General features: G+C 62.0%; 45 protein-coding genes and 8 tRNA genes (2 of these 53 running past the window's edge). 40 read left to right on the top strand and 13 right to left on the bottom strand.

Annotated features, from left to right (window positions below):
• Positions 1–102, bottom strand: partial view of a hypothetical protein gene (locus HNO86_RS14165; protein WP_175377561.1) — the beginning only. 108 nt of this gene lie to the left of the window's left edge; 102 of the gene's 210 nt are visible here — the first part of the coding sequence; it begins with the start codon at positions 100–102; its stop codon lies off the left edge, out of view.
• A 166-nt stretch (positions 103–268) separates the two neighbouring features.
• A complete protein-coding gene (locus tag HNO86_RS14160) occupies positions 269–1,465 on the bottom strand; it encodes an amino acid aminotransferase (protein WP_175377560.1) in 1,197 nt (398 codons plus the stop codon).
• A gap of 328 nt (positions 1,466–1,793) precedes the next feature.
• Here HNO86_RS14160 and uvrB point away from each other — a divergent pair, with 328 nt between their 5' ends.
• On the top strand, positions 1,794–3,809 hold the full coding sequence (gene uvrB, locus HNO86_RS14155; protein ID WP_175377559.1) for an excinuclease ABC subunit UvrB: 2,016 nt from the start codon (positions 1,794–1,796) through the stop codon (positions 3,807–3,809).
• Positions 3,810–3,950: 141 nt separating this feature from the next.
• On the opposite strand, the gene HNO86_RS14150 is transcribed toward uvrB, so the two are convergent.
• Together HNO86_RS14150 and HNO86_RS14145 are read right to left on the bottom strand one after the other, a co-directional pair.
• The gene (locus tag HNO86_RS14150) at positions 3,951–5,501 is read right to left on the bottom strand and encodes an MDR family MFS transporter (protein ID WP_175377558.1); all 1,551 of its coding nucleotides are present in this window, start codon (positions 5,499–5,501) and stop codon (positions 3,951–3,953) included.
• Positions 5,491–6,579, bottom strand: coding sequence for an HlyD family secretion protein (locus HNO86_RS14145; protein WP_175377557.1), 1,089 nt, complete (start codon positions 6,577–6,579; stop codon positions 5,491–5,493). Before HNO86_RS14145 ends, HNO86_RS14150 begins: the two co-directional genes overlap by 11 nt.
• A 232-nt stretch (positions 6,580–6,811) precedes the next feature.
• On the opposite strand from HNO86_RS14145, the gene gltX reads away from it, so the two are divergent.
• The 10 genes from gltX to HNO86_RS14095 all read left to right on the top strand — a co-directional run bounded on the left by gltX (position 6,812) and on the right by HNO86_RS14095 (position 12,905).
• Positions 6,812–8,293 carry a glutamate--tRNA ligase gene (gltX, locus tag HNO86_RS14140; protein ID WP_175377556.1) on the top strand — a complete coding sequence of 494 codons (1,482 nt, stop codon included), beginning with the start codon at positions 6,812–6,814 and terminating at the stop codon, positions 8,291–8,293.
• A 272-nt stretch (positions 8,294–8,565) separates the two neighbouring features.
• Positions 8,566–8,641, top strand: a tRNA-Ala gene (locus HNO86_RS14135).
• Between the two features lie 80 nt (positions 8,642–8,721).
• Positions 8,722–8,797: transfer RNA gene (locus HNO86_RS14130), tRNA-Glu, on the top strand.
• Positions 8,798–8,850: 53 nt separating this feature from the next.
• Positions 8,851–8,926 (top strand) — tRNA-Ala (locus HNO86_RS14125).
• 78 nt (positions 8,927–9,004) lie between these two features.
• Positions 9,005–9,080: transfer RNA gene (locus tag HNO86_RS14120), tRNA-Glu, on the top strand.
• A 184-nt stretch (positions 9,081–9,264) separates the two neighbouring features.
• Positions 9,265–9,804: a TetR/AcrR family transcriptional regulator gene (locus HNO86_RS14115; protein ID WP_175377555.1), complete on the top strand. Its 540-nt coding sequence runs from the start codon at positions 9,265–9,267 to the stop codon at positions 9,802–9,804.
• Between the two features lie 28 nt (positions 9,805–9,832).
• Positions 9,833–10,666, top strand: a complete 834-nt coding sequence (locus HNO86_RS14110; RefSeq protein WP_175377554.1) for an alpha/beta fold hydrolase — start codon at positions 9,833–9,835, stop codon at positions 10,664–10,666.
• A gap of 48 nt (positions 10,667–10,714) precedes the next feature.
• A complete protein-coding gene (locus HNO86_RS14105) occupies positions 10,715–11,152 on the top strand; it encodes a thioesterase family protein (RefSeq protein WP_175377553.1) in 438 nt (145 codons plus the stop codon).
• A 225-nt stretch (positions 11,153–11,377) separates the two neighbouring features.
• Positions 11,378–12,337: a tRNA-dihydrouridine synthase gene (locus tag HNO86_RS14100; RefSeq protein ID WP_175377552.1), complete on the top strand. Its 960-nt coding sequence runs from the start codon at positions 11,378–11,380 to the stop codon at positions 12,335–12,337.
• Positions 12,338–12,458: 121 nt separating this feature from the next.
• Complete coding sequence (locus HNO86_RS14095) at positions 12,459–12,905, top strand: Hsp20 family protein (protein WP_150771062.1); 447 nt, start codon at positions 12,459–12,461, stop codon at positions 12,903–12,905.
• A 50-nt stretch (positions 12,906–12,955) separates the two neighbouring features.
• Here the strand turns inward: HNO86_RS14095 and HNO86_RS14090 are convergent, their stop codons facing one another.
• From HNO86_RS14090 to HNO86_RS14080, 3 genes are all read right to left on the bottom strand, one after another.
• On the bottom strand, positions 12,956–15,232 hold the full coding sequence (locus tag HNO86_RS14090) for a nitric-oxide reductase large subunit (protein WP_175377551.1): 2,277 nt from the start codon (positions 15,230–15,232) through the stop codon (positions 12,956–12,958).
• A gap of 371 nt (positions 15,233–15,603) precedes the next feature.
• Positions 15,604–18,882 carry a PAS domain S-box protein gene (locus tag HNO86_RS14085; protein ID WP_175377550.1) on the bottom strand — a complete coding sequence of 1,093 codons (3,279 nt, stop codon included), beginning with the start codon at positions 18,880–18,882 and terminating at the stop codon, positions 15,604–15,606.
• Between the two features lie 65 nt (positions 18,883–18,947).
• Positions 18,948–19,838, bottom strand: a complete 891-nt coding sequence (locus tag HNO86_RS14080; RefSeq protein ID WP_175377549.1) for a LysR family transcriptional regulator — start codon at positions 19,836–19,838, stop codon at positions 18,948–18,950.
• Between the two features lie 147 nt (positions 19,839–19,985).
• On the opposite strand from HNO86_RS14080, the gene leuC reads away from it, so the two are divergent.
• From leuC to HNO86_RS13970, 22 genes are all read left to right on the top strand, one after another.
• A complete protein-coding gene (leuC, locus tag HNO86_RS14075; RefSeq protein ID WP_175377548.1) occupies positions 19,986–21,404 on the top strand; it encodes a 3-isopropylmalate dehydratase large subunit in 1,419 nt (472 codons plus the stop codon).
• A 10-nt stretch (positions 21,405–21,414) separates the two neighbouring features.
• Positions 21,415–22,059, top strand: a complete 645-nt coding sequence (leuD, locus tag HNO86_RS14070) for a 3-isopropylmalate dehydratase small subunit (protein ID WP_175377547.1) — start codon at positions 21,415–21,417, stop codon at positions 22,057–22,059.
• Positions 22,060–22,212: 153 nt separating this feature from the next.
• Positions 22,213–22,980: a class I SAM-dependent methyltransferase gene (locus HNO86_RS14065; protein WP_175377546.1), complete on the top strand. Its 768-nt coding sequence runs from the start codon at positions 22,213–22,215 to the stop codon at positions 22,978–22,980.
• Positions 22,981–23,051: 71 nt separating this feature from the next.
• Entirely contained in the window at positions 23,052–24,134 is a 1,083-nt protein-coding gene (gene leuB, locus HNO86_RS14060; protein ID WP_175377545.1) for a 3-isopropylmalate dehydrogenase, read from the top strand.
• Between the two features lie 68 nt (positions 24,135–24,202).
• On the top strand, positions 24,203–25,315 hold the full coding sequence (asd, locus tag HNO86_RS14055) for an aspartate-semialdehyde dehydrogenase (protein WP_175377544.1): 1,113 nt from the start codon (positions 24,203–24,205) through the stop codon (positions 25,313–25,315).
• Positions 25,316–25,571: 256 nt separating this feature from the next.
• Positions 25,572–26,582 carry an aspartate-semialdehyde dehydrogenase gene (locus tag HNO86_RS14050; protein WP_175377543.1) on the top strand — a complete coding sequence of 337 codons (1,011 nt, stop codon included), beginning with the start codon at positions 25,572–25,574 and terminating at the stop codon, positions 26,580–26,582.
• 111 nt (positions 26,583–26,693) lie between these two features.
• Positions 26,694–29,417 carry a FimV family protein gene (locus HNO86_RS14045; protein ID WP_175377542.1) on the top strand — a complete coding sequence of 908 codons (2,724 nt, stop codon included), beginning with the start codon at positions 26,694–26,696 and terminating at the stop codon, positions 29,415–29,417.
• A gap of 268 nt (positions 29,418–29,685) precedes the next feature.
• The gene (truA, locus tag HNO86_RS14040; RefSeq protein ID WP_175377600.1) at positions 29,686–30,510 is read left to right on the top strand and encodes a tRNA pseudouridine(38-40) synthase TruA; all 825 of its coding nucleotides are present in this window, start codon (positions 29,686–29,688) and stop codon (positions 30,508–30,510) included.
• Between the two features lie 63 nt (positions 30,511–30,573).
• On the top strand, positions 30,574–31,191 hold the full coding sequence (locus HNO86_RS14035; protein ID WP_175377541.1) for a phosphoribosylanthranilate isomerase: 618 nt from the start codon (positions 30,574–30,576) through the stop codon (positions 31,189–31,191).
• Positions 31,192–31,392: 201 nt separating this feature from the next.
• Positions 31,393–32,313, top strand: coding sequence for an acetyl-CoA carboxylase, carboxyltransferase subunit beta (gene accD / locus HNO86_RS14030; protein WP_175377540.1), 921 nt, complete (start codon positions 31,393–31,395; stop codon positions 32,311–32,313).
• Positions 32,310–33,617 carry a bifunctional tetrahydrofolate synthase/dihydrofolate synthase gene (gene folC / locus HNO86_RS14025; RefSeq protein ID WP_175377539.1) on the top strand — a complete coding sequence of 436 codons (1,308 nt, stop codon included), beginning with the start codon at positions 32,310–32,312 and terminating at the stop codon, positions 33,615–33,617. The genes accD and folC overlap by 4 nt, the downstream gene beginning before the upstream one ends.
• Entirely contained in the window at positions 33,601–34,293 is a 693-nt protein-coding gene (locus HNO86_RS14020) for an SPOR domain-containing protein (protein ID WP_175377538.1), read from the top strand. The genes folC and HNO86_RS14020 overlap by 17 nt, the downstream gene beginning before the upstream one ends.
• 98 nt (positions 34,294–34,391) lie before the next feature.
• Positions 34,392–34,952, top strand: a complete 561-nt coding sequence (locus HNO86_RS14015) for a CvpA family protein (RefSeq protein WP_175377537.1) — start codon at positions 34,392–34,394, stop codon at positions 34,950–34,952.
• 41 nt (positions 34,953–34,993) lie between these two features.
• Complete coding sequence (purF, locus tag HNO86_RS14010) at positions 34,994–36,499, top strand: amidophosphoribosyltransferase (protein ID WP_175377536.1); 1,506 nt, start codon at positions 34,994–34,996, stop codon at positions 36,497–36,499.
• 66 nt (positions 36,500–36,565) lie between these two features.
• Entirely contained in the window at positions 36,566–37,777 is a 1,212-nt protein-coding gene (locus HNO86_RS14005) for an O-succinylhomoserine sulfhydrylase (RefSeq protein WP_175377535.1), read from the top strand.
• Positions 37,774–38,547 carry an SDR family oxidoreductase gene (locus HNO86_RS14000; protein WP_175377534.1) on the top strand — a complete coding sequence of 258 codons (774 nt, stop codon included), beginning with the start codon at positions 37,774–37,776 and terminating at the stop codon, positions 38,545–38,547. Before HNO86_RS14005 ends, HNO86_RS14000 begins: the two co-directional genes overlap by 4 nt.
• Positions 38,548–38,730: 183 nt before the next feature.
• Positions 38,731–38,806: transfer RNA gene (locus HNO86_RS13995), tRNA-Val, on the top strand.
• 53 nt (positions 38,807–38,859) lie between these two features.
• Positions 38,860–38,936: transfer RNA gene (locus HNO86_RS13990), tRNA-Asp, on the top strand.
• Positions 38,937–39,028: 92 nt separating this feature from the next.
• Positions 39,029–39,105: transfer RNA gene (locus tag HNO86_RS13985), tRNA-Asp, on the top strand.
• A gap of 246 nt (positions 39,106–39,351) precedes the next feature.
• A complete protein-coding gene (locus HNO86_RS13980) occupies positions 39,352–39,861 on the top strand; it encodes a sigma-70 family RNA polymerase sigma factor (protein WP_175377533.1) in 510 nt (169 codons plus the stop codon).
• Positions 39,858–40,802, top strand: a complete 945-nt coding sequence (locus tag HNO86_RS13975) for a FecR domain-containing protein (protein WP_175377532.1) — start codon at positions 39,858–39,860, stop codon at positions 40,800–40,802. The genes HNO86_RS13980 and HNO86_RS13975 overlap by 4 nt, the downstream gene beginning before the upstream one ends.
• Before the next feature lie 66 nt (positions 40,803–40,868).
• Positions 40,869–43,292, top strand: coding sequence for a TonB-dependent receptor (locus HNO86_RS13970; RefSeq protein ID WP_175377531.1), 2,424 nt, complete (start codon positions 40,869–40,871; stop codon positions 43,290–43,292).
• A 219-nt stretch (positions 43,293–43,511) separates the two neighbouring features.
• Here HNO86_RS13970 and aldA read toward each other — a convergent pair whose 3' ends face one another.
• The 4 genes from aldA to HNO86_RS13950 are packed head-to-tail and all read right to left on the bottom strand — an operon-like array spanning position 43,512 to position 48,278.
• Positions 43,512–44,945 carry an aldehyde dehydrogenase gene (aldA, locus tag HNO86_RS13965; protein WP_175377530.1) on the bottom strand — a complete coding sequence of 478 codons (1,434 nt, stop codon included), beginning with the start codon at positions 44,943–44,945 and terminating at the stop codon, positions 43,512–43,514.
• Positions 44,946–44,964: 19 nt separating this feature from the next.
• Complete coding sequence (locus HNO86_RS13960) at positions 44,965–45,765, bottom strand: aldolase/citrate lyase family protein (RefSeq protein ID WP_175377529.1); 801 nt, start codon at positions 45,763–45,765, stop codon at positions 44,965–44,967.
• 15 nt (positions 45,766–45,780) lie between these two features.
• Positions 45,781–46,965 (bottom strand): L-rhamnonate dehydratase, encoded by a 1,185-nt coding sequence (gene rhmD, locus HNO86_RS13955; protein WP_020795474.1) that lies wholly within the window; start codon positions 46,963–46,965, stop codon positions 45,781–45,783.
• A gap of 17 nt (positions 46,966–46,982) precedes the next feature.
• Positions 46,983–48,278: an MFS transporter gene (locus HNO86_RS13950; protein WP_175377528.1), complete on the bottom strand. Its 1,296-nt coding sequence runs from the start codon at positions 48,276–48,278 to the stop codon at positions 46,983–46,985.
• Positions 48,279–48,401: 123 nt separating this feature from the next.
• Here HNO86_RS13950 and HNO86_RS13945 point away from each other — a divergent pair, with 123 nt between their 5' ends.
• The 5 genes from HNO86_RS13945 (at position 48,402) to HNO86_RS13925 (ending at position 55,103) form a co-directional block, all read left to right on the top strand.
• Positions 48,402–49,343 (top strand): LysR family transcriptional regulator, encoded by a 942-nt coding sequence (locus HNO86_RS13945; RefSeq protein WP_175377527.1) that lies wholly within the window; start codon positions 48,402–48,404, stop codon positions 49,341–49,343.
• Positions 49,344–49,528: 185 nt separating this feature from the next.
• Positions 49,529–52,360, top strand: coding sequence for a xanthine dehydrogenase family protein molybdopterin-binding subunit (locus HNO86_RS13940; RefSeq protein WP_175377526.1), 2,832 nt, complete (start codon positions 49,529–49,531; stop codon positions 52,358–52,360).
• Positions 52,353–52,892: a (2Fe-2S)-binding protein gene (locus HNO86_RS13935; protein WP_175377525.1), complete on the top strand. Its 540-nt coding sequence runs from the start codon at positions 52,353–52,355 to the stop codon at positions 52,890–52,892. The genes HNO86_RS13940 and HNO86_RS13935 overlap by 8 nt, the downstream gene beginning before the upstream one ends.
• Before the next feature lie 2 nt (positions 52,893–52,894).
• Positions 52,895–54,130 carry a cytochrome c gene (locus tag HNO86_RS13930; protein ID WP_175377524.1) on the top strand — a complete coding sequence of 412 codons (1,236 nt, stop codon included), beginning with the start codon at positions 52,895–52,897 and terminating at the stop codon, positions 54,128–54,130.
• Position 54,131: 1 nt separating this feature from the next.
• A complete protein-coding gene (locus HNO86_RS13925; RefSeq protein WP_175377523.1) occupies positions 54,132–55,103 on the top strand; it encodes an XdhC family protein in 972 nt (323 codons plus the stop codon).
• A gap of 67 nt (positions 55,104–55,170) precedes the next feature.
• Here the strand turns inward: HNO86_RS13925 and HNO86_RS13920 are convergent, their stop codons facing one another.
• The gene (locus HNO86_RS13920) at positions 55,171–56,454 is read right to left on the bottom strand and encodes an FAD-binding oxidoreductase (RefSeq protein WP_175377522.1); all 1,284 of its coding nucleotides are present in this window, start codon (positions 56,452–56,454) and stop codon (positions 55,171–55,173) included.
• 183 nt (positions 56,455–56,637) lie between these two features.
• Here HNO86_RS13920 and HNO86_RS13915 point away from each other — a divergent pair.
• Positions 56,638–56,714, top strand: a tRNA-Val gene (locus HNO86_RS13915).
• A gap of 472 nt (positions 56,715–57,186) precedes the next feature.
• Positions 57,187–57,381 carry a hypothetical protein gene (locus tag HNO86_RS13910; RefSeq protein WP_175377521.1) on the top strand — a complete coding sequence of 65 codons (195 nt, stop codon included), beginning with the start codon at positions 57,187–57,189 and terminating at the stop codon, positions 57,379–57,381.
• Positions 57,382–57,435: 54 nt separating this feature from the next.
• Here the strand turns inward: HNO86_RS13910 and HNO86_RS13905 are convergent, their stop codons facing one another.
• A protein-coding gene (locus tag HNO86_RS13905) for a carbonic anhydrase (protein ID WP_175377599.1) crosses the window boundary here: on the bottom strand, positions 57,436–57,671 show its 3' end. Its footprint extends 529 nt past the window's final position; only the last 236 of its 765 coding nucleotides appear in the window; the start codon falls outside the window, past its right edge; its stop codon occupies positions 57,436–57,438.

Below are 57,671 nucleotides of genomic sequence, written 5' to 3'. Positions count from 1 at the left end.
TTGCATGACCAGGTTGCCGCCGCGTTTGGTCGGGGTGCGGGGGGTGAAGTCGTCCAGATCGTCCAGATCATCGCGGTCGGCGCGCAGGTTGTCGTTTTTCATAGGGGTTCTCGCAAGAATTTCGGGGTGTACACAAACTTGTGGGAGCGGCGGTGCGACATTGAATTGCTGTGGAGTTTAGTGGGCGCAGGCGCTGTCTTGAGATTTATCTGCCACAAATAAAAACGGGAAGCCGGCTGGCTTCCCGTTTTTCGTCTCAAGCTGCGGTTCAGATCACCTGAACGATCGCATCCGTCACGACTTTGATGTTGCTCTGGTTCAGCGCGGCCACGCAGATGCGGCCGGTGTCCAGGGCGTAGATGCCGAACTCGTTGCGCAGGCGGTGAACCTGTTCAACGGACAGGCCGGAGTAGGAGAACATGCCGCGCTGGCGACCGACGAAGCTGAAATCGCGCTGCGGCGCGTTTTTCGCCAGCAGGTCGACCATCTGGGTACGCATGCCCTTGATGCGCAGGCGCATTTCAGCCAGTTCGGCTTCCCACTGGGCGCGCAGTTCCGGGCTGTTCAGCACGGCCGCGACGATGCTTGCACCATGGGTCGGCGGGTTGGAGTAGTTGGTGCGGATCACACGCTTGACCTGCGACAGCACGCGCGCGCTTTCTTCTTTCGATTCGCTGACGATCGACAGGGCGCCAACGCGCTCGCCGTACAGCGAGAAGGATTTGGAGAACGAGCTGGACACGAAGAAGGTCAGGCCCGACTCGGCGAACAGGCGCACGGCGGCGGCGTCTTCGTCGATGCCATCGCCAAAGCCCTGGTAGGCCATGTCGAGGAACGGCACGTGACCCTTGGCTTTCACGGCTTCCAGAACGTTTTTCCAGTCCGCCGGGCTCAGGTCGACGCCGGTCGGGTTGTGGCAGCAGGCGTGCAGCACGATGATCGAGCCGTTCGGCAGCGCGTTCAGGTCTTCCAGCAGGCCGGCGCGGTTCACGTCGTGGGTCGCGGCGTCGTAGTAGCGGTAGTTCTGCACCGGGAAGCCGGCGGTTTCGAACAGCGCGCGGTGGTTTTCCCAGCTCGGGTCGCTGATGGCCACGACGGCGTTCGGCAGCAGTTGCTTGAGGAAGTCGGCACCGATTTTCAGTGCGCCGGTACCGCCGACGGCCTGGGTGGTGACCACGCGGCCAGCAGCGATCAGTGGCGAATCATTGCCGAACAGCAGCTTTTGCACGGCCTGGTCGTAGGCAGCGATACCGTCGATTGGCAGGTAGCCACGCGAAGCGTGTTGAGCGACGCGAATCGTCTCGGCTTCGACAACGGCGCGCAAAAGTGGAATTCGCCCCTCCTCGTTGCAGTAAACACCTACCCCCAGATTGACCTTGTCGGTACGGGTATCGGCGTTGAATGCTTCGTTGAGGCCCAGGATTGGATCGCGGGGTGCCATTTCGACAGCGGAGAACAGGCTCATTTTTGCGGCGGCTCTGAATGGAGAGTGGAGGGACGTGTGGCGCTCCAGCCGAATGCACTAGAGCGGTGCACAAACGGGGAGCTAGTATAGAGGTCATCTTCCATCGATGGCGACAGACTATTCGGTTTTTAACCCAAGTTTTTCCGATTATTTTTCGACCGTTAGTCGATTGGTGTAATCAAAGACTTCAAGGGACGTAGGACGTTTGCCTTGAAAGCGATGGCAATCGGCTCCACATTGAGCACAATCCAGCTTTTTCCTGCGGCGACGCGCGTCGTTTGCGGCCTTCCCGTTCCTGCCGGTTGCGCCGAGAACAGAGAGATCATTGATGTCCGAATTTGAGCTAGTCACCCGTTTCGCGCCCGCCGGCGATCAGCCGGAAGCCATTCGCCTGATGGTCGAGGGCATCGAGGCGGGGCTGGCCCACCAGACGCTGCTCGGTGTGACCGGTTCGGGCAAGACCTTCAGCATCGCCAACGTGATCGCCCAGGTGCAGCGTCCGACCCTGGTGCTGGCGCCGAACAAGACCCTGGCGGCGCAGTTGTACGGCGAGTTCAAGTCGTTTTTCCCGAACAACGCCGTCGAGTACTTCGTGTCCTACTACGACTACTACCAGCCGGAAGCGTATGTGCCGTCCTCGGACACCTTCATCGAGAAGGACGCCTCGATCAACGACCACATCGAGCAGATGCGTCTGTCCGCGACCAAGGCCCTGCTGGAGCGCAAGGACGCCATCATCGTCACCACGGTGTCCTGCATCTACGGTCTGGGCAGTCCGGAAACCTACCTGAAGATGGTGTTGCACGTGGATCGCGGCGACAAGCTCGATCAGCGCGCGCTGCTGCGACGCCTCGCCGACCTGCAATACACCCGCAACGACATGGATTTCGCTCGCGCGACGTTCCGCGTGCGCGGCGACGTGATCGATATCCACCCGGCGGAATCGGACTTCGAAGCGATCCGCATCGAACTGTTCGATGACGAGGTGGAAAGCATTTCCGCGTTCGATCCGTTGACCGGCGAAGTCCTGCGCAAACTGCCGCGCTTCACCTTCTATCCGAAAAGCCACTACGTGACCCCACGGGAAACCCTGCTCGATGCGGTGGAGGGCATCAAAGTCGAGTTGCAGGAGCGCCTGGAATACCTGCGTTCCAACAACAAACTGGTGGAAGCCCAGCGCTTGGAGCAGCGCACCCGTTTCGACCTGGAGATGATCCTCGAACTGGGTTACTGCAACGGCATCGAAAACTACTCGCGCTACCTGTCCGGACGTCCGGCTGGGGCGGCGCCGCCGACGCTCTACGACTACCTGCCGGCTGACGCCTTGCTGGTGATCGACGAATCCCACGTCAGCGTGCCGCAGGTCGGCGCCATGTATAAAGGCGACCGCTCGCGTAAGGAGACCCTGGTGGAATACGGCTTCCGCCTGCCTTCGGCGCTGGACAACCGGCCCATGCGCTTCGACGAATGGGAAGGGGTGAGCCCGCAGACCATTTTCGTCTCGGCGACCCCGGGCAACTATGAAGCCGAGCACGCCGGGCGCGTCATCGACATGGTGGTGCGTCCGACCGGCCTGGTGGACCCGCAGGTGGAGATTCGCCCGGCACTGACCCAGGTCGACGATTTGCTGTCGGAAATCACCAAGCGCGTGGCGGTCGAGGAGCGGGTGCTGGTCACCACGCTGACCAAGCGCATGGCCGAAGACCTGACCGATTACCTGGCCGATCACGGTGTGCGCGTGCGCTACCTGCACTCGGATATCGATACCGTGGAGCGGGTCGAGATCATCCGCGACCTGCGCCTGGGCACCTTCGATGTGCTGGTGGGGATCAACCTGCTGCGCGAAGGCCTGGACATGCCGGAAGTGTCGCTGGTGGCGATCCTCGACGCGGACAAGGAAGGCTTCCTGCGCTCCGAGCGCTCGCTGATCCAGACCATCGGCCGCGCCGCCCGTAACCTCAACGGCCGGGCGATTCTGTATGCCGACAACATGACCGGTTCCATGGAACGGGCCATCGGCGAAACCGAACGCCGACGCGAGAAGCAGATTGCCTTCAACGAGGCCCATGGCATCGTTCCCAAAGGGGTGAAAAAGGACGTCGCCGACATCATGGAAGGCGCCACCGTGCCGGGCTCGCGCAGCAAGAAGCGCAAGGGCATGGCCAAGGCCGCCGAGGAAAACGCCAAATACGAAGCGCAATTGCGCTCGCCGGGTGAGATCACCAAGCGGATCAAGGCGCTGGAAGAGAAGATGTATCAGCTGGCGCGGGATCTGGAGTTCGAAGCGGCGGCGCAGATGCGCGATGAGATTGCCAAGTTGCGGGAGCGGTTGATCACAGCCTGATTTTTGTGCTGTTCCTGCTGGCCTCTTCGCGGGCAAGCCCGCTCCCACAGGGTCTGATGGTGTACACAAAATAGATGAACACCTTCAAACCTTGTGGGAGCGGGCTTGCCCGCGAAGAGGCCATTGAAGGCGGCACAAAACTCAGTGAGCCTCCCCAGCCTTCAGCCCCGCCGGCAATGTCCTGGTCAACAACACCGCCACCATGCTGATCCCCAGCGCAATCCCGACAAAATGAAACGCATCGTTGTAGGCCATGATCGACGCCTGCTGATGGGCAATCTCACTGAGCTTGGCCAACGCCGCATTCTCATTGCCCAGCTTGTCGGTCAATGACGCCAGGCGCTCGGCCACCTGCGGATTGCTGGGCACGATGGACTCGCGCAAGTAATCGAAGTAAGTCTTGGTCCGCGCATCCAGCAAGGTGGCGAGGAGGGCGATGCCGATGGCGCCGCCCAGGTTGCGCAGGATGTTGAACAGGCTCGACGCCGAGCCCGCATCCTGGGGCAGGATGTAGGCCGTGGCGATCAGTGAGATGGTGACCATGATCAGCGGCTGGCCCAGGGCCCGGATGATCTGGATCTGATTGAACTGCGGCCCGGCGAAATCCGGGTTCAGCACCCCGGAAGAGAAACTCGCCAGGCCGAACAGGCCGAAACCCACCGTGCACAGCCATTTCGGCGAGATGTACTTCATCAGCTTCGGCACCAGCGGAATCAGAAACAGCTGGGGCACGCCCATCCACATGATCACTTCGCCGATCTGCAGGGCGTTGTAGTTCTGGATCTGCGCCAGGTACAGCGGCAGCAGATAGATCGAACCGTACAGCCCGACCCCCATCCCGATACTGGAAATACTCGACAGCCCGAAGTTGCGATTGCCCAGGATGCCCAGGTTGATCAGCGGATTGGGCTTGGAAAACTGCACGATCACAAAGGTGATCAGGCTGATCAGAGCGATGCTGCCGAGGGTGACGATCAGGTCCGATTCGAGCCAGTCCTTGCGATGGCCTTCCTCCAGAAACACCTGCAGGCAGCCCAGGCCGACGCCGAGGGTGACAATGCCGGCGTAGTCGGTGCTTTTCAGCAATTCCCAGTGCGCTTCCTTCTTCTCCAGACCGTACATCAGGCCGGCGATCATGATCAGACCGGGCGGAATGTTGATGTAGAAGATGTATTCCCAGCCCCAGTTTTCAGTCAGCCAGCCGCCGAGGGTCGGGCCGATGGAAGGGGCGAAAGTGGCGGTCATGGCGAACATCGCCATGCCCTTGGCGCGGTGATGCTCGGGCAGTTTGATCAGGGTCAGGGTAAACGCCAGCGGGATCAGCGCGCCGCCGGTAAAGCCCTGGAGCGCACGGAAGACGATCATGCTTTCCAGGCTCCAGGCCATGGAACACAGCAGCGAGGCGACCAGAAACCCCAATGACACCCAGACAGCCAGCCGCCGCGCCGACAGCAGCTGCACCAGCCAGGCGGTGAGTGGGATCATGATGATTTCCGCCACCAAATAAGAGGTGGAGATCCACGAGCCTTCTTCCAGGGTGGCCGACAACGCACCCTGGATGTCCTTGAGCGAGGAATTGGTGATCTGGATATCGAGCACGGCCATGAAGGCGCCGAGCATCACGCTCATTACCGCGATCCAGTCCCGCCGGGTCGGTTCCCCGACCGGGCGGATCAGCTGGTCACCGGCCATCGTCAGCGCTGTCTTTGCTGCTTACCTTGGGCGCGACGGTTTCAGGGGCGTCCTTGATATTGACGGTGGCGGTCACCGACATGCCCGGGCGGATCTTGCCGCGCAGCGGATTGTCGGCGGCGAAGGTCAGCTTGACCGGAATCCTTTGCACGACCTTGGTGAAGTTGCCGGTGGCATTGTCCGGCGGCAACAGGCTGAACTGCGCGCCCGAGGCGGCGAACAGGCTGTCGACCCGGGCTTCGATCGGCGTGTCGCCATAGGCGTCGAAGACCAGTTCGGCTTTCTGTCCGGGCTGCATGTGGCCGATCTGGGTTTCCTTGAAGTTGGCCTGAATCCAGATGTCTTCATCGGGCACGATCGACAGCAGGTAGGCGCCGGCCTGCACGTACTGGCCTTCGCGGGCCGCACGCTGGCCGATCAGCCCGCTGATCGGTGCATGGATTTCGCTGCGGGTCAGGTTCAGCTCGGCCTGGGCCAGATCGGCCTTGGCGTTGGCGATCTGCGCGTCCAGGCGCTTGATGTCGGCGGTCAGCGCATTGACCTGCTGGCGCTGGCCCTGGGCATCGGCCTGGGCCTTGCTCAACTGCGACTGGGCAATGTGGTTGTCGGCGGAGAGGGTGGTCACCCGTTCTTCCGAGACGTAGCCGGGTTTGCGCAGGGTTTGCGCGCGGGCGAGGTCAATCTGCGAACGGCCGAGGCTGGCCTGGGTGGAGGCGACCTGGGCATCGCTGGCGGCGATCAGGCTGGACTGCTGCGTCAGTTTACTCTGGGCTTGCAGGCGTTCGGCCTGGCGGGTGGCGAGGGCGGCGTTGGCGCGGTCGACGGCGAGGCGGAAATCATCGCCTTCGAGCCGGATCAACAGTTGGCCTTTCTCGACGTGCTGGTTGTCCTGCACCAGCACCTGATCGATGCGCGCCCCCAGTTGGCTGGATACGCGGGTGATCTCGCCCTGGACATACGCGTTGTCGGTGCTTTCATAAAAACGCCCCTTGAAGAACCAATGGGCGAAGAAGCCCCCGGCGATCAGCAGGACGAGCAGCAGGAAAACGGACAGGCGACGCTTGAGTTGGGCAGGCATGGGGCAAACTGTAGTCGAGAATATGTAAGGAAAGTTATCAGCAGGTGAATCTGGCATGAAGCCGACAAGCGGTAAATGCCATCCCTTGATATTCGGTCATTCACCGCGTGATACGGGCGTTCCAGACGCAACCTTGGCTTAAATGCCCTGTTCGCTGGAGCGGGGCGGGTGTCGCCTGTTACCATTCGCGGCTTGATTGTTTCTTTGCTTTTCATTCTTTTCGAGACATGCCATGACCACCGTCCGCACTCGCATCGCGCCATCGCCTACCGGGGATCCCCACGTAGGTACCGCTTACATCGCATTGTTCAACTACTGCTTTGCCAAGCAGCACGGCGGTGAGTTCATTCTGCGGATCGAAGACACCGACCAGTTGCGTTCGACCCGCGAGTCCGAACAGCAGATCTTCGACGCACTGCGCTGGCTGGGCATCGACTGGAGCGAAGGCCCGGACGTCGGCGGCCCGCACGGTCCATACCGTCAGAGCGAGCGTGGCGACATTTATCAGAAGTACTGCCAGCAACTGGTCGACCTGGGCCATGCCTTCCCGTGCTTCTGCACCGCCGAAGAGCTGGACCAGATGCGCGCCGAGCAGATGGCCCGCGGTGAAACCCCGCGTTACGACGGCCGCGCCTTGCTGCTGTCCAAGGAAGAAGTGGCCCGTCGCCTGGCTGCCGGCGAGCCTCACGTGATCCGCATGAAGGTGCCGACCGAAGGCGTCTGCGTGGTGCCGGACATGCTGCGCGGCGACGTTGAAATCCCGTGGGATCGCATGGACATGCAAGTCCTGATGAAGACCGACGGCCTGCCGACCTACTTCCTGGCCAACGTGGTCGACGACCACCTGATGGGCATCACCCACGTCCTGCGCGGCGAAGAGTGGCTGCCATCGGCACCGAAACTGATCCTTTTGTACGAGTACTTCGGCTGGGAACAGCCAGAGCTGTGCTACATGCCGCTGCTGCGTAACCCGGACAAGAGCAAGCTGTCCAAGCGCAAGAACCCGACGTCGGTGACCTTTTACGAGCGCATGGGCTTCATGCCCGAGGCCATGCTCAACTACCTGGGCCGCATGGGCTGGTCGATGCCGGACGAGCGCGAGAAGTTCTCGCTGCAGGAAATGGTCGACAACTTCGACCTCAAGCGCGTGTCCCTGGGTGGGCCGATTTTCGACATCGAGAAGCTGTCCTGGCTCAACGGCCAGTGGCTGCGCGACCTGCCGGTGGAAGAGTTCGCCGCACGGGTGCAGAAGTGGGCATTCAATTGCGAATACATGATGAAGATCGCGCCGCACGTGCAGGGTCGGGTTGAAACCTTCAGCCAGGTCGCACCGCTGGCCGGCTTCTTCTTCGCCGGTGGCGTGAACCCGGATGCCAGCCTGTTCGAATCCAAGAAGCTCTCGGGCGATCAGGTGCGTCAGCTGATGCAGCTGATCCTCTGGAAGCTCGAAAGCCTGCGTCAGTGGGAAAAGGACAGCATCACCGCGACGATTCAGGCGGTGGTCGAGTCCCTGCAACTGAAGCTGCGCGATGCCATGCCGCTGATGTTCGCCGCGATCACCGGGCAGGCCAGCTCGGTATCGGTGCTCGATGCGATGGAAATCCTTGGCCCGGACCTGACCCGTTTCCGCTTGCGCCAGGCGATCGACCTGCTGGGCGGCGTGTCGAAGAAAGAAAACAAAGAGTGGGAAAAGCTGCTGGGCGCTATCGCCTGATTCCCTGTAGCAGCTGCCGAGGTACGAGGCTGCGTCGGGCTGCGCAGCAGCCCCTTTATGGACAACATGAAGGGGCAGGGCGAGCGCTTCGCACTCGAACGCAGCCTGCGGCAGCTGCTACAGAGACGGTTTTACCCCCGGATTTACGGGGGGAGGGCGGTAAGTGATTGTTATGCCGACAAAAAATTTTAAATTTTTTGAAAAATAAGTTTGACAGGCTTTCGATACGCCCTTAAGATTCGCCCCGTCCTCAGCGATGACATCAACGATGAGGGGCTATAGCTCAGCTGGGAGAGCGCTTGCATGGCATGCAAGAGGTCGACGGTTCGATCCCGTCTAGCTCCACCAAATTTACACTTCGAGGTCTGGCCACACCGGCCTTGAAGCGATCAACACTCAGCGTTGATCAGTTGTATAGAAGGGTTTGCGTCCCCTTCGTCTAGTGGCCTAGGACACCGCCCTTTCACGGCGGTAACAGGGGTTCGAGTCCCCTAGGGGACGCCAGTTTTACAGAAGCGATGTTGCAAGAGATCGCTCCGCCGAGAGGCGAAAAATCCGGGGCTATAGCTCAGCTGGGAGAGCGCCTGCATGGCATGCAGGAGGTCAGCGGTTCGATCCCGCTTAGCTCCACCAATTTACAGTTCAAGGTCTGGCCACACCGGCCTTGAATCGATCAGCACTCAGCACTGATCAGTTGTATAGAAGGTTTGTGTCCCCTTCGTCTAGTGGCCTAGGACACCGCCCTTTCACGGCGGTAACAGGGGTTCGAGTCCCCTAGGGGACGCCACGATTACCCGCTCTGCGGGATTTTATAAGGGTCATTCAATTATTGAATGGCCCTTTTGTTTGTCTGGCGTTTGGCCAAATCTCCCTACCTCTCTCAAACTGTTCTTCAGACCAGCGGTCACATCCACGACTTGCAGAATATTATTATGAGAATAATATTCTAGTCGTAATATTTGGAGGCAACGATGAACGATAAAAAAGCTCAAACCCGAGAACGCATTCTCAAGGCCGCCAGCGCAGCGCTGATCCAGCGTGGCCCGGCGGAACCGAGCGTGGGCGAAGTGATGGGCGCGGCCGGCCTGACTGTCGGTGGCTTTTATGCACACTTCGAAAGCAAGGACGCGATGATGCTGGAGGCGTTCAAGCATTTGCTGGCGCGCCGTCGTGACTCGATTGCCGACATGGATGCCGAGTTGACCGGTGAAGAGCGTCGCGCCCTGGTCGCTGCGTTCTATCTGTCGCGCAAGCACCGCGATTCCAGCGAGTCTGCCTGCCCGATTCCGGCCTCCATCGGCGAGCTCGGACGCCTGCCCGATACCTTCCGTGTGGCCCTCAACGAGCACATGGAAATGATGGTCGCGCAGCTGGCGGACAGCCCTGAAGACATCGAAAAAGCCCTGGCCGACATGGCCTTGATGGTGGGCGGCCTGGCGCTGGCACGGGCGTTGGGGCCTGGTGATTTATCCGATCGATTGTTGCGCGCTGCCAAATCGGCGGTGCGTTGACCTGAAGGCAAGGCCTTGGGAGAGAGCGATGAGCACGTTGAAGTGGGTTCGTGGCGTTAATGGCACCTTGGGCTGGTTCGCTCCAAAACTGGTCGCAAGCAAAATGCGGCTGGCGTTCATGACGCCGCGGGATTTTCCACCCAGCGACTGGGAATTGCCGCTGCTGGCCAAATCCGAACGAATCACTTTGCGTTTCGGCCTCTCTGCGTTGCGCTGGGGGCAAGGCCCGACGGTGTTGCTGATGCACGGCTGGGAAGGTCGGCCAACGCAATTCGCCACCCTGATCACCGTCCTGGTCGATGCCGGCTACACCGTGGTCGCCCTCGATGGCCCGGCACACGGTCGTTCACCGGGCACCGAAGCGAATGTCGTGCTGTTCGCCCGTGCCATGCTCGAAGCCGCTGCCGAATTGCCGCCGTTGCAAGCGGTCATCGGCCATTCCATGGGAGGCGCCAGTGCCATGCTGGCGGTGCAATTGGGTCTGCGCACCGAAACCCTGGTCACCATTGGCGCTCCGGCGCGCATTCTTGGGGTGTTGCGCGGTTTTGCCCGTTACGTGCGACTGCCGCCGAAAGCCCGTTCGGCTTTCATCCGTCAGGTCGAGAAAGACGTCGGCATGCGCGCCGCCACGCTGGACGTAGCGCACTATCAGCTCGACATGCCCGGCCTGATCGTTCATGCCGAGGACGACAAGTATGTCCCGGCCAAGGAAGCGCAGTTGATCCACGAAGCCTGGTTCGACAGCCGCCTGCTGCGCCTGGAGGAGGGTGGTCATCACCGGGTGCTCGCCGACCCTCGGGTGATTGATGGCGTGTTATCACTGCTGGCCGGTCGCAGCCTGCAATCGCGCCAATCGGCCTGAGCATCCGTTACACTGCGCCGGTCGACAATATCTGACCGGGAGTGGGGCATGGGCTGGGATCGGGCAACGCCGTTCATCATTGATCTGCAAGTGGCCGCCGAAGATATCGATGGGCTGGGGCACGCCAATAACGCGGTGTATGTGACCTGGCTCGAGCGTTGCGCCTGGCGGCACTCGCAGCGCCTTGGCCTGGATCTGGCCGAATATCGCCGGTTGGACCGGGCGATGGCGGTGGTGCGGCATGAGATTGACTATCTGGCGGCGGCCTATGAAGGTGATGAGTTGCAGATGGCGACCTGGATTGTCGATTGGGACCAGCGCCTGAAGATGACTCGTCATTTTCAGTTAAAGCGGCCTGGTGACAATGCGACTTTGTTGCGGGCGCAGACCACATTTGTCTGTATTGAGCTGTCCACCGGCAGGCCCAAGCGTATGCCCACAGAGTTCATTGAAGGGTACGGCCCGGCGCTTCAACTCCCGACCTGACTTCATGGATGTACGCAGAACCCCTGTGGGAGCGGGCTTGCCCGCGAAGGCGGCCTGACATTCAACCTGATTTTTGCGGGTGCATGCAGTCCCAATGCAGGCGCTGCCGAAGGCTGAGATCTTTTGATCTTTGAAGATCGCAGCTTCGTTTCACTCGTCAGCTCCTACACGTTCCGCCCTGAAAACCAGTAAACTGCCCGCCGTTTTTCGTTGAGTGTGTTTTCCATGCAAATTGCTCTGGCACCCATGGAGGGGTTGGTCGATAACATCTTGCGCGATGTGCTGACCCGGGTGGGTGGGATTGATTGGTGTGTGACCGAGTTCATTCGGGTCAACGATCAGTTGCTTACGCCTGCCTATTTCCACAAGTTCGGTCCCGAACTGCTGAACGGTGCCCGCACCGCTTCCGGCGTGCCGCTACGTGTGCAGTTGCTCGGTTCGGATCCGGTGTGTCTGGCGGAAAACGCTGCGCTGGCCTGTGAGCTGGGGTCGGAGGTGATTGACCTGAACTTCGGCTGCCCGGCCAAGACGGTGAACAAGTCCCGGGGCGGTGCGGTGCTGCTCAAGGAGCCGGAGTTGTTGAACCAGATCGTCGAGCACGTTCGGCGTGCGGTGCCGGCGCATATTCCGGTGACGGCCAAGATGCGCCTGGGCTTCGACAGCCCGGATGGTTCGCTGGTCTGCGCCACGGCGCTGGCTGAGGGCGGCGCGGAGCATATTGTGGTTCATGCGCGGACCAAGACCGACGGTTACAAGCCGCCGGCGCATTGGGAATGGATTCCACGGGTGCAGGACGTGGTCAAGGTGCCGGTGTTCGCCAATGGCGATATCTGGAGCGTCGAGGACTGGCGTCGTTGCCGTGAGATCAGTGGCGTGGAAGACATCATGCTCGGTCGCGGTCTGGTGTCGCGGCCGGATCTGGCCCGGCAAATCGCCGCGGCGCGGGCCGGTGAAGAGGTGGTCGAGATGACCTGGGCCGAGCTGCTGCCACTGCTCCAGGACTTCTGGCTGCAGGCCGTGGCGCAGATGACCCCGCGTCAGGCGCCGGGCCGTCTGAAGCAGTGGCTGGCGATGCTGACCCGCAATTATCCAGAGGCCGTTGAGCTGTTCAACGTCCTGCGTCGCGAGACCGAGCTGGATCAGGTTTCGCGCCTGCTCGGCTTGCCGGTGGCGCAAGCGGCCTGAAAAAAATCTGCAAAAAATCTCTTGAAATGCAATCAGCGGTCCCTATCTAAGGGTTACGCGATGCCGAATTCGGGTCGCGGAGACAAAAAACCTTGCTGATTGTTTTCAGGAGATTTGAACCATGACTACTGCATTTTCCCTGGCGCCTCTGTTCCGTTCCTCGGTGGGCTTCGACCGTTTCAACGACCTGTTCGAAACCGCCCTGCGCAACGAGCCTGGCAGCACTTACCCTCCCTACAACGTCGAAAAACACGGTGACGATCAATACCGCATCGTCGTGGCGGCAGCCGGTTTCCAGGAAGAAGACCTGGAGCTGCAAGTGGAGAAGGGCGTGCTGACCATCAGTGGCGGCAAGCGTGATGCGAGCGAAGGCGTGACCTTCCTGCATCAAGGCATCGCCCAGCGAGCCTTCAAGCTGTCCTTCCGTCTGGCGGATCACATCGAAATCAAGGCCGCGGGCCTGAGCAACGGTCTGTTGAGCATCGACCTGTTGCGTGTGATCCCGGAAGAAGCGAAAGCCAAGCGCATCCCGATCAACGGGGCGCAGAAACCGGCGCTGCAACACTAAGCCGGACAGTAAAAAAGGGCGCCAGTGGCGCCCTTTTTTGTGTCTGCGATTTAGCGTTGTCCGCCGATGTCCAGCGCATCTACCGTACGCGGATGACGGGACGAAAACAGCAGGCCGCCGGCGATTTGCCAGATCACCGCAAACGCGCCGACCAGAAACACGATGTCGCCGAAGGTGCGCACCCAGCGCAGGGTCTGCAGCAGATCCTGTTGCATGAACTCTTCGCCGCGGGCGTACCACAGGCCCTGGCTGGCGCTGGCGTAGAACTGCAGGATGCCGATCGGCAGCAGGCTGGTGACGATCATCAGCATCAGGCCGCCGTTGAGCCACCAGAAGCCGGTGCTCATCAGGCGATCGTTGAACTGCAGGTTCGGCCGCAGGTAACGCAGGATCAGCAGGCTGAAACCCAGTGCCAGCGAGCCATACACCCCGAACAGCGCGGCGTGAGCGTGCAGCGGCGTGGTGTTCAGGCCCTGGATGTAATACAGCGAAATCGGCGGGTTGATCAGGAAGCCGAACACCCCGGCGCCGAGCATGTTCCAGAACGCGGTGGCGATGAAGAACTGCAATGGCCAGCGAATCTGCGCCATCCATGCCGCACGTTCCTTGAGCCGCCAGTTTTCCCAGGCTTCATGGCCCAGCAGGATCAGCGGCACCACTTCCAGGGCGCTGAAGGTGGCGCCCACCGCCATCACCGGTGTGGTGGTGCCGGAGAAATAGATGTGGTGGAACGTGCCGGGTACACCGCCGAGCATGAACAGTGAAGCCGAACCCAGGGTCGCGGTGGTGGCCAGGCGCTTGGACACCAGGCCCATGCTGGTGAAGATGAACGCCAGCGCCGTGGTGGCGAACACCTCGAAGAAACCTTCGACCCACAGATGCACCACCCACCAGCGCCAGTACTCCATCACCGACAGGTTGGTGCGCTCGCCATAGAACAGGCCGGCACCGTAGAACAGACCGATGGCAATCACCGAGCAGGCCAGCAGCGCCAGCAGGTTTTTGTCGCCGGGCTGGCGCAGGGCGGGCAGCATCGCGCGCAGCATCAGGACCAGCCAGAACACGATCCCGGCGAATTTGGCGATCTGCCAAAGACGGCCCAGGTCCACGTACTCATAACCCTGATGACCGAGCCAGAAGCTCCACTCGTGGGGCATCAGTTGCGCGATGGCGAGGAAGTTGCCGGCATAGGAGCCGACGACCACCAGCACCAGGGCCCAGAACAGAATATCGACACCCAGCTTCTGCCATTTCGGGTCCTTGCCGCCGTTGATGAACGGTGCGAGAAACAACCCCGCCGCGAGGAAGCCGGTGGCGATCCAGAACATCGCGCTTTGCAGATGCCAGGTGCGGGTCAGCGAGTAGGGGAACCACTTCGACAGGGGCAGGCCGTAGAAATCCTGGCCTTCGACCGTGTAATGCGCGGTCACGCCGCCCATCAGTACCTGGAAGCCGAACAGCGCGCCGACCAGCAGCAGGTATTTGCCCAGGGCTTTTTGCGAGGGGGTGAGTTTGATCAGGCTCAGGGGATCCTGGGCCGGCACCTTGGGCTCGCCTTCTTCGTGATTGCGCAGGAAGGCCCAGCCCCAGACCAGGAAACCGATCCCCGCCAGCAACACGACAATGCTGATAATCGACCAGACCATGTTTTCGGCGGTCGGGTGGTTGTCGATCAGCGGTTCGTGGGGCCAATTGTTGGTGAAGGTTGCGGCCTGGCCGTCACGCTCGGTGGCGGCCGCCCAGGCGGTCCAGAAGAAAAACTGTGTCAGCTGCTGGCGCCGGGTGGCGTCGGGCAGGGTGTTTTCCTTCATGGCGAAGCTCTCGCGGCTATGGTGCAGCGAAGCGTCGTTGCCGAACAGGGCATGGTAATAGGCGGCGGTTTGCGCGATGGCCTGGATGCGGCGCTCGCTGAGGATCAGTGTGCCGTTGACCAGGCGGTTGCCACGGTATTCGCGCTTGAGTTGATGGCGCAGCTGGGCTTGCTGGTCGTCATCGATGTGCTCGAAGGTCTTGCCGTAGGCCTGCTGTGCGGCCAGGTCGAGCCAGGCGAGCAGTTCGCGGTGCAGCCAGTCGGCCGTCCAGTCCGGTGCCTGGTAGGCGCCGTGCCCCCAGATCGAGCCCAACTGCATGCCGCCGATACTCTGCCAGGCGGTTTGCCCGTCGAGGATGTCGCCGGCGCGGAACAGGGTGGTGCCGTCGACGCTTTGCACCTGCTCGGGGATCGGCGGGGCCTGTCGGTAGATTTCGTGACCGAACCAGCCCAGCAGGCAGAACGTCACGCCGAGGACGCCAATCAGCGACCACCATAACTTGCGGTATTCCCCCATGGATCACCTCATTATCAAAAAAAAAGCGCCCGCATAACGAGTATGCGGGCGCAGAAAACCCGGCCCTGTGATCGGGAAGAGGAGCCGGGGCGTTGCACAGGAGAATGATCGGCTGCCGGCGATCATTCTTCGGTGGGTGGAGTGCAAGGCCACCTGCCGAATGCGTGGCGCCAATGTACGGCGCGGCTGACGTGGCGTCACTTGTACAGAGGGTCAGCAAGTTCATACACAGGTATGAACACCGGGCTCTCTGTAGGAGCGAGCTTGCTCGCGATGGTCGTCAACGATGACGCGGGGAGTCTGATTCCCCGCGGTGTTCTGTAGTGCATCGCGAGTGAACTCGCTCCTAAAGGGGGAGGGGTGGGGCGGGGTTACTGCAACAGCTTCTGGAATTCCTCGACCGGCAACGGTTGGCTATGCAGATACCCCTGATAAAAATGACACCCCAGCCCCTGCAGGAACTCCAGTTGCTCAGGCGTTTCCACGCCTTCGGCAATCACCTTCAATTCCAGGCTGCGGGCCATGGCGACGATGGCGCGGATGATTTCGGCGTCGTTGGGATCGGTGGTGGCGTCGCGGATGAACGATTGGTCGATCTTCAGCGTGTCGACCGGCAAGCGCTTGAGATAGGTCAGCGAGGAATACCCGGTCCCAAAGTCATCCATCGCAAAGCTCACCCCGAGCTTCTTCAGGCGGCGCATTTTGCTGATGGTGTCTTCAAGATTCTGAATGACAATGCCTTCAGTGATTTCCAGCTTCAGCATCGAACTGGGCAGGCCGTAATGGGCCAGGCTTTCCTCAATGTGCTCGACGAAATCGTTCTGGCGGAACTGCCGCGGGCTGATGTTCACGCACAGGCTGAAATCTTGCGGATCCACCAGGCCGTTGGCGATCAGATGCCTGAACGCCTGGCAGGCCTCATCGACGATCCAGGTGCCGACTTCCAGGATCAAGCCGCTGTCTTCCAGCACCTTGATGAACTCGGTGGGCGATTGTGCGCCGAGTTCCGGATGGGTCCAGCGCACCAGTGCCTCGGCCCCGACGATACGGTTCTCCCGGGCATCGAGTTGAGGTTGGTAATGCACGCGAAACTCGCCCCGCGACAGCGCCAGGCGCAGGTCGGTCTCCATGCGCAGCCGCTCGCTCGCGGCCTTCTGCATGGTGTTGTGGTACATCTGCGCGGTGTTGCGCCCCGAGTCCTTGGCCCGATACAGCGCAATGTCCGCACGCTTGAGCAGGTCGGTCGGCGTGGAGCCGTGGTCGGGAATCAGCGCGATGCCAATACTCGGCGTTACCTGCAGGCGTTGGCCGTCGAGGAACATCGGCTCTGACAGCAATTCGCGCAAGGTGTCGGCCAACTCTGAAACCTGCAGGCTGACGTCGTTGCGCGAACCTTCCAGACCACTGAGCAGCACCACGAACTCGTCACCACCCAGCCGCGCGACGGTGTCTTCCATGCGCACGCTGGCTTCCAGGCGCGCCGTGATGATCTTCAGCACCGTATCGCCCACCGGATGGCCGAGGGAATCGTTGATGTGCTTGAAGTGGTCCAGGTCGAGGAACATCAGCGCGCCGCGCAAATTGTGGCGCTTGAGCAGAGCGATCTGCTGGCTCAGGCGATCCATCAGCAGCGCGCGGTTGGGCAGGTTGGTCAGCGGGTCGTGGTAGGCCAGATGGCGAATCTGCGCCTCGGCATTCTTCAGCAGGCTGACATCCCGGGCAGTCAGCAGCAGGCACGCGGTTTCATTGAGGGTGATCGGCTCCACCGAGACTTCCACCGTCAGCAACTCGCCGCGCTTGTTGCGCCCTAGCATTTCCAGGTGATGCACCCGGCCCTTGATCTGCAATTCCGCCAGCAACGCCGAACGCTGTTTCTCTTCGGCCCAGATCCCCACCTGATACACCGTGCGCCCGATCACCTCGTCGGCGCGGTATCCGGTCAGGCGGCAGAAACCGTCGTTGACCTCCAGATAGCGCCCGGTGTCGCGTTCGGTGATGGTGATGGCGTCGGGGCTGGAGTGGAATGCCTTGGCGAACTTCTCTTCACTGGCCTTGAGCGCCGCTTCCGACCGTTGCTGCTGGGTGATGTCGCGCAGGGTCGTGACCACGCACGGCTGATCGCCGACGCTGATCTGCCGGCTGGAGATCACGCAGGTCAGCAAATGCCCGTCCTTGTGCTGGACGATGATCGCCACGTTGTTCAGCGCCTGCTCGCGGATCACCTGTTCGATGCGCTGCAGGCTTTTCGCCGAGGCGTCCCACAGGCCTATTTCGTCGGCGCTGCGGCCGATCACGTCGTAGGTGGTCCAGCCGAAAGTCTGGGTGAAGCTGGAGTTGATCTCGATGAACTGGCCGGTGTCCTGGCGCGTGACGCAGATCGGGTCCGGGCTGACCTGGAACAGGGTGGCGAACTTCTCTTCGGACGCCACCAGGCGCTGCTCGCGCTCCACCTGTTCGGTGATGTCGAGCAGGGTGCCGGCCATGCGCAGCGGCAGGCCGTTTTCATCGCGGTACAGCCGGGCGCGGCTTTCCAGGTAGCGGATGCTGCCATCGGGCAGTTGCACGCGATAGGTCAGCTGGTAGTTGCCCGCCGGGCCTTCGCGCAGGCTGCGGTAGGCGTCGCGCATGGTGTCGCGTTCGTTGCCGGGGACGCCTTCGAAAAACTCCTCGAAGGATTCATGGAAGGGTTTGGCTTCCAGGCCGTGCAATTGCGCCGCGCGAGCCGAGCCGTAGAGCATGCCGCTGGGGATGTGCCAGTCCCAGGTGCCCAGTTGCGCCGAATCCAGGGCCAGGTCGAGGCGTTCCTGGCTGTCTTTGAGTGCCTGATCGGCGGCTTTGCGTTCGGTGGTGTCGAGAAAGGTACTCAGCAGATAAGGCTGGCCTTCGAGTTCGACCTTCTGCGCGCTGAGGATGCCGTCGTGGATTTGCCCATTGCTGGCGCGGAACTGCACTTCCATGCTGATCAGGTCGCCCTTGGCCTTGGTGGCCCTGACCAGTTCCGCCCGTTGCTCGGGGTGCACCCACAGGCCCAGTTCCAGGGTGGTGCGACCGATGGCTTCCTGCACCGGCCAGCCGAACAGGCTTTCGAAGTACTGGTTGGCTTCGGTGATCAGCCCGTCGTCCTGGCGGGTCAGCAGGACCATGTTCGGGCACAGATGAAACAGCGTGGCGAAACGCTTTTCCGAGCTGCTCAGCGCCTGTTCGCGCTGGCGTTGGTGGGTGATTTCGCGAATCACCCCGATCATTCGGGGCCGGCCGTTCTTGTCCGGCAACAGACTGCCGTTGATTTCCAGCCAGTGCAGGCTGCCGTCGGGCCAGCGTATGCGGTGATGCATCGCCTGTTCCAGCGGTGCGCCGGCGATCACCGCGTGGAAGGCGCGAACGGTTTTGGCCCGGTCTTCGGGGGGCAGCAGGTCGAGGTATTCCAGATCCGCCGGCAGCGGCTGGCGTGGGTCGAAACCGAACAGTGCCTGCGTACCCCGGGACCAACTGATCTGACCGCGCTCGATATCCCAATACCACGCGCCCAAACGTGCGCCGTTCAGGGCAGCCAGCAGTTGCGGGGCACTTTCCCAGCTCTGCTCGGAGCGTTTGGGATCCAGTGCCTGGATGCGTGGCATGGGCGGAATTCGGTCAACAGATTTCGGCATTGGCAAGCCTTGTACTGAAGTGGGCGTTTGTACAGGGTTTCGCGGCTCTATAGGAGTAGCACAAGTTAGCCTTGAGTCCCTGGCAGATCGATCTGAGCATCCAGCAAGGCCATGAAGGCCCGTGCAGCGTTCGACAGCGTCCGTTCCGTGTGCAGGATATAGCCTAGCTGGCGCGAGAGCTGTATGCCCGGCAAAGGTACGCGCGCCACCTGATCGTCGAGCATGGTCCGCGGCAGGACACTCCAGGCCAGGCCGATGGACACCATCATCTTGATGGTTTCCAGGTAGTTGGTGCTCATGGCGATGTTCGGCGTCAGGCCCTGGGCCTCGAACAGGCGCTGGACGATGTGGTGGGTAAAAGTGTTGCCGCCGGGAAACACCGCCGGATGCCCGGCGATGTCCGACAGGCTGATCGCGCCGTTATTGAGCAGCGAATGCTCCGGGGCGACCACGAAATCCAGCGGGTCGTCCCACACCGGCGTGGCCGCCACCAGCGCGTGAGGCTCCGGCGCCAGGGTGATCACCGCCAATTCTGCGCGGCCGTGCAGGATCTCTTCGTAGGCCACTTCCGAATCGAGGAACTGGATATCCAGGGCGACATCGGGGTAACGGCGGGTGAACGCCCTTAATAAAGGAGGCAGCCGATGCAGGCCGATGTGGTGACTGGTGGCCAGGGTCAGACGACCGGTCACCTCGCCGGTGAGGTTGGTGAGCGCACGGCGCGTATCATCAAGGACGTTGAGGATCTGGTAGGCCCGGGGCAGCAGGGCGCGGCCGGCCTCGGTCAGGCCCACTTCACGGCCCAGCCTGTCGAACAGGCGCACCTTCAATTGCTGCTCCAGCCCGGCGATGCGCTTGCTGATCGCCGGTTGGGTCAGGTGCAGGCGTTCACCGGCGCCGGAGAAGCTTCCCGTCTCGGCGATGGCAATAAAGGCATTGAGGTTGGCCAGGTCCATATCGCATTCCAGTTGGTTATCCAAAGCATAAAAAATATGAATTTGAGTTATTTAATCTAACCCCATAGGATCAGCCTCACAAGCCAAAGGGTTATTGAATTTCTCAAGACCCAGGGCATAGAAACAAGCTGATGAGGAAACCGTCTGATGGCCGGCAAAACGCTCTACGACAAGCTCTGGGATTCGCATTTGGTCAAGCAGCGCGACGATGGCTCTGCTCTGATCTACATCGATCGTCACATCATTCATGAAGTGACTTCGCCGCAAGCCTTCGAAGGTCTGCGTCTGGCCGGGCGTCGCCCATGGCGCATCGATGCCAACATCGCGACCCCGGACCACAACGTACCGACCACCCCGGAGCGCAAGGGCGGCATCGAAGCCATTGCCGACCAGGTCTCGCGCCTGCAGGTCCAGACCCTCGACGACAACTGCGATGAATACGGCATCGTCGAGTTCAAGATGAACGACGTCCGCCAGGGCATCGTCCATGTGATCGGCCCGGAGCAGGGCGCGACCTTGCCGGGCATGACCGTGGTCTGCGGCGACTCCCACACCTCGACCCACGGCGCATTCGGTGCCCTGGCTCACGGTATCGGCACTTCCGAGGTCGAGCACGTGCTCGCCACCCAGTGCCTGGTCGCCAAGAAAATGAAGAACATGCTGGTCTCCGTCGAAGGCAAATTGCCGTTCGGCGTGACTGCCAAGGACATAGTCCTGGCCGTGATCGGCAAGATCGGCACCGCCGGTGGTAACGGCCATGCCATCGAGTTCGCTGGCAGCGCGATTCGCGACCTGTCCGTCGAAGGCCGCATGACCATCTGCAACATGTCCATCGAGGCCGGCGCTCGCGTAGGTCTGGTGGCGGCTGACGAAAAAACCGTCGAATACGTGAAAGGCCGTCCGTTCGCGCCGAAAGGTGCGGAGTGGGATCTGGCGGTTGAAGCCTGGAAAGACCTGGTTTCCGACGCCGATGCGGTGTTCGACACCGTGGTCGAGCTCGACGCGACCCAGATCAAGCCGCAAGTCAGCTGGGGCACTTCGCCCGAGATGGTGTTGGCTGTGGACCAGAACGTGCCGGACCCTGCCAGGGAAACCGACCTGGTCAAGCGCGGTTCCATCGAGCGCGCCTTGAAGTACATGGGTTTGAGCGCCAATCAGGCGATCACTGACATCCAGCTGGACCGCGTATTCATCGGTTCCTGCACCAACTCGCGGATCGAAGACCTGCGCGCTGCTGCCGTGATCGCCAAGGGCCGCAAAGTGGCCTCGACCATCAAGCAGGCCATCGTGGTGCCGGGCTCGGGTCTGGTGAAGGCTCAGGCGGAATCCGAAGGTCTGGACAAGATTTTCCTCGAAGCCGGTTTTGAATGGCGTGAGCCGGGTTGCTCGATGTGCCTGGCGATGAACCCGGACCGTTTGGAGTCCGGCGAGCATTGCGCCTCGACCTCCAACCGTAACTTCGAAGGCCGTCAGGGCGCCGGTGGTCGTACCCACCTGGTGAGCCCGGCCATGGCCGCGGCGGCAGCGGTAAACGGTCGTTTCATCGACGTCCGTGAATTGATCTAAGGAGCGCAGCATGAAAGCTTTTACCCAGCACACTGGACTTGTCGCGCCTCTGGATCGTGCCAACGTCGACACCGACCAGATCATCCCGAAGCAGTTCCTGAAGTCGATCAAACGCACCGGTTTCGGCCCGAACCTGTTCGACGAATGGCGTTACCTGGACGTGGGCCAGCCTTACCAGGACAACTCCAAGCGCCCGCTGAACAAGGACTTCGTCCTCAATGCCGAGCGTTATCAGGGCGCCAGCGTATTGCTGGCCCGTGAGAACTTCGGTTGCGGCTCCAGCCGTGAGCACGCGCCGTGGGCTTTGGAAGAATACGGTTTCCGCAGCATCATCGCGCCGAGCTACGCCGACATCTTCTTCAACAACAGCTTCAAGAACGGCTTGCTGCCGATCATCTTGAGCGACGAGGAAGTCGATGAGCTGTTCAAGCAGGTCGAGGCGGACCCGGGCTATCAGTTGCAGATCGATCTGCAGGCCCAGACCGTGACCCGTCCGGATGGCAAGGTCCTGACGTTCGAGATCGACGATTTCCGCAAGCATTGCCTGTTGAACGGTCTGGACGACATCGGCCTGACCCTGCAGGACGGTGATGCGATTGCGGCGTTCGAGGCCAAGCACCGGGCCAGCCAGCCTTGGTTGTTTCGCAACGCGTGATTGATCCGAAATTGATGTAGTCAGGGTCGGCCCCATCGCGGGCAAGCCCGCTCCCACAGGTTTTGTGAACGACTCAAATCACTGTGGGAGCTGGCTTGCCAGCGATGAGGCCCGAATGAACAACACAAGATTCACTCCCAAAAGGAAATCCCCATGACCAGCACCGCCCAGCACAGTCAGGTAGTCCAGAAGCAATTTGGTGAACAGGCCGCGGCCTACCTGAGCAGCGCCGTCCACGCTCAAGGCACCGAATTCGCTCTGCTACAGGCTGAAGTGGCAGGCAAGGGCGATGCCCGGGTGCTGGACCTGGGCTGTGGCGCCGGTCACGTGAGTTTTCAGGTGGCTTCGCTGGTGAAGGAAGTGGTGGCCTACGACCTGTCGCAGCAGATGCTCGACGTGGTGGCCGCCGCGGCCGTCGATCGTGGCCTGGGCAACGTATCCACGGTCAATGGCGCGGCCGAGCGCCTGCCGTTCGCCGACGGCGAGTTCGACTTCGTGTTCAGCCGTTATTCGGCCCATCACTGGAGCGATCTCGGTTTGGCCCTGCGGGAAGTGCGCCGGGTGTTGAAGCCTGGCGGCGTGGCGGCATTCATTGACGTGTTGTCACCGGGTAGCCCTCTGTTCGACACTTACCTGCAAAGCGTCGAAGTGCTGCGCGACACCAGTCACGTGCGCGATTATTCCGCCGGCGAGTGGTTGCGTCAGGTCAGCGAAGCGGGGCTTCATACCCGCAGCACCAGCCGTCAACGCCTGCGCCTGGAGTACAACTCCTGGGTCGAGCGCATGCGCACACCGCAGGTGATGCGCGCGGCGATCCGCGAATTGCAGCAGTCAATGGGCAACGAAGTACGCGATTATTTTGAGATTGAGGCCGATGGTTCGTTCAGTACCGATGTACTGGTGCTGATGGCCGAGCGATAAGCGACAAGAGCCAGCGATAGAATTTTTCCGGGCGCGCCTGCGGGCGCACCGACTGATGACATGAGGAAAGCATGAGCAAGCAGATTCTGATTCTCCCAGGCGACGGCATTGGTCCGGAAATCATGGCCGAAGCGGTCAAGGTGCTGGAAGTGGCCAACGACAAGTTCGCCCTGGGCTTCGAGCTGAGCCACGACGTGATCGGTGGCGCCGCCATCGACAAGCACGGCGTGCCGCTGGCCGATGAAACCCTGGAGCGCGCCCGCGCTGCCGATGCCGTGCTGCTGGGCGCCGTTGGCGGCCCGAAATGGGACACCATCGAGCGTGACATCCGCCCTGAGCGCGGTCTGCTGAAAATCCGTGCGCAACTGGGCCTGTTCGGCAACCTGCGTCCGGCGATCCTGTACCCGCAACTGGCCGAGGCTTCCAGCCTGAAGCCGGAAATCGTCTCCGGCCTGGACATCCTGATCGTTCGCGAACTGACCGGCGGTATCTACTTCGGTTCGCCGCGCGGCACCCGTACCCTGGAAAACGGCGAGCGCCAGTCCTACGACACCCTGCCGTACAGCGAAAGCGAAATCCGTCGCATCGCCCGTGTCGGTTTCGACATGGCCATGGTGCGCAACAAGAAGCTGTGCTCGGTGGACAAGGCCAACGTCCTGGCGTCCAGCCAGCTGTGGCGTGAAATCGTCGAGCAAGTGGCCAAGGACTACCCGGAAGTCGAACTGAGCCACATGTACGTCGACAACGCCGCCATGCAACTGGTGCGCGCGCCGAAGCAGTTCGACGTGATCGTCACCGACAACATGTTCGGCGACATCCTGTCCGACCAGGCCTCGATGCTCACCGGTTCCATCGGCATGCTGCCGTCGGCGTCCCTGGACACCCACAACAAGGGCATGTACGAGCCTTGCCACGGTTCCGCGCCGGACATCGCAGGCCAGGGCATCGCCAACCCGCTGGCGACCATTTTGTCGGTGTCGATGATGCTGCGTTACAGCTTCAGCCAGTCGGCTGCGGCCGATGCCATCGAGCAAGCCGTCAGCCTGGTGCTGGACCAGGGCTTGCGCACGGGCGACATCTGGTCGACCGGTTGTACCAAAGTCGGTACGCAGCAAATGGGTGACGCAGTAGTCGCCGCGCTGCGGAATCTGTAATCTCTCGGGCCCGCTGCGATTTTCACCCCCGAAAGCAGCGGCCCACTTTTCAAGAAGGTGTAGTTGCGATGAAACGTGTAGGTCTGATCGGTTGGCGCGGTATGGTCGGTTCCGTGCTCATGCAGCGGATGCTGGAAGAGCAGGATTTCGATCTTATCGAGCCGGTGTTTTTCACCACTTCCAATGTCGGTGGCCAAGGCCCGTCCGTGGGCAAGGATATTGCTCCGCTCAAGGACGCTTACAGCATTGAAGAGCTGAAAACCCTTGACGTGATTCTGACCTGCCAGGGTGGCGACTACACCAGCGAAGTGTTCCCCAAGCTGCGCGAAGCCGGCTGGCAGGGTTACTGGATCGACGCCGCTTCCAGCCTGCGCATGCAGGATGACGCGGTCATCGTTCTGGATCCGGTCAACCGCAAGGTCATCGACCAGCAGCTGGACGCCGGTACCAAGAACTACATCGGCGGCAACTGCACCGTCAGCCTGATGCTGATGGGCCTGGGCGGTCTGTTCGAAGCCGGTCTGGTGGAGTGGATGAGCGCCATGACCTATCAGGCGGCCTCCGGTGCCGGCGCGCAGAACATGCGTGAACTGATCAAGCAGATGGGTGCTACCCACGCGTCCGTCGCCGATCAACTGGCCGATCCTGCCAGCGCGATCCTCGACATCGACCGTCGTGTGGCCGAAACCATGCGCAGCGACGCGTACCCGACCGAAAACTTCGGCGTACCGCTGGCCGGCAGCCTGATCCCGTGGATCGACAAGGAACTGCCGAACGGCCAGAGCCGCGAAGAGTGGAAAGCCCAGGCCGAGACCAACAAGATCCTCGGTCGCTTCAAGAGCCCGATCCCGGTGGACGGCATCTGCGTGCGTATCGGCGCCATGCGCTGCCACAGCCAGGCGCTGACCATCAAGCTGAACAAAGACGTGCCGATGGCCGATATCGAAGGTCTGATCAGCCAGCACAACCCTTGGGTCAAGCTGGTGCCGAACAACCGCGATGTCAGCATCCAGGAGCTGAGCCCGAACAAGGTCACCGGCACCCTGAACATTCCGGTTGGCCGTCTGCGCAAGCTGAACATGGGTTCGCAGTTCCTCGGCGCCTTCACCGTCGGCGACCAGCTGCTGTGGGGCGCGGCCGAACCGCTGCGTCGCATGCTGCGGATTCTGCTCGAGCGTTGATCGACTGAAGCCATGAAAGAGCCCGCGCCTTGAGAGAGGTGCGGGTTTTTTTATGCCTGGCAGTCGGAGGTTGTCGGGTTGTCTGGTCTGGCCTCTTCGCGGGCAAGCCTCGCTCCTACAAGATTTTCGGGTGCTGCAGGAGCGAAGCTTGCCCGCGAAGAGGCCGGTATGATCAACACAAATCCCCGGCGGAAATTGCCTGCATCCCACCCACCCGGTAAAGTGCCGCTCCCCCCGTTTCGCCAGAGGTAGAACCATGACCCAGTCCTTTGATATTGCCGTGATCGGCGCCACCGGTACTGTCGGCGAAACGCTGGTACAGATTCTCGACGAGCGCGACTTTCCCGTCGGCAACCTGCACCTGCTGGCCAGCAGCGAATCGGCTGGCAGCTCGGTGCTGTTTCGCGGCAAGAACGTGCGGGTGCGGGAAGTCGACGAGTTCGATTTCAGCAAGGTGCAGCTGGTGTTCTTCGCCGCCGGTCCGGCGGTGACCCTGAGTTTCGCCTCGCGCGCCACGGCGGCTGGCTGCTCGGTCATCGACCTGTCCGGCGCCTTGCCGGCCGATCAAGCGCCGCAGGTGGTGCCGGAAGCCAATGTCCAGGTGCTCGACGGCCTGAAAAAGCCGTTCCTGCTCAGCAGCCCCAGCCCGTCGGCCACCACCCTGGCAGTGGTCCTCGCGCCGTTGCTGGATTTGCTCGACCTGCAACGCATCCACCTGACCGCGAGCCTCGCCGTCTCCACCCAGGGCCGTGAAGCCGTGGCCGAACTGGCGCGGCAGACCGCCGAACTGCTCAACATGCGTCCGCTGGAGCCGAAGTTCTTCGATCGGCAGATGGCGTTCAACTTGCTGGCCGAGGTCGGCAAGCCGGACGAACAAGGCCACACGCTGCTGGAAAAACGCCTGGTGCGTGAGCTGCGTCAGGTCATGGCGCTGCCTTCCTTGAAGATTTCTGTCACTTGCATTCAAGCCCCGGTGTTTTTTGGCGATAGCTTTAGCGTGACTTTGCAATCGGCCGGCGAAATAGACCTGGCGAAAGTCAACGCTGCGCTGGAAGACGCACCCGGTATCGAACTGGTCGAAGCCGGCGATTACCCGACCCCTGTCGGGGATGCGGTAGGGCAGGATGTGGTCTACGTTGGTCGGGTGCGTCATGGTATCGACGACCTGTCGGAACTAAACCTGTGGCTGACGTCAGATAACGTACGCAAAGGCGCTGCGCTCAACGCTGTGCAGCTGGCCGAATTATTGATAAAAGACAGGCTGTAAAAGATACTTGGCAACAATTTTTCGAATGGTTCCGGGGGGCGCATCTGCCTTGCGGCAGCGGCAATCAATACCTTCTCGCTGGCCGAGGAATGTTCAAACTAAGGATGAGCTATGGTTCAAGTTCGCAAACTGGTGTTAGCAATAGCGGCCGCCTCGGCGCTGTCCTCCGGTATGGCGCATGCCCTCGGGCTCGGGGAACTGACCCTGAAGTCTGCGCAGAACCAGCCGCTGGTGGCGGAGATCGAGTTGCTCGACGTCAAGGAACTCACCGCTGCCGAAGTGGTGCCGAGCCTGGCTTCGCCTGAAGATTTCGCCAAGGCGGGCGTCGACCGCCAGGCGTTTCTCAATGACCTGACGTTCACCCCGGTGCTCAATCCCGGTGGCAAAAGCGTCCTGCGTGTCACCTCCAGCAAACCGCTCTCCGAACCGATGGTGAAGTTCCTGGTTCAGGTGATGTGGCCCAACGGTCGTCTGCTGCGCGATTACAGCGTGCTGCTCGATCCGTCCAAATTCTCCCCGCAGACCGCTGAAGCGGCTGCGCAGCCGACGCCTCAGACCGGCACCACGCCGGTCACCGGTGCGACCAAACCGACCCAGTACACCACCACGCCGCGCGATACCCTGTGGGAAATCGCGGCCAAGGCGCGTAATGGCGGTTCGATCCAGCAAACCATGCTGGCCATCCAGGCGCTGAACCCGGATGCGTTCATCGACGGCAACATCAACCGCATGAAAACCGGTCAGGTCCTGCGCCTGCCGGATCAGACGCAAAGCACCAGCCTGCCGCAACCCAAGGCGATCGCCGAAGTGGCCGCGCAGAACACCGCGTGGCGCCAGGGCCGTCGTTATGTGGCCAAGCCGGGCACGGGACAGCAGCAACTCGACGCCACCAACCGTGGCCGCGGTGATGCGCCGTCGACCCAGGCCGCTCGGGATAACCTCAGCCTGGTTTCCGCCCAGGCCGGCGCCCGTGGCAAGGGACCGGCAGGCGATGCCAAGGCCTTGAGCAACAAGCTGGCGGTCACTCAGGAAAGCCTCGACACGACCCGTCGTGACAACGAGGAACTGAAGAGCCGCATGGCCGATCTGCAAAGCCAGCTGGACAAGCTGCAGCGCCTGATCGAGCTGAAGAACAATCAATTGGCCAAGTTGCAGGCCGAAGGCGCCGCGGGTGCGCCGGCCGCCACGCCAGCCCTTGCTGCGGCGTCGGCCCCGGCGATCTCCGCTGAACTGGCCGCCGCACCTGCGACAACGCCTGCCGAGCCTGCGCCTGCAACTCCGGCGCCAGCTGCGGCCGCGCCTGAGACTGCACCGGCTCCGGCCGAACAACCGGTGGAACCGACACCGGCCGCCAATGACGAGCAGTCTTTCAACGAATTGCTGACCAATCCGTGGCTGTTGGGTCTGGCCGGTGGCGGGGTCGTGGTGGCGGCGCTGTTGTTGCTGTTGCTGGCTCGTCGTCGCAAAGCCCAGCAGGAAGCCGAGAAACACCTGCGCATGGCCCGTGCCCTGGCCGAAGAGCAGGCGTTTTCCGCGGATCTCGATCTGCCGCAAAGCAGCTTCGAAGGCCTGGAAGTGCCGCCGCCAAGCGTGAAACTCGCTACCGCACCGGCTCCAGTAGCTGCTCCAGCGCCGGCACCCGCGCCGGTGGTTGCCCCGGTCGTGATGACTGCGCCTATCGCCGCACCGTTGGTGGCACCTGCCGCCGAACGTTCCAGCGATGTACTGGGCCAGGCTCAGTCGCACATCGACGCCGGTCGTCTGAACCAGGCCGCCGCGCTGCTGGAAGAGGGCGTCAAGCTGGAGCCACAGCGCAGTGACGTGCGCCTGAAGTTGATGGAGGTTTACGGACAGCAGGGCGACCGCGACGCATTCGTCACCCAGGAGCGTCAGTTGGTGGCCAACGGTGATAACTACGCCCAGGTCGAAAAACTGAAGAGCCGCTTCCCGGCCATGGCCCTGGTCGCCGCCGGTGGTATCGCTGCTGCGGCCGCCGCTGCCGAGCTGGATGCGCAGTACGTCAAGGACCTGCTGCTGGACGAGCCGGAAGCGCCGCAGGAACAGCAAGAACCGCAGGAGCCGGCACCGCTCGATGACGATTTCGACAGCGCCTTCGATCTGAGCCTGGATGATCTGGACAACATCACTCCGGTTACCGCGGAGCCTGAAGTTTCGGAAGCCGTTGCTCCCGAGGCCGTTGCACCCGCTCCGGAGCCGGAAGCGGCGACGTTGGACGAACTGGAAGATTTCCCGCTGGATGACGATTTGAGCTTTGATTCGGTCCTGCAGCAGCAGACTGAAATCCGCGAAAATCTCGACGACCTGTCGGAATTCGATCTGGACATGGACCTTGGTGCCGAGCCTTCGCCGGCAATCCTGGCCGAAGACGATTTCCTGCTGAGCCTGGATGACGACGTCAAGGACCTGCCTGCTGTCGATGCCCCGGCTGCTTCGGCGGCTCCGGAAGTGACCCTGGATGACCTGGACCTGCCGGCCGATTTCGACCTGTCCCTGGCGGACGAGATGGAGACTCCAGCGGAACCGGACGCGTTTGCCGCCGAGCTGGACGACGTCAACGCCGAGCTGGATCGCCTGTCCCAGAGCATCAGCGAGCCGACCTTTACCGTCGACGACGCCCTGGCGACCGTGAACGACGAACCGGAGTTCGACTTCCTGTCCGGCACCGATGAAGTCGCCACCAAGCTCGATCTGGCCCAGGCCTACATCGACATGGGCGACAACGACGGCGCCCGGGACATCCTCAATGAAGTGGTGAACGAGGGTGACGCGGGTCAGAAGAGTGAGGCCAAGGAAATGCTTTCGCGTCTGGCTTGAGTGGGTTGATGCAAGCAAAACGGCAGCCGGTGAGGCTGCCGTTTTTGTTTGTGCGGGAGGGAAGGGGTGTTTGTTGGGAAAAGATCGTAGCCTTTGGCGGCTCCTACAGGGAAATGCAATCCAATTGCAGGAGCTGCCGAAGGCTGCGATCTTTTGATCTTGATCCACCCACCGCTGGCATCCCCGCCCCACAGCCTTATAATGCCCGCCTTTGCGTACATCAGCAGGCTGTCACTCCTTGGCAAATATAGATAACCCGGAAGCCGAAATGGCCGCCGAGGGCTTTTACCGGATCGCGCTGGGCGTTGAATACAAGGGCTCGCGCTACCGCGGCTGGCAGCGCCAGGCATCCGGTGTGCTCACCGTGCAGGAAACCCTCGAAAACGCCCTGTCCAAAGTCGCCGACTCGCCGGTGTCGCTTTTGTGCGCCGGGCGTACCGATGCCGGCGTGCATGCCTGCGGACAAGTGGTGCACTTCGATACCCAGGTCGAACGCTCGATGAAGGCCTGGGTGATGGGCGCCAACATCAACTTGCCCCACGACGTCAGCGTCAGCTGGGCCAAGGTCATGCCGGCGCATTTTCATGCCCGCTTCAAGGCCATCGCCCGGCGCTACCGCTATGTGATCTACAACGATCAGATCCGCCCGGCGCACCTGAACGAAGAAATCACCTGGAACCACCGCCCGCTGGACGTCGAGCGCATGGCCGAGGCCGCGCAATACCTGGTGGGCACCCATGATTTCAGTGCCTTTCGCGCCGGCCAGTGCCAGGCCAAGTCGCCGATCAAGGAACTGCACCATCTGCGTGTCACGCGTCACGGCAAGATGATCGTGCTGGATATTCGTGCCAGCGCCTTCCTGCACCACATGGTGCGTAACATTGCTGGTGTACTCATGACCATCGGGTCGGGCGAGCGTCCGGTGGCGTGGATGAAAGAGGTGCTGGACAGCCGTATCCGTCGTTCCGGCGGGGTCACGGCACATCCATTCGGCCTGTATCTGGTGCAGGTCGAGTACCGCGATGAGTTCGAGTTGCCCGAGCGTTTTATCGGGCCGCACTTCCTCACCGGTTTCTCCGAACTTGACGGCTGACGCCCTCCAGCGCTTTTGTTACCATCCGGGACTTTCTCGGATTTGCCGTGAGGTTTTCTCGACATGTCAGCCGTTCGCAGCAAAATTTGCGGGATTACCCGCATGGAAGATGCGTTGGCGGCCGTCGAAGCCGGGGCCGATGCAATCGGGTTTGTGTTCTACGCCAAGAGCCCACGGGCTGTGACGTTCCAGCAGGCGCGCGCGATCATCAAGGCGTTGCCGCCGTTCGTCACCACCGTGGGTTTGTTCGTCAACGCCAGTCGGAGTGAATTGGGGGAAATCCTCGACGCCGTACCGCTGGACCTGTTGCAGTTCCACGGTGATGAAAGCCAGGCAGAGTGCGAAAGCTGGGATCGTCCGTACATCAAGGCAGTGCGGGTCAAGGCCGGTGATGACATCGCCGCGGCCTGCGAGGCTTACCCGAGTGCCAGCGGGATCCTGCTCGATGCGTATGTCGAAGGCGTTCCCGGTGGAACCGGCGAAGCGTTCGACTGGTCTCTGATACCTCAGGGCTTGAGCAAGCCGATCATCCTGGCCGGTGGCCTGACTGCGCAGAACGTCGCCGAGGCGGTGGCGCGGGTCAAGCCTTACGCAGTGGATGTCAGTGGCGGGGTAGAGGCAAGCAAAGGCATCAAGGATCCCGAAAAGATTCGGGCATTCATCAAAGCGGTACATGGTTGATGTGACGGCTGGCAGTCTGCCGCCGTCCATAACAGCACTTGCACAAAGCAGGCATGGCTGACAGTTTTTTGGGTTGTACGCAGGTCACGTTCCCTGATCCGGCAACCCATCGATCATCGCCGCACACATGAATTTAGCTAAGGGCATACGCGGGGCTGCGAACCAAGAGCGTTCGAGCCGCCGGTACTGGAGAAAGAAAGCATGAGCAACTGGTTAGTAGACAAACTGATCCCTTCGATCATGCGTTCCGAGGTCAAGAAGAGCTCGGTGCCTGAAGGTCTTTGGCACAAATGCCCGTCCTGCGAGGCTGTGCTGTATCGTCCGGAGCTGGAAAAGACCCTGGACGTTTGCCCCAAGTGCAACCACCACATGCGTATCGGCGCCCGCGCCCGTATCGACATTTTCCTCGACGCCGAAGGCCGTGCCGAACTGGGTGCGGACCTGGAGCCGGTTGACCGTCTGAAATTCCGTGACGGCAAGAAGTACAAGGATCGCCTGACCGCTGCACAGAAGCAGACCGGCGAGAAAGACGCCCTGGTTTCCATGAGCGGTACTTTGCTGGGCATGCCGATCGTGGTTTCGGCCTTCGAATTCTCCTTCATGGGCGGTTCCATGGGCGCCATCGTCGGCGAGCGCTTCGTGCGCGCTGCCAACTACGCCCTGGAAAAGCGCTGCCCGATGGTCTGCTTCTCCGCCTCCGGTGGTGCGCGGATGCAGGAAGCGCTGATCTCCCTGATGCAAATGGCCAAGACCTCCGCGGTGCTGGCGCGTCTGCGTGAGGAAGGCATTCCGTTCATCTCGGTGCTGACCGACCCGGTCTACGGCGGTGTTTCCGCCAGTCTGGCGATGCTGGGCGACGTGATCGTCGGCGAGCCGAAAGCCCTGATCGGCTTTGCCGGCCCGCGCGTAATCGAGCAGACCGTGCGCGAAAAACTGCCGGAAGGCTTCCAGCGCAGCGAGTTCCTGCTGGAGCACGGCGCCATCGACATGATCATCGACCGTCAGGAACTGCGTCCGCGCCTGGGCAACCTGCTGGCACAAATGATGGGCCTGCCGACGCCGAAGTTCGTCGCCGCGCCAGTCGAGAAAATCGTCGTTCCACCGGTGCCTGCCAACCTATGACCCAGCGTACCCTTGGCGAGTGGCTCGCCTACCTTGAGCAGTTGCACCCTTCGGCCATCGACATGGGCCTTGAGCGCTCGCAACAGGTAGCGTCCCGCATGGGACTGGGCAAGCCGGCGCCAAGGGTGATCACGGTCACCGGCACCAATGGCAAAGGCTCTACCTGTGCGTTCGTGGCATCCCTGCTGCGCGCACAGGGCCTGAAAGTGGGTGTCTACAACTCTCCGCACCTGCTGCGCTACAACGAGCGGGTGCAGGTCAACGGCGTCGAAGCTTCCGACGCCGAGCTGTGCCAGGCCTTCGCTGCGGTGGAGGCGGGGCGCGGCGACACTTCCCTGACTTATTTCGAAATGGGCACCCTGGCGGCGTTCTGGCTGTTTCAGCAGTCCGGACTCGATGCCGTGGTGCTGGAAGTCGGCCTGGGCGGGCGTCTGGATACCGTCAACGTGGTCGACGCCGACATGGCGCTGGTCACCAGCATTGGCGTCGATCATGCGGATTACCTGGGCAATACCCGTGAATCCGTGGCCTTCGAGAAAGCCGGCATCTTCCGCCAGGGCGCGCCTGCGCTCTGTGGCGACCTGAACCCTCCGCAACCCCTGCTGGATAAAGCGCGCGAGCTCAATTGCCCGTTTTTCCTGCGTGGGCGCGATTTCGATCTCGGTATCACTGATCACAACTGGCAATGGCGCGGTGTCGACGCCCAGGGCCAGGTGGTCGAGTTGCGCGATCTGCCGTTGCTCGATCTGCCGATGGAAAACGCCGCGCTGGCGTTGCAGGCTTACCGTCTGCTCGGGCTGCCTTGGGTCCAAGCGCAGATCATCCAGGCCTTGCAGGCGACGAAGGTGGTCGGTCGTCTCGATCGCCGTCAGTTCGACTGGCAGGGCAAGCGCCTGAATCTGCTGCTGGACGTGGGCCATAACCCCCATGCGGCGGAGTATCTGGCCCGGCGTCTGGCCAGCCGTCCACCGGCAGGCAAGCGCCTGGCGGTGTTCGGATTGCTGGCGGACAAGGATCTGGATGGTGTAATCGATGAATTGAGTGCTAGTGTCGAGCACTGGGCCGTTGCACCGCTGGATTCGCCACGGGCGCGACCGGTGGTCGAGTTGCACGAGGCGCTGGACAAGCGTGGTGCTTCGGTAACGTCCTACGACAGCGTGGCCGCCGCCCTGGAAGGGCAGTGCGCACAGGCGACGAGCGACGACGAGATTCTGTTGTTCGGATCATTTTATTGTGTCGCCGAGGCCCTGGATTGGCTGGCCCGGCGCTCCACGGAGGAAGCGGCAAATGGCATTGCTGGATAAAGCCTACAAACAGCGCATGGTCGGCGCCCTGGTTCTGGTGGCGCTGGCGGTGATTTTCCTGCCGATGCTGTTTTCCCGTCAGGATGAGCAGCGTCAGGTCACGGTCGAAGCGCCGGCGGCGCCCCAAGCGTCTGCCTTGCCGCAGGTGCAGGTTCAGCCCGTGGTGGTGCCTGAGCCGCAAGCCCTGCCTCAGGAACCGGTTCCGAGTGATGAAGACATCGCCCAGGACGCTCCGGCTGCGCCATCTGCTCCGGTCGTGCCTACGACCCCGGTTCCCACACCGGCCCCGGCACCTGTCGCCAAACCGGTCACGCCACCGCCCGCTCCGGCACCTGTCCCTGCACTGGCTGCCAAGCCTGCGACAGCACCTTCCCAGCCCATCACCGCAGCGCCGGGCAGACCGGACACCACGCAAAGCCGCGTCGACGCCAATGGCCTGTCGGTCAGTTGGTCGGTGCAACTGGCCAGCCTGTCCAGCCGCGAAAGTGCGGAAAAGCTGCAGAAAACCCTGCGCAGCCAGGGCTACAACGCTTATATCCGCTCTGCCGACGGCAAGAACCGGGTGTTCGTGGGGCCGCTGATCGAGCGTGCCGAGGCTGATCGTCTGCGTGACTTGCTCAACCGCCAGCAGAATCTCAAGGGTTTTGTGGTGCGCTTTCAGCCAGAGCGTGGCTAAATCTATCGCAACGATTTGAAATGCACTGACAATCGCAGCTTACCGATCAGCATGGGCTCTGCTAAAATGCGCCGCCTTATCCGTCTGTAGGCTGCACTGTGCCATTTACCTGGGTTGACTGGGCGATCGTTGCAATCGTCGCCATCTCCGCATTGATCAGTCTGAGCCGCGGCTTCGTCAAAGAAGCACTGTCGCTGGTGACCTGGATCATCGCAGGAGTCGTAGCCTGGATGTTCGGTGGCTCATTGTCCGAGTACCTCGGCGGTTATATCCAGACACCTTCGGCTCGCGTGATCGCGGGCTGTGCCATCATGTTTGTCGCCACCCTCGTGGTAGGCGCAATGATCAATTATCTGATCGGCGAATTGGTACGCGTCACCGGGCTTTCCGGGACCGATCGATTCCTCGGCATGGCCTTCGGCGCCGCACGTGGCGGCTTGCTGGTGGTCGTGGCGGTCGGGCTCTTGAGCCTGGGGCCGGTCCAGCATGACGAGTGGTGGATTCAGTCCCAGCTCGTTCCAAAGTTTCTATTGGTCGCAGACTGGTCCAAAAACCTGATTCTCGGGTGGAGCAGTCAGTGGCTTGCCAGCGGAATCAGCGTACCCGCTGATATTCCGTTCAAGGAGCAACTCTTGCCGTCGGCCAAAACGCCTCAGTGAGTGTTGTTCAGTTCAGATCCATTAAGTAGGGGTTGCGTCGCATGTGTGGCATCGTCGGTATCGTCGGTAAGTCGAACGTCAATCAGGCGCTGTATGACGCGCTAACGGTCCTCCAACACCGCGGCCAGGACGCTGCCGGTATCGTGACCAGCCATGATGGCCGGTTATTCCTGCGCAAGGACAACGGCCTGGTGCGTGACGTGTTCCAGCAGCGTCACATGCAGCGCCTGGTCGGCCACATGGGCATCGGCCATGTGCGCTACCCGACCGCGGGCAGCTCGACGTCGGCCGAAGCTCAACCGTTTTACGTCAACTCGCCTTACGGCATCACCCTGGCGCACAACGGCAACCTGACCAACGTTGAACAGTTGGCCAAGGAGATTTACGAATCCGACCTGCGCCACGTCAACACCAGTTCCGACTCGGAAGTGCTGCTCAACGTGTTCGCCCACGAACTGGCCCAGCGCGGCAAGTTGCAGCCAACCGAAGAAGACGTGTTCGCCGCCGTGACCGACGTGCACAACCGCTGCGTCGGTGGTTATGCGGTCGTAGCGATGATCACCGGCTACGGCATCGTCGGTTTCCGCGACCCGCACGGCATCCGCCCGATCGTGTTCGGCCAGCGTCACACCGACGAAGGCGTCGAGTACATGATCGCGTCCGAAAGCGTTTCCCTGGACGTGCTCGGCTTCACCCTGATTCGCGACCTGGCTCCGGGCGAAGCGGTCTACATCACTGAAGACGGCAAGCTGCACACCCGTCAGTGCGCGACCAACCCGTCCCTGACCCCATGCATCTTCGAACACGTCTACCTGGCGCGTCCGGACTCGATCATCGACGGCGTGTCGGTGTACAAGGCCCGTCTGCGCATGGGCGAGAAACTCGCCGAGAAGATCCAGCGCGAGCGTCCGGATCACGATATCGACGTGGTCATCCCGATCCCGGACACCAGCCGCACCGCGGCCCTGGAGCTGGCGAACCACCTGGGCGTGAAATTCCGCGAAGGCTTCGTGAAGAACCGCTACATCGGCCGTACCTTCATCATGCCGGGCCAGGCCGCACGGAAAAAATCCGTACGCCAGAAGCTCAACGCGATCGAGCTGGAATTCCGCGGCAAGAACGTGATGCTGGTGGACGACTCCATCGTTCGCGGCACCACCTGCAAGCAGATCATCCAGATGGCCCGTGAAGCTGGCGCGAAGAACGTTTACTTCTGCTCCGCGGCACCTGCCGTGCGCTTCCCGAACGTCTACGGCATCGACATGCCGAGCGCCCACGAACTGATCGCGCACAACCGTTCGACCCAGGACGTGGCCGACCTGATCGGCGCCGACTGGCTGGTCTATCAGGATCTGCCTGACTTGATCGAAGCGGTCGGCGGCGGCAAGATCAAAATCGACAAGTTCGATTGCGCGGTGTTCGACGGCCAGTACGTGACCGGCGACGTCGACGAGGCTTACCTGAACAAGATCGAGCAGGCGCGTAACGATGCCTCGAAGGTCAAGACCCAGGCGGTCAGCGCGATCATCGATCTGTACAACAACTGAGTGAATACCGGCCCTGAGGGGCCGGTTTTGTATCTATCTCCAAAGAACAAGGCAAGGAGTCACAGCATGAGTCAGGAATGGGATGCGGGTCGGTTGGACAGCGACCTCGAAGGTGTAGCGTTCGATACCCTGGCCGTACGTGCCGGTCAGCACCGTACGCCGGAAGGCGAACACGGTGATCCGATGTTCTTCACCTCCAGTTATGTATTCCGCACCGCTGGCGACGCGGCCGCGCGTTTTGCCGGCGAAGTGCCAGGCAACGTTTACTCGCGCTACACCAACCCGACCGTGCGCGCGTTCGAAGAACGTATCGCCGCCCTGGAAGGTGCCGAGCAAGCGGTGGCCACGGCCACCGGCATGGCGGCGATCATGGCGGTGGTGATGAGTCTGTGCAGCGCCGGCGACCACGTATTGGTCTCGCGCAGTGTGTTCGGCTCGACCATCAGCCTGTTCGAAAAGTACTTCAAGCGTTTTGGCGTGGAAGTCGATTACGTGGCTCTGGCGGATTTGTCCGGCTGGGACGCGGCGATCAAGCCCAACACCAAACTGCTGTTCGTCGAATCGCCCTCCAACCCGCTGGCCGAGCTGGTGGACATCGCCGAGCTTTCGAAAATCGCCCACGCCAAGGGCGCGATTCTGGTGGTCGACAACTGCTTCTGCACCCCGGCGCTGCAACAGCCGCTGAAGCTGGGCGCGGACATTGTCGTGCACTCGGCCACCAAGTTCATCGACGGCCAGGGTCGTTGCATGGGCGGTGTGGTGGCCGGTCGCAGCGAGCAAATGAAAGAAGTGGTCGGCTTCCTGCGGACCGCCGGTCCGACCTTGAGCCCGTTCAACGCCTGGATCTTCCTCAAGGGCCTGGAAACCCTGAACCTGCGGATGAAGGCCCACTGCGCCAACGCCCAGGCGCTGGCCGAGTGGCTGGAGCAGCAGGACGGCATCGAGAAGGTCCACTACGCCGGTCTCAAGAGCCATCCGCAGCACGAACTGGCCCTGCGTCAGCAGAAAGGTTTCGGCGCGGTGGTGAGTTTCGAGGTCAAGGGCGGCAAAGAGGGCGCTTGGCGCTTCATCGATGCAACCCGACTGATTTCGATCACCGCCAACCTGGGCGACAGCAAGACCACCATCACCCACCCGAGCACCACCTCCCACGGCCGTCTCGCGCCGCAAGAGCGTGAAGCGGCGGGCATTCGCGACAGCCTGATCCGTATCGCGGTCGGTCTGGAAGACGTGGCGGATCTGCAAGCCGACCTGTCGCGCGGCCTGGCGGCATTGTGATCGAACTGTCTGCGTCGAGCGGCACCAATGGACGCGTAGCGCTGGTCACCGGCGCTGCGCGGGGCATCGGTCTGGGCATCGCCGCATGGCTGATCAGCGAAGGCTGGCAGGTCGTGTTGACGGACCTGGATCGGGCACGGGGTTCGAAAGTGGCGAAGGTGCTGGGCGAAAACGCCTGGTTCATCGCCATGGACGTCGCGAACGAAGGGCAGGTGGCGTTGGGTGTCGCCGAAGTGCTCGGGCAGTTTGGGCGCCTGGATGCGCTGGTGTGCAACGCGGCCGTGGCTGATCCGCACAACATCACCCTGGAAAGCCTCGATCTGGATTACTGGAATCGGGTGCTGGCGGTCAATCTCAGCGGGCCGATGCTGTTGGCCAAGCACTGTGCGCCGTACCTGCGCGCCCACAGTGGGGCGATCGTAAACCTGGCCTCGACCCGCGCGATGCAGTCGGAGCCTGACACCGAGGCGTACGCAGCGAGCAAGGGCGGCCTGTTGGCCCTGACTCACGCGCTGGCCATCAGCCTGGGGCCGGAGATTCGCGTGAATGCCGTGAGCCCGGGCTGGATCGATACTCGCGATCCTTCCGTGCGTCGTGCCGAGCCGCTGACCGATGCCGACCACGCCCAGCATCCGGCGGGCAGGGTAGGGACGGTGGAGGATGTTGCGTCGATGGTGGCGTGGCTGCTGTCGAAGAATGCCGGGTTCGTCACGGGGCAGGAGTTCGTGGTGGACGGTGGCATGACCAAGAAGATGATCTATGAGCAGTGAGGAGCAGCTTCAAGCTTCAAGCTTCAAGTAAAAACACGATTTCGTAACATCTGATTCACACGTATCCGCTTTTACTTGCAGCTTGTAGCTTGCCGCTCGAAGCTGCTTTTGAAAAAAACTTCAATCCTGCTATTGACTTAGGTTCGCTACCTGCGTAAATTTCGCGGCCTCGGAGATGCAAACGGGTGATTAGCTCAGCTGGGAGAGCGTCTGCCTTACAAGCAGAATGTCGGCGGTTCGATCCCGTCATCACCCACCACTCCCGAGAATCCTGCGAAAGCAGGACCGAAGCTGAAAAGCTTCAACCGACGCGCAGCGGTAGTTCAGTCGGTTAGAATACCGGCCTGTCACGCCGGGGGTCGCGGGTTCGAGTCCCGTCCGCTGCGCCATATTTTACGAATCGGTTAGGTCCGGTTCGCGGTCGAAAAGTACCGAAGCTTTCGATCAAACGAGTTACCTGGACGCAAGTCCACAGCGATACGCAGCGGTAGTTCAGTCGGTTAGAATACCGGCCTGTCACGCCGGGGGTCGCGGGTTCGAGTCCCGTCCGCTGCGCCATATCTGCCTCAAGGACCACTGAACGCCTTGAAGCTACGAAGAAAGCCATCAGCGCTTGATTCGGATCGATAGCAAAGACCCTGGTCGAAAGACCGGGGTTTTTTGTTTCTGCAATTCGGATTTTCCCGCCTGCCTCGCCCAACCAAAAATCTTTCTTCGCGTCCGCCACACAAAGCGCTTGGTTCGTTGCTGCGATATTAATTAGAATCACTCTCATTTACAGCTCCTGGCACAGGGTTAAAAGAGATGAGTGATGCAGCGATGCCGAAGGAGCAAACCCTCCACGATCTGTACCGCGATCACCGTGGCTGGCTGGAAAACTGGCTGCGTCGACGCATGGGCAACGCATGCGATGCGGCGGACCTCAGCCAGGACACCTTCCTGCGCTTGCTCGCCAGTTCCCAACGCATCGCTGATCTGCATGAGCCCCGCGCCTATCTGCTGACCGTAGGCAAACGCCTGCTGAGCAATTTCTACAAACGCCGCAGCCTGGAACAGGCCTATCTCGAGGCCCTGGCCTCGCTTCCCGAGGACTGCGTGCCGTCACCCGAGCAGCGCTGGGTACTGCTGGAAACCCTGCAGGCCCTGGATGAACTGCTCGACGGATTACCGAGAGCAGTGCGCCGGGCCTTTCTCTGGAGCCAGCTCGAAGGCCTGAGCTATCAGCAGATCGCCGAACGCTTGCAGGTGTCCGAACGCACGATCAAGCGCTACATGGCGCAAGCCTACGAGCATTGCCTGCTGGTGGATCTGTGAGCAGTCCGGCGCCTGACGCCCGTCAGGCCGTTCGCGCCGCCGCGCAATGGCTGGCGCTGCTGGAATCCGGTGGTGCCACCGAGCAGGATCGCGCCAACCTGCAACGCTGGCGCGAAACCCATCCCGGTCATGAGCAGGCCTGGCAGAAGGCGCAGGCTTTGCGTCAGCGTTTTTCCGATCTTCCTTGCGCGTTGGCCCTGAGCACCCTCGACCGTCCTGATCCGTCGCGGCGTGTGGTACTCAAGCGCGCGCTCGGCGCGGTGGCCCTGGTGCCGGCAGCCTGGCTGATCAGCCGGCAATTGCCGCTGGACGTCTGGCGTGCCGATCTGCATACCGCGACAGGTGAACGCAAAACGGTGCAACTGGCCGACGGCAGTTCGCTGCAGCTCAATACCGGCAGCGCCGTCGATGTGGATCTGCCGAACCACCGGCTGAAGCTTGTTGAGGGCGAAATCTCGCTCAAGGTGCCGGGTGCCTCAGCGCTGACCATCCAGACCCGCTTCGGCCAGGTGATCGTCAGCCAGGGCGAAGTCTGTGTCCGCCAGGATGCTCACAGCTGCCGGGTTTCGGTGTTCGAGGGTGTCGTGCAGTTGCAGCCGTTGCAGGGCGGGGCATTCACGCTCAAGGCAGGTCAGCGGATTGGCCTGCAGGCAAAGGGCGCGTCAACCGTGGAAGCTTTCGACGTATCGCAACCGGGTTGGCGCGAGGGCGTGTTGATGGCCAGCAACCAGCCTCTGGGGGATTTCCTGCGCGAACTCGATACGTACCGACCGGGCGTCCTGCGCTGGTCGCCGGAGCTCGAGACGCTGCGGGTCACCGGCAGTTTCCGCGTGGATGACACCGACCGCGTCCTCGCATTGCTCGCGGCCAGCCTGCCGCTGGAGGTGCAAATGCGCACCCGCTATTGGGTGACGCTGGTACCGCGCGAAAATAATGTCTGAAGCCTGTCCCCTTTTTTCAGCTCGCTTGTCATTCAAGGTAACCGAACGAACAAGAGAGCTTTTTCAATGCCCGCAGTAAAGCCTTCATCTCCGCGCCTGGCGTCGTCCGCTGTGCGTCCTCTGTTACGCCTGAGCCTGCTGTTGAGCCTCAGCGCCAGTCCGCTTTTCATGGGCAATGCCTGGGCCGAGGACGCCGCTCGCCGCAGCTATCAGGTGCCCGCTGGCAGCCTGAGCGATGCGCTGACCCGATTCGCCGGCCTGGCCGGGGTCAATCTGTCGGTCGACCCGGCGCTGGTCAGCGGTCGCAGCAGTGCCGGCCTCTCCGGTGACTTTGGCGTGGAGGAGGGCTTTGCCCGCCTGTTGCACAATTCCGGCCTGCAATTGCAGGCGGTGGGCGAGCAGGCGTACATCCTGATTCCGGCGCCGATGGGCAGCAGCCTGCAATTGGGGGCGACCTCGATTCTCGGCGCGATCGATACCGAGCACGGCGATCCCTATGTCGGCGGCCAGGTCGCGCGCCGCGGTTCCCAGGGTTTGCTGGGCTCGCAGGACTTCATGGAAACGCCGTTCAGCATGACCACCTACACCAGCGAGGCCATTGAAAACCTGCAAGCGCGGACCTTGGGTGACCTGATCGCCAGCGATCCTTCGGTTCGCGCGACCAATCCGGCGGGCGGGCGTTATGAGCAGTTCACCATTCGCGGGCTCAGCCTGTTCAACAGCGATGTTTCCTACAACGGTCTGTACGGCGTCCTGCCGACTTATACGATCGACATGGAAATGGCCGACCGTGTCGACATCCTCAAAGGCCCCAGTCAGCTGATCAACGGCATCTCGCCCCGGGGCAGCGTGGGCGGCGGAATCAACGTGGTGGCCAAGCGTGCGACCGATGCGCCGATCACTTCGTTTACCGGTGATTACGCCTCCAACAATCAGCTGGGCGGTGCGGTGGATGTCGGCCGGCGTTTCGGCGAGGACAACCAGTTCGGTCTGCGTTTCAACGGCGTGAAACAGTCAGGCGATACCGAATGGGACCACCAGAGCGTCGACCGCGAGATGGCCGTGCTGGGTCTGGATTTTCGCGGTGATCGCCTGCGCCTCTCGACCGATATCGGCCACACCGAGCGCGATACCGATGCACCGCAGGAAAGGGTGCAGGTCGGTGCCAATGCGCAGGTGCCCCATGCCAGCGATGTGCGCCACAACTACGCGCAGCCCTGGAGCAAGGCGCGGACCGAAGATACGTTCGGCACGGTGAATGGCGAGTTTGATGTCACCGATTCGGTAATGCTCTATGGCGGTGTCGGCGCGCGCAAAAGCAATCATGACTTCCTCCGGCACGCGGTTTCCGTCACGAACGATGCCGGCGATTTCAGCGTCCTGCCCCGGGATTTCACCCGCGACGAAAATGTTCGCACGGCCACGGCCGGGGTGCGCAACTGGTTTCATACCGGCCCTGTGAGCCATCAGGTCAATCTGGCTGCCAGCTATTTCTACATGGACTTCGAAAACGGCGGCGCCCGATATGCCGCAGCGCCCAGTAACCTCTACAACCCCGTGGAAACGCCGACACCGGTACGAGCCACGCGCCAGGACGCGAAGGTCTACACCGAGAACCGCTTCAGCAGTGTGGCGCTCTCCGACACCCTGGGTTTGTTCGATGATCGCGTGCTGCTGACCCTCGGTGGTCGCTGGCAGCGAGTGAAGGTCGACGACTGGTCGGACGGTGTGAAAGGTGACACCGCTTACGACGAGGAAAAATTCTCGCCATCGGGCGGCATCCTGTTCAAGGCCACCGACAAGCTGTCGCTGTACGCCAACTACATGGAAGGCTTGAGCCAGGGCAAGATCGCGCCGTCGACCTCGGTGAACGAAGACGAGATTTTCCCGCCGTTCATCAGCCGCCAGGTGGAGGTCGGCGCCAAATACGACGCCGGTCCGTTCGCGGTGACGGCCGCGGTGTTTCGCATCAAGCAGCCCGCCTACGAAACCAACGCGACCACGCGGGTCTTCGGTCCCAATGGCAAGCGTCAGAACGATGGGGTGGAGCTGACAGTTTTCGGTGAACCGCTCAAGGGTGTGCGTCTGCTCGGCGGTGTGATGTACATCGACAGCGAACTGACCAACACCACCAACGGCACCTTCGACGGCAACCGCGCGCCGGCGACGCCCAAGTACAACGTCAACCTGGGCGCGGAGTGGGATGTGCCGAACGTGGAGGGGCTGACGCTGACCAGCCGCGGCATGTATTCCAGCTCGCAGTATCTGGACCAGTCCAACGACAAGGAAATCGATTCGTGGGAGCGTTTCGACGTGGGCGCGCGCTATGCATTCCGGGTCGATGAAAAGACCATCACCGTGCGCGCCAATGTCGAGAACGTGGCGGACAAGCGCTACTGGAGTTCGGCGGGGGCGTCCGATGACAGTGAGCCAGGGTTGACGCTGGCGACGCCGCGGACGTATCTGCTGTCGGCGACGGTGGATTTCTGATGGTCTTCGTTGACTGATCCGACGCCTTCGCGGGCAAGCCCGCTCCCACAGTGATTGATGTCGTTCACACGATATCTGTAGGCGCTGCCGCAGGCTGCGATCTTTTGATCTTGCTCTTGAAAGATCGCAGCCTCGTTCCACTCGACAGCTCCTACAGTGGCCGTAGATCCTGTTGGAGCGGGCTTGCCCGCGAAGGCGTCATCAGCATCACCACCCTCTTCAGCCCTGCAAATAAACCGCATGGGTATGGGTGTACTCATACAACCCATGCTTGCCATCCGCGCCGCCGATACCGGATTTACGCACCCCCGCATGGAAGCCCTGCATGGCTTCGAAGTTTTCGCGATTGACGTAGGTTTCGCCAAAATCCAGCTCGCGCATCGCGTGCAGGGTCTTGCTCAGGTCGCGGGTGTAGATCGATGAGGTCAGGCCGTACTCGCAGTCGTTGGCCAGGGCGATGGCTTCGTCCAGATCGTCGATGATCTGGATCGGCAGCACCGGGCCGAAGATTTCTTCGCGCATGATCTGCATGTCGGCGCGGCAGCCGGTCAATACCGTGGGCTGGAAGTGGAAGCCGTTCGGCAGGTCGGCGATCTGCCCGCCACTGACCAGGCTCGCGCCCTGGCTCAACGCGGTGCGAACCTTCTGGTTGACGCTGTCCAGCCCCTGGCGATTGATCAGCGGCCCCATCTCCACATCCGGCTGGGCAATCGGGTCGCCATAGCGCGTGGCACTCATCGCCGCCGCGATGCGCTCGATGAACTGATCCGCCACCTTGCGCTCGACGTACACCCGCTCGGCGCAATTGCACACCTGGCCGCTGTTGATGATCCGCGAATCACGGATGGCCTTCACCGCCAGATCCAGGTCGGCATCCGCCAGCACGATCGCCGGCGCCTTGCCGCCCAGTTCCAGGTTGAGCTTGGTGATGTTCGGCGCCGCGGCGGCCATGATCCGCGAGCCGGTGTCGACGCTGCCGGTGAAGCTGATCATGTCCACGCCCTTGTTCGCGCTGAGCGCCGCGCCCACCTGGCCGTCACCACAAACCACGTTGAACACGCCGGGCGGCAGGTCGGTTTCGGCCACCAGTCGGGCGAATTCGAAACAGTTGTTCGGCGTCTCTTCGCTGGGTTTGATCACGATGGTGTTGCCGGTCAGCAGCGCCGGGGCCATCTTGCGGGCGATCAAAAAGAACGGGAAGTTCCACGGCAGGATCCCGGCGACCACGCCCAGGGGTTTGCGGAACAGGAAGATGTTCTCGTTCTGGCGATCACTGGTGATGATTTCGCCTTCCAGGCGCCGTGCCCATTCGGCCATGTAGTCGAGGTAGTCGGCGGTGAAATTCACTTCGACCTCCGCCAGGCCGCTGATCTTGCCCTGCTCCAGAGTGATGGTGCGCGCCAGGTGCGGCACGTTTTCCCGCAGTTTGGCAGCGATCCGCCGCAAGTAGCCGGCGCGGTCGTTGGCCGGTTTGCGCGACCAGTCCTTTTGCGCGGCGCGGGCGGCGGCCAGGGCGCGGTCGACGTCTTCGGCGGTGGAGGCCGGGACTTTCGCCAGCAGCGCGCCCGTGGCCGGGTTGAGCACGTCGAGATGGGTAGCGCTGGCCACAAACTGGCCGTTGATGAAGTTTTCGTAGACAGGCACGGACGACATGAGGCGACTCCTTGGCAGATCAGTAAGTGCGTGACGGTGCTTGCGTGTCAGCGGGTTCGCGGTAGCGGGCGAGGGCGGCCATGGCGCTCTGGCGCAACAGGCTGATGTCGATGGCGACCGCGATGAACTGACAGCCCCAGCCCTGATAGCGGCGCGCGTCTTCTTCATTCGGCGCGAGGATGCCGCAGGCCTTGCCGGCCGCCAGCGTGGCGTCCACCGCATGGCGAATGTGTTCCTGAACTTCGGGATGCCCGGGATTGCCGGCATGGCCGAGGCCGATGGACAGGTCCGCCGGGCCGATGAACACTGCATCCACGCCTTCCACGGCAGCGATTTCTTCGACGTTTTCCACACCCAGGCGCGACTCCACCTGGACGATCAGGCACAGCTGTTCATGGGCGGTATTGAGGTAATCGGGCACTCCATCCCAACGCGTCGCGCGAGTCAGGCCGCCACCGACACCGCGAATGCCGTGGGGTGGATAACGCATGGCTCGCACCAGAGCCCGGGCCTGCTCGGCGGTTTCGACCATGGGGATCATCAGGGTCTGGGCGCCGATATCCAGCAATTGTTTGATCAGGTTGGCGTCGCCCGTCACCGCGCGCACCACGGGAGCGGTGGTGTAGGGGGCGACCGCCTGCAACTGGGTGAGCACGCCGGGCACGGTGTTGGGCGCGTGTTCACCGTCGATCAGCATCCAGTCGTAACCGGTGGTGGCAACGATCTCGGCAGCGTAGCCGGTGGCGAAGCCGGCCCAGATGCCGTATTGGGTGGCCGGCTTTTTCAAAGCGGCCTTGAAAGCGTTTTGCGGCATGTTCATCACAGGGCTCCTGTCTCAGCGGCTGTACGGCCGATGCAATTGGCATTCGGGGTTGAGCGTCACGCCAAAGCCGGGCTGATCGAGGGCCGACAGGCGCATGCGACCGTTCACCGGCACCGGTTCGCCGAGCAGTTGCGGATGGAACATCGGCACCACTTCGTCCGCCTTGGGCGCCATCATCAGGAACTCGGCGAACGGGCTGTTATGCCGGGTGGCGACGAAGTGATAGCTGTACACCGACGAGCCATGAGGGATGACCAGGGCGTTGTGGGCGTCGGCCAGCGCCGAGATCTTCACCAGTTCAGTCAGGCCGCCGCACCAGCCGACGTCCGGCTGGATAATGTCGCAGCAACCCATCTCCAGCAGCATGCGAAAGCCCCAGCGGGTCGCTTCGTGTTCGCCGGTGGTCACCAGCATGCCTTTGGGGACGTTGTTGCGCAGGGCGGCGTAGCCCCAGTAATCGTCCGGCGGCAGGGCTTCCTCGATCCATTTCAAGCCGTGCTCGTGGGCGCCGACCGCCAGCTTGGTGGCGTAGTTGAGGTCCAGGCTCATCCAGCAGTCGAGCATCAGCCAGAAATCCGGGCCGACCCGTTCGCGCATGGTGGCCAGTTCCTCGAGGTTTTTGCGCAGGCCTTCCTCGCCTTCGGCCGGGCCGTGGTGCAACGGCATCTTGCCGCCGATGAAACCCATCTTCTGCGCCAGGTCCGGGCGGGCGCCGGTGGCGTAGAACTGCAATTCATCACGCACCGCACCGCCGAGCAGTTGGTGCACCGGTTCCTGACGGATCTTGCCGAGCAAGTCCCACAGCGCCAGGTCGACCCCGGAGATGGTGTTGATCACGATGCCCTTGCGCCCGTAATACAGGGTCGACTGGTACATCTGGTCCCAGATTTTTTCGATGTCGGTGACCTTTGCGCCTTCCAGGAAACGCGCCAGGTGCTTCTCGACGATGTAGGCGGCGGGCTCGCCACCGGTGGTCACGGCGAAACCGACGGTGCCGTCGCTGGCCTCGATCTCCACCACCAGGGTGCCGAGCACGTTGATGCCGAAGGTGCGGCGGCTCTGGCGGTACTCCGGGTATTTGCTCATCGGGGTGGCGATGTGATCGTCGATCCAGTGGCCGTCCGCCTGATCGTGGTAATCCGCGCCGCCGCCTCGCAGGGTGAAGGCGCGGACGTGCTTGATGGTTGGAATGCCCATGGTGTGACTCCTCAGGTTTAAACGGTGGCCGGTTTGTTCGAGGCTTTGGCGGCGGGTGAGCGCACGCCCAGCACCAGCAACGCGGCGATGACAGTGGTGGCGGACAGCAGGTAGAGACCGGCGGCCGGAGAATGGAAGGCGCCTTCGGCCCAGTTTTTCAGCACCGGGGCGATGAAGCCGCCCAGGGCGCCGAACGAGTTGATCAGGGCAATACCGGCCGCTGCGGCGCTACCGGCGAGGTAGCTGGACGGGAAGGTCCAGAACACCGGTTGCACGGCGATGAAACCGGAGGCGGCGAAGCACAGCGAGATGATCCCCAGCAGCGGGTTGCTGAAGGTCACCGAGCAGGCGATACCGGCGGCGGCCATCAACAAGGTCAGGCTCGCGGTGCGGCGACGTTCGCCGGTGCGGTCGCTGTAGCCGGGAATCAGGTAAGCGGCCAGCAGTGCGCAGATCCACGGGATCGCCGTGACCAGTCCGACCATCAGCCCGACTTTGGTGCCCAGCAGCCCGCCCACCTGGCTCGGCAGGTAGAACACCACGCCGTAAACGCTGGCCTGGATCAGCAGGTAGATCAGGCACAGGTAGAGCACCGACGGCTGGCACAGCACGTTAAGCAGACTGCGGCCGTGGCTCTGTTTGTGGCTGTCTTCCTGGTCGAGCAGGGTTTGGATCTGCGTGCGTTCTTCCACGGTCAGCCACTTGGCATCGGCCGGACGATTGTCCAGGTACCAGTAGGCCCAGATGCCCACCGCCGAAGCCATCAGGCCTTCAACGGCAAACAGCCACTGCCAGCCGTGGAAGCCGGCAAAGCCGTCCAGCTCCAGCAACAGGCCGGAGAGCGGGCTGCCGAAGATGAACGCCAGCGGCGCACCGAAGTAGAAGAAGCCCATGGCCTTGCCGCGCACGGCGCTGGGGAACCAGTAGGTGAGGTAGAGGATGACGCCGGGGAAGAAGCCGGCCTCGGCGACACCGAGCAAGAAGCGCAGGACGTAGAAGGTGGTTTCGTTGTGGGCAAAGACCATGGCCGCGGAGACCAGGCCCCAGGTGACCATGATCCGGCACATCCACAGGCGGGCGCCGACGCGGTGCAGGATCAGGTTGCTCGGCACTTCGAGCAGCGCGTAACCGACGAAGAACACCCCGGCGCCGAAGGCGAAAGCGGCGTCGCTGATGTGGGTGTCGGCTTGAAAGGCTTGCTTGGCGAACCCGACGTTGGCGCGGTCGAGGAAGGCCATGATGTACATCAGCAGGAGAAACGGGAGCAGCCGCCAGGAAATTTTGGCGAGCAGAGGCGCGGGTAGAGTCTTCATCGCAGTTTCCTTTGGTAGGGCATTTGTTCTTATGGGAAAGACTGTACGGCCCTTGATCGATGCGTTACAAATCGAATCTAGCTCACAACCGATACCTTGAAGTTATCGATAAAAAGGCCCGACATGACCACGCCGATCCTCTCCCGCAGCCTGTTCAATCGCTTGCGCTACAAGCACCTGCACATGCTGGTGGCGCTCAGCACCAGCCAGAACCTGCACCGCGCCTCGCAAAACCTGAACATGTCGCAACCGGCGGCCACCCGCATGCTCCATGAAATTGAAGACATGTTTGGCTGCGATCTGTTCGAGCGCCTGCCAAGGGGCATGCGCCCGACGGCGTTGGGGCAGGAATTGATTCGCTTTGCCGAGTCTGCCCTGAGCGGCCTGGATCGCTGCGCCGAGGATCTGATGGCGCGGCAGCAGGGCGGCTATGGCTATCTGTCGATCGGCACCATCATGGGCGCGGCGCCGGATCTGGTGATGGATTCGATTGCCGAAATCAAGGCGCTCAACCCGCAGCTGCGGATTCGTATCATGGGCGACACCAGCGATCAGGTGATCCAGTTGCTGGAGCAGGGCCGTATCGATCTGGCCATCGCCCGGCGCAATGCCGCCACCGACAGCCAGCATTACGAATTCGAGCAACTGGGCAACGAGCGCCTGCTGGTGGTGGTGCACGCCGGCCATCCGCTGGCCAAGCGCGAGAAGGTGGAACTGGCGGAACTGGTCAGCGCCTGGCCGTGGATCCTGCAACCGGAAACCAGTCCGGCGCGCATCGGTCTGGATCAGGCCCTGCAGCGCCAGGCGCTTGCGTTGCCGGCAGACATCATCGAATGCAGTTCGGTGTATTCGATGCAGCAACTGATTCAGCTGACCGACGCGATCATGGTGCTGTCGGAAACCGCGCTGCGCGACTACCTGAAGATGGGGCTGGTGGTGGCGTTGCCGGTGGAGCTGGATGTGCAACTGGCGCCGTTCGGGCTGTTGTTGCGCAAGGGCGAGCACATCAGTCGGGAATTGGGCCTGTTCATCGATCTGCTACGAAGCAAAGCGACGAAATTCTGATCTTTTGGTCAGTTTTTTTGTGTCTGGATATTTGCCGCAACGACATAAGCCTATAAACTTAACCCTTCAGTCAGCTTTACGCTGCCATTTCAGCCCTTCGCCACATCGGAAGGGCTCCTGCAACACCCCCGATTTCCAGTAGATAACCAAAAGGGCGGACCCCATAACCGCCCAGAGGATGATCCATGTCCAACCGTGATATATCCCGGCGTTCGTTCCTTCAGGGCGGGCTGGTAGCGGGCGTGAGCGTGACGCTCACGCCGCTGAGCAGCAAGGCGCTGGCGGCCCTGATGGAAAACAGCGTGACCGTGCCGTCCGAGCAGTGGCTTGGCAACAACGGCAAGGCGCGCGCCCGTAACGACGCACTGTCCAAGGTCTGCGGCAGCAAAGTGTTCGCCCGCGACATCCGCGCCAAGGACATGCCGGGCTGGCCGCAGCAGCAGGGCCACGCCATGTTGCTCAAGACCATCAAGGCCGACCGCATCTACGATGGTTACGACCTGTCGTGGCTCGGCGCCGAGTTGCAGCCGGACCGCATCGTCACCGCCGAGGACCTGGTCAAGGACGGTATCGTTTTCCCCGAAGAACACGCCCCCGACCCACTGTTGCCGGCCGGCAAGGTGCCGATGTTCATCGGTCACCCGGTGGCGATCCTGATCTGGAACGACTTCGAGCGCTTCCGTCAGGCCAAGGCCAAACTCAAGTTCAACGACAAGGCGATTCGTTACGGCGCCCAGGTGCCATTCTACGAAGGCGATCCGTACGGCAGCTTCCGCTACGTGCGTGTGGGCGGTGCGACTTCGGCCGATGAAGACGAATTCGCCAGCCTCAAGGATTCGATCCTGTTCCCGATGCTGCGCAACCGTCGTCCGGTGTGGAACTCGCAACCGAACCTGCACGGCAACCTGACCGAACGCGGGCTGTTTTACGCCGAGCGCATGAAGCAGCAGATCGACACGCCGCCGGACAACTGGCTGGTGTTCGATGAGCGCTACAAGACCCCGTCGATCGAGCCTGCAGCCATGGAACCGGACAACGGCAATGGCTGGTACGACCCGGCGACCAAGACCCTGCATTTCGTCGTCGCCACCCAGTGCCCGCTGGAAACCGCGACCGAGACCGCGAAGATGATCGCGCCGTCGCGCTTCGGCCTGGCCAACCTGAACATGCACCCTGGCTACACCGTGGGTTACGGCTCCAAGGACCACAACATCTTCGTCTACTACGCGGCCCTCGCTGCGCTGTACGGCGCCGGTGTGCCGGTGCGCCTGGCCAACGACCGCTACGAGCAGTTCCAGAGCGGCATCAAGCGTCACCCGTTCGATATCCGTTACCAGCTGGCGGTGGACAAGAACGACTACAGTTTCAAGATTTTCCGCGCCGAGATGAGCGTCGACGGCGGCGGCCGGGTCAACTACAGCCCGTCGGTGGCCGCGGTTGGCGCCACGGCAGCGCAGTCGATCTACTACATGCCGCAGAACGATCTGCAGGTGACCGCCTACCATTCCCGCGCCGTCGAGGCCGGGTCGATGCGTGGCTACGGCACCCTGCAGAGCATGGCTTCCACCGAGATGATGGTCGATGAAATCGCCAATCGCCTCGGCATCGACGCCATCGAACTGCGCCGCAAGAACGCCCTGCGTTCGGGCATGAAAAACACCCAGGGCGCGGTGCCTGCCGGTGCCTTGCGCCTGCACGAGATTCTCGACAAGGCCGCAGCGCACGACGTCTGGAAAAACCGCGACGCGATCAAAAAGCAGCGTGAAGCCGCCGACCCGGACAGCTTGTACGGGGTGGGTTTCGCCATCTGCCAGAAAGACTTCGGCACCGGTTCCGAAGCGCCGATGGCCAGCATCGAATTCACCGCTGAAGGGCGCATCAGCCTGCGCCATATCGGCATCGAGATCGGTACCGGCATGTCCACTTCGCAGGCAATGGTCGTGGCCGATTTCCTCGGCAACCCGGCCCACGAAGTGAAGACCGGCGAAACCGACTGGAAGGAAATGCAGCTGATCACCGGCGGCAACCCTTACATCATGAGCCAGGCCGAACAGGACGGTTTCCTGCGCAATCCGCGCTGGGTCGGCAAGGTCGCTTCGGCCTCGTCGGCAACCAACTCCGCCTACTACTTCAGCCACGCCACCCGTGAAGCGGCGCGCGTGCTGTTCAACCACGGCCTGTGGCCGGCGGCACTGGAGATCTGGCGGCAAGGTCCTTACGGCGGCCAGGCCAACCCTTACGTCGTGCGCCGCGAAGACGCCCATTGGGTCGACGGCAAGCTCACCGCCAACGGCATGGAACCCCTGCCATTCGCGATGCTGGCCAAGCGTGCCCACGAGCGCGGTCTGGTGACCGGCGCCACGGTGCACGGTTTCAACCGCTGGAGCTGGGCCGAGGCCGAGTTCAGCATCGACGGCGTGCGTGAGCGTCTGCCCCTCGACGGCCTGGCGGTCAAGTACGGCGACGGCGCACCGAAGGCAAAACTGGCGCAAATGACCAGCGCCGGTTTCCATCTGCTGGATCGGCAGAACATCGCCTATCCGCCAACCCAGTTGAACAACGCGGCGGTGACTTACTACAGCCCGGTGGCAACCTTGGTGGAACTGAAAGTGAACAAGGGCTCGGCGGACGTCGAAGTGCTCAACCATCACTCGTGGGTCGAGTGCGGTCGGGTGCTGGTGCCGGAACTGGTCAAGGGCCAGATCGAAGGCGGCACGGCCATGGGTATCGGCCATGCGCTGATGGAAGACATGCCGCTGTACGAAGGCGGACCGGGGGAGGGGGACTGGAACTTCAACCGTTATCGCCTGCCGATGGCACGCCACGTCGCCGTCTGGAAGCAGACCTCGGAAATCCTTGCGCCGCTGTCGCCGAGTGACCCGTCCAAGGGCATCGCCGAGGTGGTGATGATCCCGGTGGTCGGCGCCATCGGTAACGCCGTGGCTCATGCCATCGGCAAACGTGTCCGCGACCTGCCTATCACTTCTGCACGCATCAAGGAGGCCCTCAATGGCTAACCGTCCGCTTCAACTGACCCTCAACGGTCAATCCGTCGGCCCGGTGGACATCCCTGATGACCTGCCGATGATCGATTACCTGCACGAATACAAGAACCTCACCGGCTCGCGCCTGGGCTGCGGCCAGGGCATCTGCCATGCCTGCGTGGTGATCGTCGACAACCCGGACGGCACCAGCGAAGAAGTGCGCACCTGCATCACCGGCGCGCACTATTTCGAAGGCAAGAAAGTGCGGACCATCGAAGGCCACGCGACCCGCGACGAGCAGGGCAAGGTCACCGAGCTGAACCCGATTCAACAGCGCTTCGTCGACGAATTCGCCTTCCAGTGCAGCTACTGCGCACCAGGTTTCGTCAACGCCGCGACCGTGCTGGTGGAAAAGCTGCAGCGCCAGCCGATCGTCAAGAGCCAGATGGAAAAAGTCATCGAGGACAGCCTCGGTCATCACATCTGCCGTTGCACCGGCTACGTGCGTTATTACAACGCGACGCGCAGCGTGCTGACCGATCTCGGCCTGGTCAAGGAGGGCTGAACATGAAGCATTTAGTGACCCGCCTGGCACTGGCGGCAGGTCTGGCTGCGCCTGTATTGCTGGCGCAGGCCGATGATCAGGTCAAGCGCGGCGAATACCTCGCCCGCGCCGCCGACTGCATGGCCTGCCACACCGCGCCAGGTGGCGCGCCGTTCGCGGGCGGTCTGCCGATCGTCTCGCCATTCGGCACGATTTACGGCACCAACATCACCCCGAGCAAAGAGCACGGCATCGGCCTGTACAACGATGACGAGTTCTTCGCTGCGCTGACCGAGGGCAAGCGCCGTGATGGCGCCAACCTGTATCCGGCGATGCCGTACACCTCGTACCACCTGATGCCCCGTGAAGATTCCGATGCGATTCATGCGTATTTGAAGACTTTCGAGCCCATTGAGCGCGCGGCACCGGTGACCAGCCTGAGCTTCCCGTTCAACGTGCGCCCGGGCCTGATCGCCTGGAACATGATGTACGGCAAGGATGTGAAGCTGGCGTCGACCGAGGGCAAGAGCGAAGCCTTCAAGCGCGGCCAGTACATGGTCGACGTGCTCGGGCACTGCGGCGAATGCCACACGCCACGGGGCCAGACCGGAGCGATGCAGCAGGACAAGCGCCTGACCGGCGGGATTCTCAACGGCTATCTGGCACCGAGCTTGCTGGCCACGGATCTCGCCGCCCGAGGCTGGAATCACCAGGACCTGAGCGCGTTCCTCAAGCACGGCATGAGCGCCCAGGGCACGATGTTCAACGAGATGTTCCCGGTGTTCCACAACAGCACCCAGGACCTGAACGATGCGGACCTGGCGGCCATGGCCACCTTCCTGCTCGGCGATCAGCCGCCGGTGGCGAAAGTGCTTACCGATGTGCCGGTGGACAAGCTCACTGCCAGTGCCCAGCGCGGCCGTCAGGAATATTTGAATGTCTGCGCCGGTTGCCACGCGCCTGAAGGTGAAGGCAAGCCGCATATCGCCGTGGCCATGCGTGGCAATACCACGCTGCGCCTGGAAGATCCGCGCAACCTGGTGCGGGTGATCGACGACGGTATCGGCGAGCAGAAATTCGCCGGCTTCGAGCACATGCAACCGATGCCGGGCTTCGCCGAGAAGCTCAGCCACGAGCAACTGACCGACCTGTTGAACTACCTGCGTCAGGGCTGGGGCGGTCAACCGGGTGATCTGGCAGTCAATGCCGTGCAGACGCTGCGCGCCGATGCGCCGCCGCTCGAGCACAAGGCCCACTGACATGCAGCATCTGGATCTGCAAGTGGTGCGACGGGCGCTGGAGTGGTCGGCGGCGGGGCAGCGCATCTGGCTCTGCACGGTGCTCGCCACCTACGGCTCGGCGCCGCGCGCGCCGGGTTCGTTGCTGGCGGTGAACGTCGCCGGACAGTGGATCGGTTCGCTGTCCGGTGGTTGCGTCGAGGAAGACTTCCTTGAGCGCGTCGCCGAAGGCGCCTTCGAGCAGGCGGTCAGCGTCGTGCGCTACGGCGAAGGTGATGATCCGCGCTCGCGGGTCAGCCTGCCCTGTGGCGGCGTGCTGGATGTGCTGGTCGAGAAGCTCGAGCCTGATTGCGAGGTGCAGGCGCATTTGCGTGAGCTGGAGTCGGCGCTGTTGGGTCGGCGACGGTTGATCCGCGAGGTGGATCTGGCCAGTGGCGCCCGCAGCCTGTTCGATGATCGCGAGCAGGGTGTGCGCGTCGAGCGCGAGATCGACCGGGTTCGCCTGCGCATCGGTGCGGCTCAGCGCCTGTTGCTGGCCGGATACTCCAGCGTGGCGCAGGCCTGCGCGGAGTTTGCCGTGGGGTTGGGGTTTGAGGTGATTCTCTGCGATCCCCGGGACGAGGTGCTTGAAGGTGTCGTGCTGGACAGCGTGGAGATCCGGCGCCAACTGCCGTCGGTGTTCATCGCCGATGGCGGCTGCCACCGCGACACGGCGGTGGTCGCCCTGACCCACGATCCGCGCATCGACGATCTGGCGATGATGGAAGCGGTGCGCACCGAGGCGTTTTATATCGGTGTGATGGGGTCGATGCAGACTTCGCAGAAGCGCTTTGAGCGTCTGCGGCGGATTGGCGGGTTGGGGGAGGCGGATTTGGCGCGGGTTCATGCTCCGATCGGCTTGAACCTGGGCAGCAAGACGCCGGCGGAGATTGCTCTGGCGGTGCTGGCCGATATCCTGCGGATCCGAAGCGGTATCCCACGAGATCGCCTCTGACACATCCCCCCTGATCTTTCCCCTGCAGGAGCGAGCATGCTCGCTCCTGCAGGGGATTGCGGTGATGCTAGTAGCCGAACTTGTCCCGCAACCCGTAATACCACGCCCCCAGCGCCGCAAACGGCGTGCGCAACAATTGCCCTCCCGGGAACGGGTAGTGCGGCAAGTCCGCAAACGCATCAAAACGCTCCGCTTGACCGCGCAACGCCTCCGCCAGCACCTTGCCCGCCAGATGCGTGTAGGTCACGCCGTGGCCGCTGCAGCCCTGTGAGTAATAGATGTTGTCACCCAGCCGCCCAACCTGCGGCAGACGCGACAGGGTCAGCAGGAAATTGCCGGTCCAGGCGTAATCGATCTTCACGTCCTTGAGCTGTGGGAAGGCCTTGAGCATCTTCGGCCGGATAATCGCCTCGATGTTCGCCGGATCCCGCGCGCCATAGACCACGCCACCGCCGAAAATCAGACGCTTGTCGCCCGTCAGGCGGTAATAGTCGAGCAGGTAGTTGCAGTCCTCGACGCAGTAGTCCTGAGGCAGCAGGCTCTTGGCCAATGCATCGCCCAGAGGTTCGGTGGTGATCACCTGAGTGCCGCACGGCATCGACTTGGCCGCCAGTTCCGGCACCAGATTGCCCAGGTACGCATTGCCGGCCACGATGATGAACTTCGCCCGGACCTTGCCCTGTGGCGTATGCACCACCGGATTGGCGCCGCGTTCGATACGCATCGCCGGGGATTGCTCATAGATGGTGCCGCCCAGCGACTCCACAGCCGCCGCTTCGCCCAGCGCCAGGTTGAGCGGGTGAATATGTCCGCCGCTCATGTCGAGCATGCCGCCAACGTATTGATCACAAGCCACCACTTCGCGGATGCGGCGCTCGTCCAGCAGCTCGAGCTGCGTATGGCCGAAACGCTCCCACAGGCGCTTCTGCGACTCCAGATGCCCCATCTGCTTGCCCGTGAGCGCGGCGAACACGCCACCGTTCTTCAGGTCGCACTGAATGTTGTACTTCGCGACCCGCTCACGAATGATCCGGCCACCCTCGAACGCCATCTGCCCCAGCAACTGCGCCTGCTTGGGGCCGACACTGCGTTCGATCACATCGATATCGCGGCTGTAGCTGTTGACGATCTGCCCGCCATTGCGCCCCGACGCGCCGAAACCGACCTTCGCGGCTTCCAGCACCGTGACCTTGAAACCGCTCTCCAGCAAAAACAGGGCAGAGGACAAGCCGGTGTAGCCGGCACCGATCACACAGACATCAGTCTCAACGTCGTCCTGCAAAGCCGGGCGCGGCGGCACAGCATTGGCCGATGCGGCGTAGTAGGACTCTGGGTAGGGGGTGTTCGCCATCCTGCTGCCTCTGTTTAATATATTTTACGAGTGCGTCGATCCTACCCGAGTTAAAAAACCTCCGCCAGCCACCGCAAAATCTTCTTTGCAGCGCCGAAATTAAATATTTTGCATATTCATAGGGTTAGCGCGAAAAAAGGTGTTGACACCCCTACGCAATTCCGTAGAATGCCGCCTCACAGCAGGCACGTAGCTCAGTTGGTTAGAGCACCACCTTGACATGGTGGGGGTCGTTGGTTCGAGTCCAATCGCGCCTACCAAACAAAATCCGCTCTGCTGGGCGGTCTAGAGGGGTCACCGGAAACGGTGACCCCTTTTTGCTTTTGTGCGCTGCAAACCTTTGCAGCTCCCGCCTCAAGAACGCCAGGTTCCGCCAGTCTGGCGATGCTCGATCAAGCACACTTCCGGGCGCGTATCTTCGAATGAAAACCAGTTCTATTTAAATTGAACTGTCAGCGCTGAATCGAATCCAACCAGAACATGTCCAGGTGTTTCGCTGATTTTTTAGCGGGGAGCTTCGAATGGGGAGGCGAGCGATGATCAAGTTCTTTGCGGCTTACCTGACCGTTTGCCTCTTGCTTCAGTGGACGGTGGTGGAGGCTTCCTCGTGGATTGCATCTCACGTGCTGCTCAGGTTGATCCTGTAGCCGAACATCGAGCGCTGTTGCGCGGCTGTCACGCCGCCAATCAGGCGTAGAATGGAACGTGCTATCTCATCCAGAGGAGTCGACCATGATCTCCGACCCGGCAAACAAGCCATCGTCCGGCACCCAGACCGTTTGGGATCAATTTTTCTGCGCCGCGCTGATTGCCGAAAGCAATCTGACCGCCCCTGTTGTCGGTGGGGCTACCCATGAAGACCGACAGAATCTGTTGATCGAGAGGGCCAAGGCCCTTGCCGACAAGATGATGGAAAACAGAAGGTAACCAGAGCCCAGCCATTGCGCTGGGCTCTGTGTATCTGGCTCCGGTGCCGATGCTTCAGGCAATCAGTTCGACCTTGCCTGTCGCCAGACGATAAATGCCGCCCACTATTTTCAACTTGCCGCTGCCGAGGGCGTCGGTCAGCAGGGGCGTGGCTTTTTTGAGGCGCTCTACCGAGTTCCTGACGTTTTGCGCGGTTGCGTTTGCCACCAGGTCTCCGGGTTGTTTGATCACCTGCTCGATCGAGGGCTTGAGTGCGTCCGTCAGTTTCGGGATTTGTCCGGGGAAGACGG

Origin of the sequence: Pseudomonas sp. C1C7 (genome assembly GCF_013359595.1) — a bacterium.
GTDB lineage: Bacteria > Pseudomonadota > Gammaproteobacteria > Pseudomonadales > Pseudomonadaceae > Aquipseudomonas.
Note: the sequence above shows the minus strand (reverse complement) of the source record. Positions and strands in the feature narration are given on the sequence as shown.

Bases quoted from the DNA above. Each gene is read 5' to 3' on its own strand.
- aldA (WP_175377530.1), bottom strand. From the start codon at position 44,945: ATGTCGTCCGTGCCTGTCTACGAAAACTTCATCAACGGCCAGTTTGTG.
- HNO86_RS13920 (WP_175377522.1), bottom strand. From the start codon at position 56,454: ATGGCGAACACCCCCTACCCAGAGTCCTACTACGCCGCATCGGCCAAT.
- leuD (WP_175377547.1), top strand. From the start codon at position 21,415: ATGAAAGCTTTTACCCAGCACACTGGACTTGTCGCGCCTCTGGATCGT.
- HNO86_RS13925 (WP_175377523.1), top strand. From the start codon at position 54,132: ATGCAGCATCTGGATCTGCAAGTGGTGCGACGGGCGCTGGAGTGGTCG.
- HNO86_RS13930 (WP_175377524.1), top strand. From the start codon at position 52,895: ATGAAGCATTTAGTGACCCGCCTGGCACTGGCGGCAGGTCTGGCTGCG.
- HNO86_RS13980 (WP_175377533.1), top strand. From the start codon at position 39,352: ATGAGTGATGCAGCGATGCCGAAGGAGCAAACCCTCCACGATCTGTAC.
- HNO86_RS13950 (WP_175377528.1), bottom strand. From the start codon at position 48,278: ATGAAGACTCTACCCGCGCCTCTGCTCGCCAAAATTTCCTGGCGGCTG.
- HNO86_RS14045 (WP_175377542.1), top strand. From the start codon at position 26,694: ATGGTTCAAGTTCGCAAACTGGTGTTAGCAATAGCGGCCGCCTCGGCG.
- HNO86_RS13935 (WP_175377525.1), top strand. From the start codon at position 52,353: ATGGCTAACCGTCCGCTTCAACTGACCCTCAACGGTCAATCCGTCGGC.
- HNO86_RS14050 (WP_175377543.1), top strand. From the start codon at position 25,572: ATGACCCAGTCCTTTGATATTGCCGTGATCGGCGCCACCGGTACTGTC.
- HNO86_RS14160 (WP_175377560.1), bottom strand. From the start codon at position 1,465: ATGAGCCTGTTCTCCGCTGTCGAAATGGCACCCCGCGATCCAATCCTG.
- HNO86_RS14105 (WP_175377553.1), top strand. From the start codon at position 10,715: ATGGGCTGGGATCGGGCAACGCCGTTCATCATTGATCTGCAAGTGGCC.
- HNO86_RS14115 (WP_175377555.1), top strand. From the start codon at position 9,265: ATGAACGATAAAAAAGCTCAAACCCGAGAACGCATTCTCAAGGCCGCC.
- folC (WP_175377539.1), top strand. From the start codon at position 32,310: ATGACCCAGCGTACCCTTGGCGAGTGGCTCGCCTACCTTGAGCAGTTG.
- HNO86_RS14150 (WP_175377558.1), bottom strand. From the start codon at position 5,501: ATGGCCGGTGACCAGCTGATCCGCCCGGTCGGGGAACCGACCCGGCGG.
- HNO86_RS14100 (WP_175377552.1), top strand. From the start codon at position 11,378: ATGCAAATTGCTCTGGCACCCATGGAGGGGTTGGTCGATAACATCTTG.
- HNO86_RS14110 (WP_175377554.1), top strand. From the start codon at position 9,833: ATGAGCACGTTGAAGTGGGTTCGTGGCGTTAATGGCACCTTGGGCTGG.
- HNO86_RS13940 (WP_175377526.1), top strand. From the start codon at position 49,529: ATGTCCAACCGTGATATATCCCGGCGTTCGTTCCTTCAGGGCGGGCTG.
- asd (WP_175377544.1), top strand. From the start codon at position 24,203: ATGAAACGTGTAGGTCTGATCGGTTGGCGCGGTATGGTCGGTTCCGTG.
- accD (WP_175377540.1), top strand. From the start codon at position 31,393: ATGAGCAACTGGTTAGTAGACAAACTGATCCCTTCGATCATGCGTTCC.
- HNO86_RS14005 (WP_175377535.1), top strand. From the start codon at position 36,566: ATGAGTCAGGAATGGGATGCGGGTCGGTTGGACAGCGACCTCGAAGGT.
- HNO86_RS13970 (WP_175377531.1), top strand. From the start codon at position 40,869: ATGCCCGCAGTAAAGCCTTCATCTCCGCGCCTGGCGTCGTCCGCTGTG.
- HNO86_RS13945 (WP_175377527.1), top strand. From the start codon at position 48,402: ATGACCACGCCGATCCTCTCCCGCAGCCTGTTCAATCGCTTGCGCTAC.
- HNO86_RS13910 (WP_175377521.1), top strand. From the start codon at position 57,187: ATGATCTCCGACCCGGCAAACAAGCCATCGTCCGGCACCCAGACCGTT.
- gltX (WP_175377556.1), top strand. From the start codon at position 6,812: ATGACCACCGTCCGCACTCGCATCGCGCCATCGCCTACCGGGGATCCC.
- HNO86_RS14085 (WP_175377550.1), bottom strand. From the start codon at position 18,882: ATGCCGAAATCTGTTGACCGAATTCCGCCCATGCCACGCATCCAGGCA.
- purF (WP_175377536.1), top strand. From the start codon at position 34,994: ATGTGTGGCATCGTCGGTATCGTCGGTAAGTCGAACGTCAATCAGGCG.
- truA (WP_175377600.1), top strand. From the start codon at position 29,686: ATGGCCGCCGAGGGCTTTTACCGGATCGCGCTGGGCGTTGAATACAAG.
- leuC (WP_175377548.1), top strand. From the start codon at position 19,986: ATGGCCGGCAAAACGCTCTACGACAAGCTCTGGGATTCGCATTTGGTC.
- HNO86_RS14145 (WP_175377557.1), bottom strand. From the start codon at position 6,579: ATGCCTGCCCAACTCAAGCGTCGCCTGTCCGTTTTCCTGCTGCTCGTC.
- HNO86_RS14095 (WP_150771062.1), top strand. From the start codon at position 12,459: ATGACTACTGCATTTTCCCTGGCGCCTCTGTTCCGTTCCTCGGTGGGC.
- HNO86_RS14090 (WP_175377551.1), bottom strand. From the start codon at position 15,232: ATGGGGGAATACCGCAAGTTATGGTGGTCGCTGATTGGCGTCCTCGGC.
- uvrB (WP_175377559.1), top strand. From the start codon at position 1,794: ATGTCCGAATTTGAGCTAGTCACCCGTTTCGCGCCCGCCGGCGATCAG.
- HNO86_RS13960 (WP_175377529.1), bottom strand. From the start codon at position 45,765: ATGAACATGCCGCAAAACGCTTTCAAGGCCGCTTTGAAAAAGCCGGCC.
- HNO86_RS14035 (WP_175377541.1), top strand. From the start codon at position 30,574: ATGTCAGCCGTTCGCAGCAAAATTTGCGGGATTACCCGCATGGAAGAT.
- HNO86_RS14065 (WP_175377546.1), top strand. From the start codon at position 22,213: ATGACCAGCACCGCCCAGCACAGTCAGGTAGTCCAGAAGCAATTTGGT.
- HNO86_RS14080 (WP_175377549.1), bottom strand. From the start codon at position 19,838: ATGGACCTGGCCAACCTCAATGCCTTTATTGCCATCGCCGAGACGGGA.
- HNO86_RS14020 (WP_175377538.1), top strand. From the start codon at position 33,601: ATGGCATTGCTGGATAAAGCCTACAAACAGCGCATGGTCGGCGCCCTG.
- rhmD (WP_020795474.1), bottom strand. From the start codon at position 46,965: ATGGGCATTCCAACCATCAAGCACGTCCGCGCCTTCACCCTGCGAGGC.
- leuB (WP_175377545.1), top strand. From the start codon at position 23,052: ATGAGCAAGCAGATTCTGATTCTCCCAGGCGACGGCATTGGTCCGGAA.